This is a genomic window from Streptomyces europaeiscabiei (assembly GCF_036346855.1).
In the GTDB taxonomy this organism is placed as follows: Bacteria; Actinomycetota; Actinomycetes; order Streptomycetales; family Streptomycetaceae; genus Streptomyces; species Streptomyces europaeiscabiei.
Window position 1 is genome coordinate 4935525 of record NZ_CP107841.1, and the last position, 56590, is coordinate 4992114.

At 71.4% G+C, this 56590-nt stretch carries 56 protein-coding genes, 1 tRNA gene and 1 riboswitch (2 of these 58 only partly in view); of the genes, 41 read left to right on the plus strand and 16 right to left on the minus strand.

The features are described 5' to 3' along the window. The 3 genes in view from OG858_RS21545 to OG858_RS21555 are tightly spaced (at most 34 nt apart) and all read right to left on the minus strand, a layout consistent with a single transcriptional unit that may run on beyond the window. On the minus strand, positions 1-2197 hold the 5' portion of the coding sequence (locus tag OG858_RS21545) for a hypothetical protein (RefSeq protein WP_328544620.1). Its footprint begins 587 nt before the window's first position; the window shows 2197 of its 2784 coding nt (coding positions 1-2197); its start codon is at positions 2195-2197; its stop codon lies off the left edge, out of view. Between the two features lie 34 nt (positions 2198-2231). Next, positions 2232-2924, minus strand: a complete 693-nt coding sequence (locus OG858_RS21550; protein ID WP_086748547.1) for an ABC transporter ATP-binding protein — start codon at positions 2922-2924, stop codon at positions 2232-2234. A 1-nt stretch (position 2925) separates the two neighbouring features. Next, positions 2926-3294, minus strand: a complete 369-nt coding sequence (locus OG858_RS21555) for a hypothetical protein (RefSeq protein WP_143677205.1) — start codon at positions 3292-3294, stop codon at positions 2926-2928. 295 nt (positions 3295-3589) lie between these two features. Here OG858_RS21555 and OG858_RS21560 point away from each other — a divergent pair, with 295 nt between their 5' ends. Continuing rightward, positions 3590-4225 carry a response regulator transcription factor gene (locus OG858_RS21560; RefSeq protein ID WP_179200988.1) on the plus strand — a complete coding sequence of 212 codons (636 nt, stop codon included), beginning with the start codon at positions 3590-3592 and terminating at the stop codon, positions 4223-4225. Between the two features lie 31 nt (positions 4226-4256). On the opposite strand, the gene OG858_RS21565 is transcribed toward OG858_RS21560, so the two are convergent. Together OG858_RS21565 and OG858_RS21570 are read right to left on the minus strand one after the other, a co-directional pair. After that, complete coding sequence (locus tag OG858_RS21565) at positions 4257-5927, minus strand: ATP-binding SpoIIE family protein phosphatase (protein ID WP_319069456.1); 1671 nt, start codon at positions 5925-5927, stop codon at positions 4257-4259. Between the two features lie 224 nt (positions 5928-6151). Then, positions 6152-7501: an NAD(P)/FAD-dependent oxidoreductase gene (locus OG858_RS21570; protein WP_319069455.1), complete on the minus strand. Its 1350-nt coding sequence runs from the start codon at positions 7499-7501 to the stop codon at positions 6152-6154. Positions 7502-7997: 496 nt separating this feature from the next. Between OG858_RS21570 and OG858_RS21575 the strand changes: the two genes are divergently transcribed. Together OG858_RS21575 and OG858_RS21580 are read left to right on the plus strand one after the other, a co-directional pair. After that, the gene (locus tag OG858_RS21575) at positions 7998-8795 is read left to right on the plus strand and encodes a TetR/AcrR family transcriptional regulator (protein ID WP_319069454.1); all 798 of its coding nucleotides are present in this window, start codon (positions 7998-8000) and stop codon (positions 8793-8795) included. Positions 8796-9135: 340 nt separating this feature from the next. Then, the gene (locus OG858_RS21580; RefSeq protein ID WP_319069453.1) at positions 9136-10998 is read left to right on the plus strand and encodes a sigma-70 family RNA polymerase sigma factor; all 1863 of its coding nucleotides are present in this window, start codon (positions 9136-9138) and stop codon (positions 10996-10998) included. Positions 10999-11404: 406 nt separating this feature from the next. On the opposite strand, the gene OG858_RS21585 is transcribed toward OG858_RS21580, so the two are convergent. Continuing rightward, positions 11405-13498: an asparagine synthase-related protein gene (locus tag OG858_RS21585; RefSeq protein ID WP_319069452.1), complete on the minus strand. Its 2094-nt coding sequence runs from the start codon at positions 13496-13498 to the stop codon at positions 11405-11407. A gap of 713 nt (positions 13499-14211) precedes the next feature. Between OG858_RS21585 and OG858_RS21590 the strand changes: the two genes are divergently transcribed. The 4 genes from OG858_RS21590 to OG858_RS21605 all read left to right on the plus strand — a co-directional run bounded on the left by OG858_RS21590 (position 14212) and on the right by OG858_RS21605 (position 19624). Continuing rightward, positions 14212-15636, plus strand: coding sequence for an MFS transporter (locus tag OG858_RS21590; protein WP_086752849.1), 1425 nt, complete (start codon positions 14212-14214; stop codon positions 15634-15636). A 209-nt stretch (positions 15637-15845) separates the two neighbouring features. Beyond that, positions 15846-17057, plus strand: coding sequence for an L-2-hydroxyglutarate oxidase (gene lhgO / locus OG858_RS21595; RefSeq protein ID WP_328544619.1), 1212 nt, complete (start codon positions 15846-15848; stop codon positions 17055-17057). A gap of 156 nt (positions 17058-17213) precedes the next feature. Then, the gene (gene trmB, locus OG858_RS21600; protein WP_319069448.1) at positions 17214-18071 is read left to right on the plus strand and encodes a tRNA (guanosine(46)-N7)-methyltransferase TrmB; all 858 of its coding nucleotides are present in this window, start codon (positions 17214-17216) and stop codon (positions 18069-18071) included. Between the two features lie 206 nt (positions 18072-18277). Further along, positions 18278-19624 carry a PrsW family intramembrane metalloprotease gene (locus OG858_RS21605; RefSeq protein ID WP_319069446.1) on the plus strand — a complete coding sequence of 449 codons (1347 nt, stop codon included), beginning with the start codon at positions 18278-18280 and terminating at the stop codon, positions 19622-19624. Positions 19625-20089: 465 nt separating this feature from the next. Here the strand turns inward: OG858_RS21605 and OG858_RS21610 are convergent, their stop codons facing one another. The 5 genes from OG858_RS21610 to OG858_RS21630 form a co-directional block, all read right to left on the minus strand. After that, a complete protein-coding gene (locus OG858_RS21610; protein WP_086753867.1) occupies positions 20090-21034 on the minus strand; it encodes an aldo/keto reductase in 945 nt (314 codons plus the stop codon). 337 nt (positions 21035-21371) lie between these two features. Further along, entirely contained in the window at positions 21372-22433 is a 1062-nt protein-coding gene (locus tag OG858_RS21615; RefSeq protein WP_086753869.1) for a M23 family metallopeptidase, read from the minus strand. A gap of 10 nt (positions 22434-22443) precedes the next feature. Next, a riboswitch (cyclic di-AMP (ydaO/yuaA leader) is annotated at positions 22444-22605 on the minus strand. 317 nt (positions 22606-22922) lie between these two features. Beyond that, positions 22923-24035, minus strand: coding sequence for a PP2C family protein-serine/threonine phosphatase (locus OG858_RS21620; protein ID WP_319069464.1), 1113 nt, complete (start codon positions 24033-24035; stop codon positions 22923-22925). Between the two features lie 423 nt (positions 24036-24458). Then, complete coding sequence (locus tag OG858_RS21625; RefSeq protein ID WP_319069463.1) at positions 24459-25109, minus strand: GTP cyclohydrolase II; 651 nt, start codon at positions 25107-25109, stop codon at positions 24459-24461. 146 nt (positions 25110-25255) lie between these two features. Then, positions 25256-25786, minus strand: coding sequence for a MarR family winged helix-turn-helix transcriptional regulator (locus OG858_RS21630; RefSeq protein WP_060893241.1), 531 nt, complete (start codon positions 25784-25786; stop codon positions 25256-25258). A 233-nt stretch (positions 25787-26019) separates the two neighbouring features. Between OG858_RS21630 and OG858_RS21635 the strand changes: the two genes are divergently transcribed. Together OG858_RS21635 and OG858_RS21640 are read left to right on the plus strand one after the other, a co-directional pair. Further along, complete coding sequence (locus OG858_RS21635; protein ID WP_328544618.1) at positions 26020-27177, plus strand: dihydrofolate reductase family protein; 1158 nt, start codon at positions 26020-26022, stop codon at positions 27175-27177. A gap of 155 nt (positions 27178-27332) precedes the next feature. Further along, positions 27333-27406 (plus strand) — tRNA-Met (locus OG858_RS21640). A gap of 83 nt (positions 27407-27489) precedes the next feature. Here the strand turns inward: OG858_RS21640 and OG858_RS21645 are convergent. Further along, the gene (locus tag OG858_RS21645; RefSeq protein WP_086750175.1) at positions 27490-28062 is read right to left on the minus strand and encodes a class IV adenylate cyclase; all 573 of its coding nucleotides are present in this window, start codon (positions 28060-28062) and stop codon (positions 27490-27492) included. Positions 28063-28664: 602 nt separating this feature from the next. Here OG858_RS21645 and OG858_RS21650 point away from each other — a divergent pair. Next, positions 28665-30047, plus strand: coding sequence for a chloride channel protein (locus tag OG858_RS21650; RefSeq protein ID WP_328544617.1), 1383 nt, complete (start codon positions 28665-28667; stop codon positions 30045-30047). A gap of 148 nt (positions 30048-30195) precedes the next feature. On the opposite strand, the gene OG858_RS21655 is transcribed toward OG858_RS21650, so the two are convergent. From OG858_RS21655 to OG858_RS21670, 4 genes are all read right to left on the minus strand, one after another. Then, the gene (locus OG858_RS21655) at positions 30196-30711 is read right to left on the minus strand and encodes an oxygenase MpaB family protein (protein WP_328544616.1); all 516 of its coding nucleotides are present in this window, start codon (positions 30709-30711) and stop codon (positions 30196-30198) included. Positions 30712-31327: 616 nt separating this feature from the next. After that, positions 31328-33007, minus strand: a complete 1680-nt coding sequence (locus OG858_RS21660; RefSeq protein ID WP_328544615.1) for a site-specific integrase — start codon at positions 33005-33007, stop codon at positions 31328-31330. Positions 33008-33011: 4 nt separating this feature from the next. Further along, entirely contained in the window at positions 33012-33248 is a 237-nt protein-coding gene (locus OG858_RS21665; protein ID WP_328544614.1) for a hypothetical protein, read from the minus strand. Between the two features lie 156 nt (positions 33249-33404). Beyond that, complete coding sequence (locus OG858_RS21670) at positions 33405-33824, minus strand: helix-turn-helix transcriptional regulator (RefSeq protein ID WP_328544613.1); 420 nt, start codon at positions 33822-33824, stop codon at positions 33405-33407. 277 nt (positions 33825-34101) lie between these two features. Here OG858_RS21670 and OG858_RS21675 point away from each other — a divergent pair, with 277 nt between their 5' ends. From OG858_RS21675 to OG858_RS21825, 31 genes are all read left to right on the plus strand, one after another. Then, positions 34102-34401: a helix-turn-helix domain-containing protein gene (locus tag OG858_RS21675; protein WP_328544612.1), complete on the plus strand. Its 300-nt coding sequence runs from the start codon at positions 34102-34104 to the stop codon at positions 34399-34401. Next, on the plus strand, positions 34398-34709 hold the full coding sequence (locus tag OG858_RS21680; RefSeq protein ID WP_328544611.1) for a hypothetical protein: 312 nt from the start codon (positions 34398-34400) through the stop codon (positions 34707-34709). The genes OG858_RS21675 and OG858_RS21680 overlap by 4 nt, the downstream gene beginning before the upstream one ends. Before the next feature lie 16 nt (positions 34710-34725). Next, positions 34726-35208, plus strand: coding sequence for a hypothetical protein (locus OG858_RS21685; RefSeq protein WP_328544610.1), 483 nt, complete (start codon positions 34726-34728; stop codon positions 35206-35208). Next, complete coding sequence (locus OG858_RS21690; protein WP_328544609.1) at positions 35205-35447, plus strand: hypothetical protein; 243 nt, start codon at positions 35205-35207, stop codon at positions 35445-35447. The genes OG858_RS21685 and OG858_RS21690 overlap by 4 nt, the downstream gene beginning before the upstream one ends. Further along, entirely contained in the window at positions 35444-38281 is a 2838-nt protein-coding gene (locus OG858_RS21695) for a DUF927 domain-containing protein (protein WP_328544608.1), read from the plus strand. Before OG858_RS21690 ends, OG858_RS21695 begins: the two co-directional genes overlap by 4 nt. Positions 38282-38607: 326 nt before the next feature. After that, positions 38608-40215, plus strand: coding sequence for a DEAD/DEAH box helicase (locus tag OG858_RS21700; RefSeq protein ID WP_328544607.1), 1608 nt, complete (start codon positions 38608-38610; stop codon positions 40213-40215). A 58-nt stretch (positions 40216-40273) separates the two neighbouring features. Next, a complete protein-coding gene (locus OG858_RS21705) occupies positions 40274-41755 on the plus strand; it encodes a DNA cytosine methyltransferase (protein WP_328544606.1) in 1482 nt (493 codons plus the stop codon). A 70-nt stretch (positions 41756-41825) separates the two neighbouring features. Further along, complete coding sequence (locus tag OG858_RS21710) at positions 41826-42461, plus strand: hypothetical protein (RefSeq protein WP_328544605.1); 636 nt, start codon at positions 41826-41828, stop codon at positions 42459-42461. Next, positions 42458-42622: a hypothetical protein gene (locus OG858_RS21715; protein ID WP_328544604.1), complete on the plus strand. Its 165-nt coding sequence runs from the start codon at positions 42458-42460 to the stop codon at positions 42620-42622. The genes OG858_RS21710 and OG858_RS21715 overlap by 4 nt, the downstream gene beginning before the upstream one ends. Further along, positions 42619-42966, plus strand: coding sequence for a hypothetical protein (locus tag OG858_RS21720; protein ID WP_328544603.1), 348 nt, complete (start codon positions 42619-42621; stop codon positions 42964-42966). Before OG858_RS21715 ends, OG858_RS21720 begins: the two co-directional genes overlap by 4 nt. Continuing rightward, the gene (locus OG858_RS21725; RefSeq protein WP_328544602.1) at positions 42963-43277 is read left to right on the plus strand and encodes a hypothetical protein; all 315 of its coding nucleotides are present in this window, start codon (positions 42963-42965) and stop codon (positions 43275-43277) included. Before OG858_RS21720 ends, OG858_RS21725 begins: the two co-directional genes overlap by 4 nt. After that, complete coding sequence (locus OG858_RS21730; protein WP_328544601.1) at positions 43274-43891, plus strand: hypothetical protein; 618 nt, start codon at positions 43274-43276, stop codon at positions 43889-43891. Before OG858_RS21725 ends, OG858_RS21730 begins: the two co-directional genes overlap by 4 nt. Before the next feature lie 189 nt (positions 43892-44080). Continuing rightward, positions 44081-44452 (plus strand): hypothetical protein, encoded by a 372-nt coding sequence (locus tag OG858_RS21735; protein WP_328544600.1) that lies wholly within the window; start codon positions 44081-44083, stop codon positions 44450-44452. A gap of 79 nt (positions 44453-44531) precedes the next feature. Next, positions 44532-45410, plus strand: coding sequence for a DUF2637 domain-containing protein (locus OG858_RS21740; protein WP_328544599.1), 879 nt, complete (start codon positions 44532-44534; stop codon positions 45408-45410). Beyond that, positions 45407-45730 (plus strand): hypothetical protein, encoded by a 324-nt coding sequence (locus OG858_RS21745; protein WP_328544598.1) that lies wholly within the window; start codon positions 45407-45409, stop codon positions 45728-45730. Before OG858_RS21740 ends, OG858_RS21745 begins: the two co-directional genes overlap by 4 nt. Positions 45731-45732: 2 nt before the next feature. After that, positions 45733-46119, plus strand: a complete 387-nt coding sequence (locus tag OG858_RS21750; RefSeq protein ID WP_328544597.1) for a RapZ C-terminal domain-containing protein — start codon at positions 45733-45735, stop codon at positions 46117-46119. 100 nt (positions 46120-46219) lie between these two features. Next, on the plus strand, positions 46220-46408 hold the full coding sequence (locus tag OG858_RS21755) for a hypothetical protein (protein WP_328544596.1): 189 nt from the start codon (positions 46220-46222) through the stop codon (positions 46406-46408). Between the two features lie 18 nt (positions 46409-46426). Beyond that, a complete protein-coding gene (locus OG858_RS21760) occupies positions 46427-46600 on the plus strand; it encodes a DUF6257 family protein (RefSeq protein WP_328544595.1) in 174 nt (57 codons plus the stop codon). A gap of 84 nt (positions 46601-46684) precedes the next feature. Further along, on the plus strand, positions 46685-48814 hold the full coding sequence (locus tag OG858_RS21765) for a cell division protein FtsK (protein WP_328544594.1): 2130 nt from the start codon (positions 46685-46687) through the stop codon (positions 48812-48814). Between the two features lie 181 nt (positions 48815-48995). Then, positions 48996-49208: a hypothetical protein gene (locus OG858_RS21770; protein WP_328544593.1), complete on the plus strand. Its 213-nt coding sequence runs from the start codon at positions 48996-48998 to the stop codon at positions 49206-49208. A 183-nt stretch (positions 49209-49391) separates the two neighbouring features. Further along, a complete protein-coding gene (locus OG858_RS21775) occupies positions 49392-49619 on the plus strand; it encodes a hypothetical protein (RefSeq protein WP_328544592.1) in 228 nt (75 codons plus the stop codon). 65 nt (positions 49620-49684) lie between these two features. After that, on the plus strand, positions 49685-50173 hold the full coding sequence (locus tag OG858_RS21780) for a hypothetical protein (RefSeq protein ID WP_328544591.1): 489 nt from the start codon (positions 49685-49687) through the stop codon (positions 50171-50173). A 74-nt stretch (positions 50174-50247) separates the two neighbouring features. Then, positions 50248-50538 (plus strand): HNH endonuclease, encoded by a 291-nt coding sequence (locus OG858_RS21785; RefSeq protein ID WP_328544590.1) that lies wholly within the window; start codon positions 50248-50250, stop codon positions 50536-50538. 11 nt (positions 50539-50549) lie between these two features. Beyond that, positions 50550-50876: a hypothetical protein gene (locus OG858_RS21790; RefSeq protein ID WP_328544589.1), complete on the plus strand. Its 327-nt coding sequence runs from the start codon at positions 50550-50552 to the stop codon at positions 50874-50876. Between the two features lie 88 nt (positions 50877-50964). After that, on the plus strand, positions 50965-51240 hold the full coding sequence (locus tag OG858_RS21795; RefSeq protein WP_328544588.1) for a hypothetical protein: 276 nt from the start codon (positions 50965-50967) through the stop codon (positions 51238-51240). Next, positions 51203-52765: a terminase gene (locus tag OG858_RS21800; RefSeq protein WP_328544587.1), complete on the plus strand. Its 1563-nt coding sequence runs from the start codon at positions 51203-51205 to the stop codon at positions 52763-52765. Before OG858_RS21795 ends, OG858_RS21800 begins: the two co-directional genes overlap by 38 nt. A 13-nt stretch (positions 52766-52778) precedes the next feature. Next, positions 52779-52955: a hypothetical protein gene (locus OG858_RS21805; protein WP_328544586.1), complete on the plus strand. Its 177-nt coding sequence runs from the start codon at positions 52779-52781 to the stop codon at positions 52953-52955. Beyond that, a complete protein-coding gene (locus OG858_RS21810; RefSeq protein ID WP_328544585.1) occupies positions 52952-54127 on the plus strand; it encodes a phage portal protein in 1176 nt (391 codons plus the stop codon). Before OG858_RS21805 ends, OG858_RS21810 begins: the two co-directional genes overlap by 4 nt. Further along, positions 54124-54927 carry an HK97 family phage prohead protease gene (locus OG858_RS21815; protein ID WP_328544584.1) on the plus strand — a complete coding sequence of 268 codons (804 nt, stop codon included), beginning with the start codon at positions 54124-54126 and terminating at the stop codon, positions 54925-54927. The genes OG858_RS21810 and OG858_RS21815 overlap by 4 nt, the downstream gene beginning before the upstream one ends. A gap of 138 nt (positions 54928-55065) precedes the next feature. After that, a complete protein-coding gene (locus tag OG858_RS21820; RefSeq protein WP_328544583.1) occupies positions 55066-56487 on the plus strand; it encodes a phage major capsid family protein in 1422 nt (473 codons plus the stop codon). A gap of 74 nt (positions 56488-56561) precedes the next feature. Then, positions 56562-56590, plus strand: the 5' end (the start) of a protein-coding gene (locus OG858_RS21825) for a hypothetical protein (RefSeq protein WP_328544582.1). The gene runs 358 nt beyond the window's last position; the window shows 29 of its 387 coding nt (coding positions 1-29); the start codon lies at positions 56562-56564; the stop codon falls past the right edge of the window.

Sequence of the window (56590 nt, forward strand, 5' to 3'; positions counted from 1 at the left end):
CGGGGGCCATGGGCAGCTCGGCGGTGTCGCCGAGGATCTTGTCGCCCTGGCGGACGACGAGAGAGGTGTGGGCGTCCGCGCCGGTGGGGGCGTCGGGGGAGTGTGCCCAGACGAGCAGGCCGCCGTCGCGCAACAGGGAGGCCTGGGCGGGGTCGAGTCGGCGGCCGATCAACCGTTCGACGTCGGTGGGGTTGTCCGCGGTGAGCAGGCTGCTGTCGTTGCCCTTCCGGCTCGCCATGCGGGGGTTGTCGGGGTCACCGTCCATCAGGTAGCGCGGCTCTGTGCGGGGCAGCCCGTCGAGCGTGCCGGAGGCGTCGACCGTGCGGAGCAGGGCCTCGCCGGGCGGGAAGGTGTCGCTCTCGTGGCCGGCCAGCAGGACCTGGCCGGCGAGCACGGAGGGGTACGCCTGCTTCTCGGCCGTGCGGATCAGGGTGTCCAGGAGGGTGACATAGCCGAGCGATGCCCCGAACAGCACGGTGAGCACGGCCAGGGCGGCGCAGGCCCTGGAGCGGTCGGCAGCGAGCTGGCGGCGGACCAGGCGGCGGCGGGGACCGCCCTCCGGCAGCACTTTGAGCACCCCGGAGAACACCTCGGGGATGATCAGGAGGACGGCGACGATCAGGATGCCGGTGAGGATCATGGCGTGCGGGGGTGAGTCGACCCAGGTGGCGTACACCGCGGTGGCGCACCAGGCGGCGACGGCCAGCAGATGCCGGGCGTCGCGGGCGCGGCGGGCGCCGGGGCGGTCGGTGGCACGGGCGCTGTCGTCCTCGGTGTGCGGCCGGGCGGGTTCGTCGCGCCGGGTGCGGGCGAGGACCGTGCCGGCGATCAGACCGGTCACGAGGACCACGGCGAGGAGGCGCAGCACGGGCGAGGCGAGGTCGTCGAGCGGGCCCGCCGGGCTGTCGCGCAGGTGGGAGATGAGCAGCCGGGCGCCGAGGCCGACCAGGACGCCGGCCACGGCTCCACAGGCGGCCGCGGCCAGTGACCAGGCCAGCGCGGCCAGGGCGGGGGCGAGCGCGGCCGTCGTACGGGAGACGCCGACGGAGGTCAGGGAGGCGGTGGTGCGGCGGAAGCGGCGGCCGTTGAGTCCGAAGACGAGCAGGACGGCCGCGGCCGGCACCAGGAGCGACGGGACGGTGTAGCCGGCGGGGGTCTTCTCGATCCAGGTCTTCTGCGGGCGGGCCACGAGCTGGTCCCTGGTGACCAGGGTGGCGGCCACGGCGTTCTGCCCGTCCTCGCGGATCGCGGCGGCTTCGGGGCTGTCGCCGCCGTTCTCGGCCCAGGTGCGGGCGGCGGCGGTGAAGGCGTCGACGACCTGCTGCTGCCTGTCCCCCGCCCACATCAGGTCCATCTGGGCGGTCAGTACGGGGAACCCCTTGCTGAGGGTGGGGTCGAGTCCGGCCCAGGTGCCCGGTCCGAGCAGCAGGTTGGTGGTGTCGGCGGCGCGGTCGTCGACGGTGGCGACGACCTTGAGCCGGACGTCGCCCAGCACGGTGAGGGTCTCGCCGACCGGGGTCCGCACGTCGTCCGGCTCGGTGACGGCCACCTCGCCGGGGCGGCTCGGCCACTGGCCGGACAGCAGTTCGTACCGCTCGGGGTACGGCCGGGAGGCCCAGTCGCTCTCCAGGGCGGTCACATTGCGGGCTGGTGTGGTGTTCAGCTGCACGTCGGTCGCGCTGAGCACGATCCCGGCGTCCGTGGCTCCGGCGTCGCGCGCCCGGGAGCGGAGGTCGGTGAGGAAGGTGTCGTCGCCCGGCGACAGGGAGACGCCGCTGCCGTAGCCGATCTTGGCACCGAAGCGGCCCAGTTCGTTCTCGGCCACCTGTTCGCCGGACAAGGACAGGGTCCGCAGCGTGACGAACATGCCCGTCACCAGCAGTCCGGCGACGAACACGAGCGCCACCGACCGGGCCAGCGCCCGCGAGCGGGCCAGCCGCCGGGCCAGCCGCGAGGTCAGCCGGGCCCGGTCGGCGAACGTCATGGGGCGGCCGTACGGCATGGGGTCGGGTGCCGTGCGGGTGTGGGTCGTACGGGTGTGGGCCGTGAGGTCGTCGGCCGTCCGGCCCTGGAGCACGCGGTCCTCGGCGGCGCTGTCACCGACCGAGCGGGCTCCGGTCGAGGCGTCTGAGGCCGAGCCGACCGCAGGTGCGCGGTCGCCGGTCGCGCGGTCGTCGGTCATGCGGTCGTCGGTCATGCGGCGCCGGGCCCCCGTGTCGTCTCCGTGGTGGTCACTGGCGGGATTCCAGGCGGCCGTCGACGACCTCGTAGACCGTGTCGGCGAAGTCGCGGCAGCGTGGGTCGTGCGAGCAGATCACGGCCAGTACGCCGTCGTCGCACAGGGTCCGGAACAGCTCGAACAGCTCACTTGTGTTCGTCGAGTCGAGGGCGCCGGTCGGCTCGTCCGCGAGCAGGACCGACCGCTGCCCGGTGAGCGCTCGCGCGACGCCCACCCGCTGGCGCTGTCCGCCGGACATCTGCCACGGCATGCGGTCCTCCAGCCCCGCCAGGCCGACGCGGGCCAGTTCGGCCAGCGCCTGCTCACGGGCTTCGGCAACCGGGAAACCGCACGCCTCCAAGGGCAGCGCGACGTTCTCCACCGCGCTGAACTCCTCGATCAGGTTGTGCTCCTGGAACACCACGCCGACGGTGCGCAGCCGGAGTTCCGCCCGCCGGGCCTCGTCGGCCGTACTCACGTCGACGTCGCCGACCCGGATCTCGCCGGAGTCGGCGAGATCCAGGCCGGCGAGCAGATTCAGCAGGGTCGACTTGCCGGAGCCGCTGGCGCCGTAGATGCACACGAACTCCCCCGCCCGGGCGGTGAAGTCCACGTCTCTCGCGGCCCAGACGGTCTCGGCCGCGGAGTGGTAGGCCTTGCACAGTCCGCTCGTCCGGACGAGCGGTGCGCCAGCGGCTGTCGTCAATTCAGCACCCGTTCCGCGTACGCCATGACGTGATCTCGTCACTGTTCCAGGGGGCGACGTTGTCGTCGGTGTCGTTCCTGTGCATGTCCTGCTTGTCGCCCGAGCCGTTGGAGTGCTCGGCCATACAGCCGGTGTGGGTGGCCGAGCGGTTGGCCCACGAGTCCATCTCGTCGTTGCGGTCGCCGGTCATGTTGGTCCACGTGGTGGAGCCGTGGGCGCGTTCGCCGATCAGCCAGTGGAAGTCGTTGTTGCCCCACATGCACATGTTGTTCGCGTTGCACTCGCTCAGCGACGCGTGGGCCACGCCCCCACTGGTGAAGAGGGTCGCACCCACGAACATCGTCGCCGCTATGGCTGTCTTGATTCTCAACTTCTCGTTCCCCCATCGTGTGCGGTCTGTTCGCTCCACCACCCTGGGGCACCATCCGTCACCGCTGTACCCCACTCTCGGGGGAGCCCTGATCGCCTCCCACCCGGCAGGGGAGTTGACACCGGTACGCGGTCCTTCTAGGGGCGCTATGCGCTTGACCGCCCCCATCCCAAGTGTGAAGCTGCACACGGTTGTTGAAGCCTTAAGAACGCTCTTGACCACAGCGGGTCTTTCGTGTCCAACCAGCCTTACCTGACGGGGGAACAGAATGTTTCGTGTCGCGTTGGTGGCTCCCATGCTCTCCGCACGCATCGCGGTTCGCACCGTATTGGAGGAAGTACAGCAGTTCACGCTCGTCGCCGAGGGCGCTCCCGGCACTCTGGCCGACATCGTGCGCTGGTCGCGGCCCGATGTCGTGGTGATCAGCCACGCCGTGGAGAGCGAGGCCCTGCACACGCTGCTCCGGCTCGACGGACCCGCGGGCGTCGTGCTCTGCGAACAGCTCACCGGCCACGGCACCCGCCAGCTGCTCCGGCACGGCGCGACGGGCATCCTGCGCCGGGCCACCGCGTCGGCGCATCTGTCGTGGGCGGTGGCCGCCGTCGCCCAGGGAGGTCTCGCGCTGGACCCCTGTCTGACGGAGGAGATGACGAACGCCTACACCAGACCCGCCCCACCGGACCAGAAACGCTCGTCGGCCGAGGAACTGGTGTCCTCGCTCACCCCGCGCGAACGGGAGATCCTCTCGCTCGTCGGCGGCGGACTGCCCAACCGGGAGATCGCCGACAGCCTGAACCTGAGCACCGACACCGTCAAGGACCACCTCCGGCGCGTCTACACCAAGCTCGGCGCCGAGACCCGCCTCCACGCGGCCCGGGTCGCCTGGTACGCGGGGGTCGACGCCCCCCGCCAGGTGCCCGAGTCCGTGTGACGGCCCGCGGCGGGGGTGCGGCCCCCGCCGCTCAGGTCGTCCGCGGCAGGGCGAACTCGCACCACACCGCCTTGCCGCCGCCCGGGGCTCGGCGGCTGCCCCAGTTGGAGGCGATGGTGGCGATGATGGCGATGCCGCGGCCGGACTCGTCGGCGGGGTCGGCCCGGCGGCGACGCGGAAGGTGGTCGTTGCCGTCGGTGACCTCGACGATCAGACGGCGGTCGGTGCGGCGCAGGCGTAGCCGCATCGGTGGGGTGCCGTGCTGGAGGGAGTTGGCGACGAGTTCGCTGGCTGCAAGAACGCCCAGGTCGTGGAGTTCCGGGGGGAAACGCCAGCTGGTGAGGACGCCGGAGGCGAAGGCGCGGGCGCGGGGGGCCGCTTCCACGCCGCCGAGGAGTTCCAGGGCGGCGTTGCGGAAGAGTTCGCTGTCGGGGCCGACACGGGCGGGGTGCTGGAGGACGAGGACGGCCACGTCGTCGTCGTGGTCGGCGGTGACGCCCGTCGAGCGGACCAGGCGGTCGCAGACGACCTGCGGGGTGCCCGTGGCTCCGGACAGGGCGCGTTCCAGGGCGGCGATTCCCTCGTCCAGGTCCTCGTCGCGCCGCTCCACGAGGCCGTCCGTGTAGAAGACGGCCGTGGAGCCGGGGCCCAGGGGGATCGAGCCGGAGGAGTGCGTCCAGCCACCGGTGCCGAGCGGAGGGCCGGTCGGTTCGTCGGCGCGCAGGACCGTGCCGCTCTCGTCGCGGACGAGGATGGGCAGGTGGCCCGCGGAGGAGTACACCAGGCGGCCCTCGTTTGGGTCGTGGACGGCGTAGGCGCAGGTGGCGATCTGGTTGGGGTCGATCTCCGTCGCGAGGCCGTCCAGCAGTTGGAGCACCTCGTGCGGGGGGAGGTCCAGGCGGGCGTAGGCGCGGACGGCCGTACGGAGCTGGCCCATGACGGCGGCCGCTCGCACTCCTCGGCCCATGACGTCGCCGATGACGAGGGCCGTGCGGCCGCCGCCGAGGGTGATGACGTCGTACCAGTCGCCGCCGACGGCGGTCTCGGTGCCGCCGGGGTGGTAGACGGCGGCGATGCGCAGGTCGTCGGGTTCCTCCAGCTCCTGCGGGAGGAGGGAGCGCTGGAGGGTGACGGCGGTCTCGCGCTGGCGGCGTTCGCTCGCGCGGAGACGTTCGGCGGCCTCGGCGTGGTCGGTGACGTCGGCGGCGAAGATCAGGACGCCGCCGTCGCTCTGCCCGGCGCCGTTCGGTACGTCGACGGGGGTGCAGGTGATCGTGTAGCTGCGACCGCCGGCGGCCTTGCGGGACTTGACCGTGCGGGACCTGGAGCTGCGCAGGACCTGGTCGAGGAGCGGGAGGAGGCCGAGGTCGTCCAGCTCCGGCAGGGCCTCGCGGGCGGGTTCCCCGAGCGGGCGCACGCCGAAGGCCGCGACATAGGCGTCGTTGACGTAGGCCGTGCGGTGGTCGGAGCCGTGGACGAGGGCGACGAGGGCCGGGATGCGGTCGAGGATCTCGCGGGTCGGGAGGTCGTCGACGGCGGGCACGGTCGGTGGGTCGTCCGGGGGGTCGTCGGTCTGCCGTTCGGCGCGGGCCGCGGGTACGGAGCCTTCCCCCCGCCGGTCCGGGGTGACCGTGTGTTCGGTCCGCGCTGCGGCGCGGCGCTGCGTACCGGGGAGCCGGGCGCTCCAGCGCGTGAAGTTCACCGAATCCTTGCCTCGTGCCTCGTGTTGTCGTCTGTGGCCGGCTCCGGATCCGGCCGGTGGCCCGGGGGTGCCCCGGGTGCGGCGGTGGGGGACGCCTGGTCGTGGGTACGTGTGGGCGGGGTGGTGGCCCCGCCCGAGATCATGGATCACGTCGCCGACCAGTCTGGCCGACCGGACCGACATCCGTCAGACGTCAGCCTGAACGGTGGAGTTCCTGGATCCGGTCAGGACGACCCCTTCGGGTCCTCAGGGGGCTTTCCACCGGCCGCGAGTTCGAACTCCGCACGGGGATGTTCGAGTGATCCGAGCGAGACGATCTCCCGTTTGAAGAGCCCGGCGAGGGTCCATTCGGCGAGGACGCGGGCCTTGCGGTTGAAGGTCGGCACCCTGCTCAGGTGGTAGACGCGGTGCATGAACCAAGCCGGGTAGCCCTTCAGTTTCCGCCCGTAGACGTGGGCCACGCCCTTGTGGAGGCCCAGGGAGGCGACCGAGCCGACGTATTTGTGCGAGTACGTCTGGAGCGGCTGGCCGCGCAGGGAACGGGCGATGTTGTCGCCGAGGGTGCGGGCCTGGCGTACGGCGTGCTGGGCGTTGGGGGCGGTCTCCCTGCCGGGTTCGGCGGTGACGTCGGGGACGGCGGCCGCGTCGCCCGCGGCCCAGGCGTGCGCGACGCCCTCGACGGTCAGCTGGGCGGTGCACTTCAGGCGCCCGCGCTCGTTCAGCGGCAGGTCGGTGGCGGCGAGGATCGGGTGCGGTTTGACGCCGGCCGTCCAGACGACCGTACGGGTCGGGAAGCGGGCTCCGTCGCTGAGGACGGCGACGCGGTCGGCGCACGATTCGAGGCGGGTGTGGAGGCGTACGTCGATGTTGCGGCGACGCAGCTCGGTGACCGTGTAGCGGCCCATCTCCTCACCGACCTCCGGGAGGATGCGGTCGGAGGCCTCCACGAGGATCCACTTCATGTCCTCGGGCTTCACGTTGTGGTAGTACCGCGCGGTGTAGCGGGCCATGTCCTCCAGCTCGCCGAGCGCCTCCACGCCCGCGTAGCCGCCGCCCACGAAGACGAAGGTCAGGGCGGCGTCGCGGATCGCGGGGTCGCGGGTGGAGGAGGCGATGTCCATCTGCTCGATGACGTGGTTGCGCAGGCCGATGGCCTCTTCGACGGTCTTGAAACCGATGGCGTAGTCCGCGAGCCCGGGGACGGGCAGGGTGCGCGAGATCGAGCCGGGGGCGAGGACGAGTTCGTCGTACGTCAGCTGCTCGGCCTCGGTGCCCTCCTCCTCGGTGGCGAGGGTGTCGAGTGTCGCGATGCGCTTGGCGTGGTTGATCGAGGTGGCCTCGCCGATGACGACCTTGCACTGGTCGAGGACGCGGCGCAGCGGGACGACGACATGGCGGGGCGAGATGGAGCCCGCGGCCGCCTCCGGAAGGAAGGGTTGATACGTCATATAGGGGTCGGGGGACACGACGACGATCTCGACGTCGCCACGTCCGAGTTCCGGTTTCAGCTGTCGCTGCAGACGCAGCGCTGTGTACAGCCCGACGTATCCGCCGCCGACGATAAGAATGCGCATCGGTTCCTTCACCCTCCCATGACGCACCTTGCTCGCTGGTTTGTCCACAGGCCCGGCAATTTGTGTGACCGGTCTCCACAAAGGCGCGGGGTTGGCCGATTTGCCGGCGTGCACGACAGGTGCGCAGGTCAGATGGTGTGAGCCGGGCGGCAGGAGGGTGCGCAAACCGGACGTAAACCGCCCGTACTCCGATCGGGGGGCGCTCCGTGCGGAACGTGCCCCTTCTGAATTGACTCCCGCTCAACTATGTTCGTGTGTCGACGGGGTGTAGGGGGGATGCGTTCAAGAAGTTCGGTCGGGTCCGGGATCGGGGTTGTGGATCTCGGGTTCGGGTCCGGGTTCCGTGTGGTCCGCGACGGGCGGGCCGGTTCGGGGACCGGGTTGCCGACGAAGGAAATCGGTGACCACCGAGGACCTTGGACGCTCGTTCCGCCGCTCCGGCTTCCGATGACGGGGAGAGTCTCCGGGGGGAGACGTCATTACCGGGGGAATACGTATGCATATTCAGGAGTCCCATTGGTCGTCCGCGTCCACCATCGCACCCAGTGGTGCGATCGGCGCGGCGGGCGGCAACGGACGCGGTGACGGAGTGCGGTCCACTCCGCTCCGCGTGGACGCACAGCGCAACCTCGAGCACGTGCTGCGCGCGGCGCGCGAGGTCTTCGGCGAGCTGGGGTACGGCGCGCCGATGGAGGACGTGGCCCGCCGCGCGCGGGTCGGTGTCGGCACGGTGTACCGGCGCTTCCCGAGCAAGGACGTCCTGGTCCGGCGGATAGCCGAGGAGGAGACGTCTCGGCTCACCGAACAGGCCAGGGTGGCGCTCGGACAGGAGGAGGACCCGTGGCAGGCACTGTCGCGGTTCCTGCGAACGTCCGTGGCCTCGGGTGCCGGGCGGCTGCTGCCGCCGCAGGTGCTGCGGGTCGGGGTCGCGGATGACGCGGCCGAGGCCGACGGCATCGGCGCGTTCGTCGTGGACGAGGCGCGGGTGCCGCAGCAGCGGGTTCAGCCGACGGCCGAGCTCCGGCTGGTCTCGGCGGATTCGGGTGCCGGTGGCGTCGGCGGTTCCGGTGGGCCGGTGGACGATGCCGGGGCTTCGGCGCTGCTCGAGGTGGTGGGGCAGTTGGTGGAGCGGGCTCGGGCGGCCGGTGCGCTGCGGGCTGATGTGACCGTGGCGGACGTGTTGTTGGTGATCGCCACGGGTGCGCCCGCGTTGCCGGATGCGGCGCAGCAGGCTGCCGCTTCGGCTCGGTTGCTCGACATCTTGCTGGAGGGGTTGCGGTCTCGGCCGGCCTGATGAGGGTCGGGTGAGGGTTCGTTCCTTCAGGGGCGGCGCGGGTGGTTGTTCGCCCCCGCCGCCCCTACCCGTTCCCGTCCCCGTTCCCGTCCCCGGGGGCGCTGCCCCTTCGGCCCTGAGGGGTTCGTTGTCGGGTGCGGATCCGGTAGGGGTTGCTCTCGCAGTTCCCCGCGCCCCTCTGCGGGGCGCGGGTTACTCATATGGGTGAACGGCGGTACCGAGGTCTGGGAGTCCCCTCGGACGAGTGGTATGTCCGTAGTGCCAGGGACTGAACAAAAGCCAATATGGCACTCTGCCCTGGTGTTCGGGACTGGGTCGGCTGGCGGCGGGGGCTTCCGCGATGGGTGTTGACGGGCTGGGCGAGCCGAGGCCGGGGGCGGAGACGGAGCCTCAGGTGCCCAGCCAAGGGGGGCGTGGGATACCGGCGCAGTGGGATCGGTTCGACTCCGGGGTGCTGCCGCCGCGGGCACCCTCCGACGCCGATCTGATCGAGCGGATGCGGTCGGGGGGTGACTCGGCGTACGAGGAGCTGTACCGGCGGCACGCGGAGGCCGTCCGCCGGTATGCGCGGACCTGCTGCCGGGACGCCCACACCGCCGACGACCTCACCGCCGAGGTCTTCGCCCGGATGCTGCAGGCGGTGCGGGGCGGCTCCGGGCCGGAGCACGCCGTACGGGCCTACCTGCTCACGTCCGTGCGGCGGGTCGCCGCCACGTGGACGAGTTCCGCAAGGCGGGAGCAGCTCGTCGACGACTTCGCCGTGTTCGCGGCGCAGGCCTCGCGCGGGGCCGCGGTGTCGGACACGGACACGCTCGACCTCGGCGCGGAGGTGCGGGCGATGCACGAGGCCGAGCAGTCGATGGCGATGCGGGCGTTCCGTTCGCTGCCGGAGCGGTGGCAGGCCGTGCTGTGGCACACGGAGGTCGAGGACGAGTCACCGAGCGAGGTCGCCCCGCTCTTCGGGCTGGACGCCAACGGCACCCGGGTGCTGGCCAGTCGGGCACGGGAGGGGCTGAAGCAGGCGTATCTGCAGGCCCATGTGTCCGCCACGCTCGCCGGGAACGCGGGGGAGTGCGGGCGGTACGCCGACCGGCTCGGCGCGTACGCCCGTGGCAGTCTGCGGACGCGGGCCGAGCGGGGGCTGCGCGCTCATCTGGAGGAGTGCGCGGCGTGCCGGCTGGCCGCCGGGCAGATCAAGGACGTCGCGAGCGGGATCCCGGCTGTCGTACCGGTCGCGGTCATCGGTTGGTTCGGTGCGGCCGGGTACGCCAAGGTGGCCGCGCTGGTCGCCGGTGGCGCGGGGGCCGGGGCCGCGGGTGCGGCGGCCACCGTGAGCGGTGGATCCGGTGGTGCGGGCGCGGGCGGCGGGGCCGCCGCGGAGTGGCTCGGCGCGCCGGCGAAGGCCGGGATCGCGGTGAGTGTGGCCGGGATGGTCGCCGCGGCGGTGGCGCTCGCGCTGGCGGGCGACGACGTGGAGCCCAAGGAACCGCCGGCCAAGCCGTCCGCCTCGCGGCCCGTCGAGGCCGCGCCGGAGCCGGATCCCTCGACGCCGCCGGAGGAGGCGCCGGCGCCGGGCGCGCCCGCGGTGGTGGTGCCGGTGTCCAGGCCGTTGCCGACACCGACACCATCGCCCTCGCCGTCGCGGGCTGTCACACCGGCTCCGGCCGCGAAGCCGACGCCCACGCCCACGCCGCCCACGCCTGCCGCGCCGCCGAAGCCGTCGCCCACGCCGACCCCGACGCCCCCTCCCCCACCCCCGTCGGCTCCCCCGGCCGTCCATCAGTGGAACGAGCTGCGGTACGGCGTCCTCGGCGGCGGCACCGAGCCGGAGATGCGGCTCGCGGAGAGCAGTTGGGTCTGGCAGCGGTACGGGGTGTCGATCGCCGGGAAGCGGTACGCGAACGGGGTGACCGTGCACGGTCGCTCTTCCGTGACCATCGATCTCAACCGCCGGTGCGGCTCGTACGACGCGCTCGTCGGCGTCGACGACCTGACGCACGGCCTCGGCAAGGTCTTCTTCTCCGTCTACGGCGACGGGGTACGGCTGTGGAGGTCCGGGCCGGTGCGGGGTGGGGATCCGGCGGTCCCGGTGCGGGTGGATCTCAGCGGGCGGAAGACGGTACGGCTGGTCGTCGAGCCGCACAGCCACTACGAGCTGCCGGTGCTGGCGGACTGGGCGGAGTCGAGGTTCAGCTGCGGATGACGGTTCGGCGACCGGCCCGGGTTGAGGGGCGGGTCCGGGTTCAGGAGCGGGTCCCCGTTTCAGGGGTAGGCCTGGGTTCAGGGGTAGGCCCGGGTCCGGCCCGGGGTTCAGAGGTAGGCCCGGGGGCCCGGGTTCGGGGATAGGCCCGGGTCCGGCCCGGGTTCAGGGGTAGGCCCGGGGTTCAGAGGTAGGCCCGGGTCCGGCCCGGGGTTCAGAGGTAGGCCCGGGTTCAGGAGCGGGTGTCTGTTCTCATCGGTCGGCGCACGGATGGCGGGCGTGGGTGCTCTCGCCGTCCGCAACGCCATGTCCTGGCGGGGCGGAGCCCTTGTTCGATGCGCAACGCCATGTCCTGGCGGGGCGGAGCCCTTGTTCGATGCGCGACGCCCTCGGCCCCGAAGGCCTGGGGCTACGCCCGTCTGGCCGTCGCTCCCGTGCCCAGTGCGCCTCTTGGCGGTGTGATGCCGGCCGGTACCGCGCGTTGTCTTGCCGGGGTGCCTGTCCAGCAGGTGCCGCGGCGGGAGAGGAGGCGGCGTAGCCAGAGTTCGAGGGCGACCAGGTCGGCGAGGCCGTCGAGGGGGAGGGGTTCGCCCTCGGCGGCCGCGCGGAGGGCCTTGCGGACCACTCGGGCTTCGACGAGGCCCGCCTGCGCGAGCAGTGGCGTGTCGAAGAGGGTGATCAGGGTGTCGGCGGCCACGCGGAGGCCGGTGCGGGCGGCGGCGGTGGAGGTGGCGTGGGAGGGGGCACCCCAGCCGGACGGGAGGTCGGTGACGCCGGCGCCCTCCAGGACCGTACGGAGGATGGCGGCGCGGGCGCCCGGCTGGACACGCAGGGCCTCGGGGAGGGTGCGGCAGGCGCGGACGACCTGGTTGTCGAGGAAGGGGGTGTGGAGGCGTTGGGAGCGGATCTCCACCGCCTGTTCCAGGATCCTCAGGTCCGCCGCGTGGCGGGCCAGGGCCGCGCGGGCGCGGAAGTCGCCGGGGCGCTGGCCGGGGCCGACGGTGGGGCGGCCCGTCGTCGCTCCCAGGCGAATCGATACTTCTGCCAGGGCCTCGCCCGTGAGCCAGCGGGCTGCGGGGCCCGGTCTGGCCCAGGTGAGGGCGGCCAGCGAGGCGCCCACCGCGCCTCCGGGCTCCTCGAAGCGCCGTTGCATGAGGCGGTCGGCGAGGACTTCGACGCCGGAGCGGTACGGGGTGCGGGCCAGCTTCCGGGCGGCGCCGTACACGCGCGCGGGGACCATCACCGAGCCGTCGGCCCTGGCGAGGGCGGCGACCGGGCGGACCAGGTGGCGGCGTTTGCGGTCCATGAGGAGGTCGGCGAGCCGGGCGGGATGGGCATCCAGGACCTGACGGGCGCCGTAGCCGGTGAAGTGGTCCGCGCTGCCGGAGGCGAGGCGGGCGCGGTGGCGGGCGGCCGTCACCAGGGAGGGGCCCGGCTCGTCGGTCAGGGGGACTTCGAGGTCGGCGTACGGGAGTACTTCCTCGCCTCCTGTCACGACCACGTGGTGGAGGCGGGGGTTGGCGGCCAGGGTGCCCGCGCGTTCCAGCTCGGTCTCGCGGCCGGAGGTGGCCAGGTCGTTGAAGGTGACGGCGAGGAGGCGTTCACCGGCGCCCGTGCCGTGGCCCAGGACCGTGCCGGGCGCACCGGGCAGGCCGGCGGCGAGCAGGGCGAGGGTGCCGGAGGCGGGGCCGCCGGAGACGTCGGCGCCGATGCCGGGGACGGGCATGCCCCGGGCGGCCCGGCGCTCGGCCGGGCCCATGCCGGGGACCGGGCCGGGGTCGACGTCGGGCACGTGCCGGGGCGCGGACAGCCGGGTCCGTACGGCCTCGACGAGCGCGTCACGCACGGCGTCCACCGCGCTGGCCGGGTCGGCGGAGGGGGCGGCGACGGCGAGGGAGGCGACCGGCTCGTAGCCGGCGATCTCGCGGGCCCCGGCGCGCAGGATCAGTGCGTGCCCCGGGGGAATGCGGCGCACGCCGTCGTACGGGGTGGAGTCCTGGAGGGCGTCCGGTACGTCGGGGGCGGCCAGCAGGGCTGCCAGGTACCCGAAGTCGAGGTCGGCCTCGATGAGGTCGGCGAGAGGGAGGGCGGCGGTCGCGTACGCGGTGCCGCCCGCCCAGGGGGTGTGGAAGACCGGGCGCGCGCCCGCCAGGTCGCCGCAGACCGTCAGCCGGCGGCCGACCTGGACGACGGCGGTGTAGCTGCCGGGCCAGGCGGTGAGGTGGCGCAGGGCACCGCCCCGGGCGGCGAACAGACCCACGCGCAGCTGCTCGTCGGAGGCGCCGCAGATGCCGAGGACGGCGATCCTCGTCCGGGCGTCGGCCGTCACGACGCGCACCTCGTCGGGGCGCCAGTCGCCGACGGCCCACAGCGGGTCGGGGTCGCCCCACAGAAGATGGGAGCCGACCGGGTGCACGCTCTCACCGTCGGGTCCGGTCGCGCCGCCGGAGCCGAAGACGGGTGCGCCAGCGGCGGTACTGCTCCATCCCACCAACCACCGCATCGACGCCTCCACAGGCTGTGGACAACCAGTGCACCGAACGAACGGCACCCATGCTGCCACGAAGAAGGCCTGCCGGAGAGCGCGTAGCGCGGCTTGCACACCGGTAAGTGCGCCCCCAGGGAGCCTTGAGCGCTCCCCCGTCACACCCTCAAGTCGCCCCGGAAGAAGGGTGGTCGACAAAGGTGGACCCCGGGTCTACGACGTGAATGCGCCCCCGGTACGCTCCCCCAAAAGACCTAACGCGCCCTCAACAGACGTGGTCGGAGCGGTATTCACCCTCAACAACCACCGTCGATTTTCGGCCAAATCGGCCCTGCGGGGCGAAGTGGGCACACCCGCCGTACCGCCCCGATGACGACACAGCGTCAACACACAGTCCGGGAGGCGGAGTTCGCCCCCCGGACCGGTCCGCCGCCCGCGGGGATGTAGGCGACGGTGTCCCCCAGCCCACCGGATCCAGTACAGCGGGCCGACCCACGCACGACCATGGAACCGCTCCCCCGGTGGCCGGAGAAGAGCGCACGGCCGGGCGCACGGCCACACAGCGGGAGCACGTGACAACACTCCGTACTTCGTCCGTACTTTCGTACGGACCACAATCCCGCCATCCGGATTTGGGCCCCTTAACGCTTGGGATGCGGCGAACTACGCTGGGTTTACGAATGCCGCGTGCCTATGCCGCCGCGGCAGCCGTCTGTTCGAGGGGTGGCGCAATGTCCAGGGAGCAACGCGGGCCGAACGAAAAACTCGGCGCCGTTCTCGCCCTCGCGGGAATCAGCAACGCAGGACTCGCGCGTCGCGTCAACGACCTTGGCGCTCAACGCGGGTTGACACTTCGCTACGACAAGACCTCGGTGGCGCGGTGGGTCTCCAAGGGCATGGTCCCCCAGGGCGCCGCGCCGCATCTCATCGCTGCCGCGATCGGGCAGAAGCTCGGCCGCCCGGTGCCGCTCCACGAGATCGGCCTGGCGGACGCGGATCCCGCCCCCGAAGTGGGCCTCGCCTTCCCCCGTGACGTCGGACAGGCGGTGCGCGCGGCGACGGAACTGTACCGCCTCGACCTCGCCGGCCGCCGCGCGGGTACCGGCGGCATCTGGCAGTCCCTCGCCGGATCGTTCGCGGTGAGCGCGTACGCGACGCCCGCCTCGCGGTGGCTGATAACCCCGGCCGACAGTTCGGTGGAGCGCGAGGCGAGCTCGGCGGAGGGCTCGGGGTCGCCGCTGAGAGTCGGCCACAGCGATGTCCAGAAGCTGCGGGAGGCCGCCGAGGACGCCAGGCGCTGGGACTCCAAGTACGGAGGCGGCGACTGGCGTTCGTCGATGGTGCCGGAGTGCCTGCGGGTGGAGGCCGCGCCGCTGCTGCTCGGGGCGTACTCCGACGAGGTGGGCCGCGCGCTGTTCGGAGCGTCCGCGGAACTCACCCGCCTCGCCGGCTGGATGGCCTTTGACACGGGTCAACAGGAGGCGGCCCAGCGGTACTACATCCAGGCGTTGAGGCTCGCGCGGGCCGCGGCCGACGTGCCGCTGGGCGGGTACGTGCTCGCCACGATGTCCCTGCAGGCGACCTACCGCGGCTTCGGCGACGAAGGCGTCGATCTCGCGCAGGCCGCCCTCGAACGCAACCGGGGGCTGGCCACCGCGCGCACGATGAGCTTCTTCCGGCTCGTCGAGGCGAGGGCGCACGCGCGAGCGGGCGACGCGGTGGCCGCCGGGGCGGCCCTCAAGGCCGCCGAGGGCTGGCTGGAGCGTGCCCGCGACGGAGACAACGATCCGACCTGGCTCGGCTTCTACGGCTACGACCGGTTCGCTGCGGACGCCGCGGAGTGCTACCGCGACCTCAAGGCGCCGCGTCAGGTGCGCCGCTTCACCGAGCAGGCCCTGTCGCGGCCGACGGAGGAGTTCGTACGCTCGCACGGGCTGCGGCTCGTCGTGTCCGCGGTCGCCGAGCTGGAGTCGGGCAACCTCGATGCGGCGTGCGAGCAGGGCGTACGGGCGGTGGAGGTCGCGGGGCGCATCTCCTCGGCCCGCACCACCGAGTACGTGAAGGATCTGCTGCACCGGCTGGAGCCGTACGGGGATGAGCCGCGGGTGATCGAGCTGCGGGAGAGGGCTCGTCCTCTTTTGATGACACCTGCCTAAGGTCATGGGTGCCTGCTCGTCCGCCGGGTTCATGTGATCTTGCGGCTGCGGGGGCGTCGTGGTTTCACGCCCAGGGCCGCGCCCCCTCGAGGGGGCGCGGCCCTGGGCGCTCGGCATCAGAGAACGTGAGCAGCGCCATGTAGGCGGCTTCCGGGTTTGAGGGCATTGTCAGTGGTGCAGTGCACTATCGGAGTCGGGAGGTGGGGCGCGTGCGGAGGCAGGGCGCGTACGACTGCGATGTGCTCGTGGTCGGCGGCGGAATCGTCGGGCTGTCGACGGCGTATGCGATCACGCGGGCCGCGCCGGGCACGCGGGTCACCGTGCTGGAGAAGGAGCCGGGGCCGGCCCGGCATCAGACCGGGCGGAACAGCGGCGTCATCCACAGTGGGATCTACTACCGGCCGGGGTCGCTGAAGGCGCGGTACGCGGTCAGGGGCGCCGCCGAGATGGTCAAGTTCTGCGCCGAGTACGGCATCGAGCACGCCGTCACCGGGAAGCTGATCGTCGCCACCGAGAAGTCGGAGCTGCCCCGGCTGCACGCCCTCGTGCAGCGCGGGCGGGAGAACGGGATTCCGGTGCGGGAGCTGGGCGCCGCCCAGATCGCCGAGTACGAGCCGGAGGTGCGCGGGCTCGCGGCCATACACGTCGGCACCACCGGGATCTGTGACTTCGTGGGGGTGGCCCGGCAGTTCGCGCGGGCGTCCGGCGCCGAGATCCGGTACGGCGCCGAGGTCGAGCGGATCGAGCGGCGGGCCTCGCTGGGGGTCGCCGTACGGATCCGGGGCGGTGACGTCGTACGGGGGCGGGTGCTGGTGAACTGCGCCGGGCTGCACTGCGACGAGGTGGCCCGGATGACCGGGGACGAGCCCGGGATGCGGATCGTGCCGTTCCGGGGGGAGTACTACGAGCTGGCGCGGCCCGAGCTGGTCCGTGGACTCGTGTATCCGGTGCCCGATCCGGCGTTCCCGTTCCTCGGGGTGCATCTGACCCGGGGGATCGACGGGGGCGTCCACGTCGGGCCCAACGCCGTGCCCGCGCTGGCCCGCGAGGGGTACGAGTGGGGGACCGTGCGGGTGCGGGAGCTGGCGGCGACACTGGCGTGGCCCGGGTCCTGGCGGATAGCCCGGCGGCACTGGCGGTACGGGGCGGGGGAGCTTCGGCGGTCCGTGTCGAAGAAGGCGTTCACCGGGGCGGTGCGGCGGTTGTTGCCGGCGGTCTCGGAAGGGGATCTTGTGCCTGCGGCTGCGGGGGTGCGGGCGCAGGCCGTGCTTCGGGACGGGACGCTGGTGGATGACTTCCTGATTCGGGAAGGGGCGCGGGCGGTGCATGTGCTGAACGCGCCTTCGCCTGCGGCGACCGCTTCGCTGCCGATCGGGCGGGAGGTGGGCCGGCGGGCGCTGGCCGCGCTGGCCGGGGCGTGACGGGCGCTCGGCCGAGCGGTGCGCGGCGGGCGGCGCCGGGCGGGCGCTGGGCGGCGACCGGCGCCGGGCGGGGGCGGGTTTCGCTCGCCGGCGCCCCCACGCGCGGCTGTGGGCAGGCTGGGCCGGCGTCTCGGGGAGTCGTAAAATCGGGGCACTGTGTCTGACTCCCCTGATGCCCCTGAGCCCCGCACCACCGGTGCCTCCCTTCGGCACACCCGAGACAAGGGTGAGCCGCGATTTCCCGACGGGCCCAGGCCGGATCCCGCCGGGTCGCACTTCGAGCGGCGGATCAGGAGCTTCCAGCCCCGGCGGAGTCGGGTGACGGCCGGGCAGGCGGACGCGCTGCAGCGGCTGTGGCCCAAGTGGGGGCTCGACATCGACGGGCGGGCGCTGGATCTCGTCGAGCTGTTCGGCGACGAGAAGCCCGTCGTGCTGGAGATCGGGTTCGGGATGGGCGAGGCGACCGCTCGGATGGCCGCCGCCGATCCGGACACCAATGTGCTCGCCGTGGACGTGCACACGCCGGGCCAGGGGAACCTGCTGAATCTCGCGGACCGGGACGGTCTGTCGAATGTGCGGGTCGCGAACGGCGACGCGATCATCCTGCTGCGGGAGATGCTCACCCCGGGCTCGCTGAACGGGCTGCGGGTCTACTTCCCCGACCCCTGGCCGAAGAAGCGGCACCACAAGCGCCGGCTGATCCAGCCGGAGTTCCTCACGCTCGTCGCGTCACGGCTCAGGCCGGGGGCGATCGTGCACTGCGCGACGGACTGGGAGCCGTACGCCGAGCAGATGCTGGACGTACTGACCGCGCATCCCGACTTCGAGAACACCCGGGCCGACGGCGGGTTCGCGCCACGTCCCGGCTTCCGGCCGCAGACCCGTTTCGAGGGACAGGGACTGGACAAGGGTCATGTGGTGAACGATCTGCTCTTCCGCCGCGTACAGCAGCGTGAGCAGCAGCAGGAACGAGAGCAGATGCAGGAGTCCGAACAACCCCCCACAGGCGTCTGAGGGCCGTCGTTCACAGTCCGGCGGGCACAGTCCTGCGGGCACAGTCCGAAGTACGACGGTTCGCAGGACGCCGGTTCGCAGGACGCGGTCCCGCGGACCGGTCCAATGGGCGCGCGGTCCGATGGGCGCGGTCCGGCGGGCCCGGTCCCCGCGGGCCGCACCACGCGCCGTCGCGGGCGGCGCCATCCCTCGTTAGGGTCAATGCAATGGCCACCAGTCCCCCCTACCCGACGCACCCCGGCGGCCCTGCCGGTGGGTATGCGTTCAGGCCCACGCGCTGGTGGCAGCGGAAGAGCGTCAGATACGGGGCCCTGATAGGGCTGCTCGGGGTCTCCGGGTTCGTCATCCTCGCGCTCGTCCGTGAACAGACCGGCACGGAGGGGTTCCTCGTCGGGCTGGGGCTCGCCGTGCTGCCCGTGCCGTTGCTCATGGCCGCGTTCCGGTGGCTCGACCGGGTGGAGCCCGGGCCCTGGCACAACCTGGTGTTCGCCTTCGCCTGGGGGGCGTGTGCCGCGGCACTCATAGCCATCGTGGCGAACAGTTTTGCGACCCGGTGGATAGCCACGGCGACCGCGGACCCCTCGCATGCCGACGCGCTGGGTGCCACCGTCATAGCGCCCGTGGTGGAGGAGACCGCCAAGGCCGCGGCCATCCTTCTTGTCTTCCTGTTCAGGAGGCGGCACTTCACCGGGATCGTGGACGGCGTGGTGATCGCGGGGTTCACCGCGACCGGGTTCGCGTTCACCGAGAACATCCTGTATCTGGGCACCGCTTTCGGGACGGATCAGCTCAGTGGGGGCAGTGGGCTGGCGTCGGTCACCGCGGCCACGTTCTTCGTGCGGGTGATCATGTCGCCGTTCGCGCATCCGTTGTTCACCGTGCTGACGGGGATCGGGTTCGGGATCGCGGCGTTCTCCGCCGAGTGGCAGCGGGGGAGGCGGGTGCTCGTGCCGGTGGGTGGGCTGCTGCTCGCCATGGGGATGCACGCGGTCTGGAACGGGTCGGCGACGTTCGGGGAGTACGGGTTCTTCGCGGTGTACGCGGCCTTCATGGTGCCGGTGTTCGGGTTGCTGACGTGGCTGGTGATCTGGGCTCGGCAGCGGGAGTTGCGGACCGTGCGGGAGGCGTTGCCCGCGTATGCGGCCGCGGGGTGGCTGACCCCGGCCGAGCCGTACGTGCTGGGGTCGATGCGGGCTCGGCGCGTGGCGCGGGAGTACGCGGCGCACCACTTCGGAAAGGCGGGGGCCCGGTCGGTCGCGGAGTACGAGGCGTACGCGACGCAGTTGGCGTTCCTGCGTCATCGAGGGCTGCGGGGGCGGGCCGGGGATGGCTTCGCGCTGCGGGAGCGGGAGCTGTTGTTCGAGCTGTGGCGACGGCGGGGGTTGGCTCGGCCCGCGATGGGATACGCGGGGCGGGAAGCTGGGCCGAAGCACGGGTACGGGTACGGCGGCTACGGGCACGGCGGCTACGGGTACGGGTACGGGTCGGCCTACCCTCAGCCGGTGGCTTACGGGATGGCTCCGTATCCCTCGTACAACCCGTATCAGTACTAGCGGTGCACGAGCCGCCTGTTGGGCGGTTCGCGAGCTGCCGGTCGGTGGGGCGGGGCCGCGCCGGGGTGTCGCCCGTCGCCTGGGGCCCTGCTGCTCGGGGTTGGTTCGGTGTGACTTCTCGGGCCGCCGTTGCGACGGGCCTGACGCACCCGCACAACCACTTCCAGGTGGAGGCGGCGGACCGGGCGTGGTGGCGTCGGTCGGCGGGTGCGTGCCGCGTTCCTCGCTGTGACCGCTCGGTCGTCGGTGTGGCTGCCCGGCGTCCTGCCCGGTGGTCCCTCTGTGCGCAGCCGTGCCGCGGGGCCGACCACCCGGCCCCGCTCAGCCCTCCGCTCAGTCCCCGCTCCGTACGTCCCCCGCCCGGCCGCGGCCAGTCACGCCGCCGGGGCGGCGGCCCGGGTGGGCGTCGCGCGGCACTGTGGGTGTGGCCCACCCCCGCCGGCCCCGGGCGGCGGTACGCGGACGCTATGCCGAGGCCTCGGTCAGGCGGTTCACCTCCTCGGGGGTGAGGGTGAGGTCGGCGACGGCGAGGAGGGCGGGGAGCTGGTCGACGGTTCGCGCGGAGGCGATCGGCGCGGCGACGGTCGGCTGGGCGGCGAGCCAGGCGAGGGCGATGGTGGCATGGGCGGCACCGCGGGACTCGGCGATCTCGTCGAGGACCGTGAGGACCCGCGTGCCGGCCGGGGTTTCGAGGTACGCGCCGGCACCGGCTGCACGAGGGCTGTCGACCGTCGTGCCGGGGCGGTACTTGCCCGTCAGGAAGCCCTTGGCGAGGGCGAAGTACGGGACGGCGGAAAGGCCGGCGTCGGTGGCGAGGGCCTGGAGGGGGCCCTCGTAGGTGTCCCGGGAGACCAGGTTGTAGTGGGGCTGGAGCGCCACGTAGCGGGCCAGGCCCTCGGCGGCCGAGAAGTCCAGGGAGGCCCGCAGGCGTTCGGGCGTGATGTTGGACGCGGCTATCGCGCGGACCTTGCCGGCCTTCACCAGGTCGTCGAGGGCGGTGATGATCTCCTCGACGGGGACTTCGGGCTTGTCGAAGTGGGTGTAGTAGAGGTCGATGTGGTCCGTGCCGAGGCGGGCGAGGGAGGCGTCGGCCGCCGCCTTGATGTTGGCCGCCGTCAGACCCTGGTACTCGGGATGCTGGCTCACCTTGGTCGCGATGACCACGTCGGCGCGGTTGCCCCGGGACTTGACCCAGTTGCCGATGATCGTCTCGGACTCACCGCCCTTGTTGCCCTCCACCCAGGCCGAATAGGAGTCGGCGGTGTCGACGAAGTTGCCGCCGGCGGCCGCGTAGGCGTCGAGGACGGCGAAGGACTGTGCCTCGTCTGCGGTCCACCCGAAGACGTTGCCGCCGAGGGAGAGCGGGAAGACCTCGATGTCGGACGTGCCCAGCTTGCGAAGAGAAGTCATGTCCAACGTCAACCGGCGAGGCGGACGCCCGCATTCCGCCCCAGCGTGAACGGTAGGTGAAGCCGTGGAGCGGGGGAAAGCCTCGGCCGACGCCGGGTGCCTGCTTCGTCGACGCCGACCTGCGGTCTCCCTCCTCTCCCTCCTCTCCCTCCTCTCTCGCCTCTCTCGCCGGCACGCCGTCCGGCCCCACCCGCTCCGCTCCGTACCTGCTCTGCCCTGTCTCCCGCTCTGCTCCGTACCCGCTCCGCCCTGCCTCGCTCCGCCCTGCCTCGCCCGGACATGACGAACGCCGCGTAGTCCTCACGGACCTACGCGGCGTCGCTGGTTCCGACCGGCTCTACGGGGTCAGGCCCTTGCTGCGCAGCCATGCCGCCGGGTCGATGCCGCTGGCCGAACCGCCAGGGTGGACCTCCATGTGGAGGTGGGCGCCGGTGACGTTGCCGGTGGCGCCCACGCGGCCGATGACGTCGCCGGTGGCGACCTTCTGGCCGACGCTGACGCCGATGGAGGACTGGTGGGCGTACCAGATCTCGGTGCCGTCATCGAGGGTGAGGACGGTCTTGTAGCCGTAGGAACCCTCGTAGCCGGCCTGCGTGATGGTGCCGCCGTGGACCGCCTTGATGAGGGTGCCCGTGGGGGCGGCGAAGTCGAGGCCGGTGTGGTAACCGGAGGACCAGTAGGGGCCGGCCTGGCCGAAGGTGGAGGTGAGGGTGTACGAGGAGGTCGGAAGCGTGAACTGCTTGGCGAGGGACGCGAGGCGCTCGGCTTCCTTCTTCTCCGCGGCCTCTTCCTCCGCCTTCTTCTTGGCGGCGGCTTCCTTTGCCTCGGCTTCCTTCTTCTCCTTGGCGGCCAGCTCGGCGGCCTTGTCCGCGGCGGCGGTCTGGGCGGCCTCGGCGGCGGCCTTGTCGGAGGCGTCCTGCTGGGACTCGGCCTGCGCCATGATGCGGGCGCGCAGCGCCTCACCGGCGTCGGCGGTGCCCTGCTCGGCGTCGGCGGCGGTCAGGCCGGCACTGCTGAGCGGGGTGGTGGAGGCCTGGGGCTCCGGCTCGTCGGCCTCGTCCTCGAAGACCGAGCCGACGTTCGGCATGTCGGGCATCGATATGGACACCGGGGCCTTGCCGGACTGCGCGCTGGCCATGCCGGCGCCGCCGACGGCGGCTATGACACCGACGCCGAGAACCGTGGAGCTGCGGGCCAGTCCGCCACGGGCGAGTCCACCGCGCGGCTTGGCGACGCGGTGCCGGCCGCGAACGGGGCGAATGGTCTCCTCGCTGGGATTCCACTCCTGCCAGGGGCCCTCGTTGTCGCTGTTGTAGCTGCCGTAACCGAACGTCTGGCTCTCGCCTTCGCGTTGGTTCGGGACGAACGGGGCTTCGGTCGCGGACCGGTTCGACGCCACGTGGGCGCGCTCCTTCCTTCCTCCTCGCCTACCGGGTTAGCTGACGGGTTCGGAGCAGGAAGGTCTCCTACGCGCGTAAACCGGACGTGCGGACTGCCACGACGGTTTCCGTGCGATTCACCCCAGGGTGGTGGTTCCCCGGTTCCCTTGCGGGATTCGGCGCATGAGCACGGAGCCGACTCTTGTGACGGCTGGGACGACCGCGCTGCGTTATCGAACGTTAATAGACGCGAGTACTCCATTCCAAGCTGTTCTGAATGATCGTTCCGGCCTGCGCGCTGGACTTTACGGGGCATGGGGGGTTTAAAACGGGCGAGTTGACCTTGCCTCACGAGTAACAAAAGTTCTGACGTTACATCAGCTTCTATACGGAGGACGGTCGAACAGACACGTTCCGTGATACCGCGGTCCCCTGATCGCGAGAGACGTGAGAGACATGAGAGACGTGAGCGATGTGGGAGACATGAGAGACGTGTGGGCGGCGGGTTGTCAGGATCGGCGGACCGCCAGGAGGGCCATGTCGTCCGTCGTGCTGTCACCCGTGTGTCGGCGCACTTCCTCCGCGAGGGTCGTCAACAGGGCGCTCGGGGCGGAGAAGACCCGGCCGGACAGGCGCGCGGCCGGGTCGTAGAAGACACCGCGCGCGTCCCGCGCCTCGGAGAGGCCGTCCGTGTAGAAGAGCAGCATGGCGCCGGGCGGGAACCCGGTCTCCTGCGCGCGGTCGGGCCAGGTCCCCAGGTCCTCCATGCCCAGCGGGAGCGCGGACTGCGGGGCGTCCAGAGTGCACAGGGTCCCGTCGGCGTACAGCAGCAGGGGTGACGGATGGCCTCGGTTGACGATCCGGGCGCGGCCGGCACCGTGCGGGAACTCCGCCAGTACGGCCGTCACGAACCCCTCGCGCTCCACCGCCGCGTCCCGTCGCGCGGCCTCCCGCCGCGTCGCCTCCCGGGCCAGCGCCCGTTCCAGCCGCTGGGCGACCGCTTCGAGCGTCGACTCCTGCTCGGCCGCCTCCCGGAACGCGCCGATCAGCACCGCCACCGCCGACACGGCCCCCAGCCCCTTGCCGCGCACATCGCCCACGATCAGCCGTACGCCGTGGGGTGAGTCCTGCACCGCGTACAGATCGCCGCCGATCGACGCCCCCGCCTGCGCCGCCTCGTACCGCGCGGCGAACTCCAGCCCGCCGATCCGCTCCTGCGGCACGGGCAGTACGGCCCGCTGGGCCGCCTCGGCGATCTCGCGGGCGGTGGCGAGCCGGGCGTCGCTGCGGCGAACGAGACGGTTGATCAGTACGGCCAGTACGGCGACGGTGACCACCGTGGCGATCTCGGTGATCGCGTCCACGTGGCCCGTGTCGCCGTAGTAGACGCGGACGGCGGTGATGCCGGCGACCGAGGCGGCGCCGGTGATCACCGTGCCGTGCAGCGAGAAGAGCGGGGCCGCGACGAGGGGAGCGGCCGTGAAGAAGGGGACCGCCGTGAACTCGCGCGGAGTGAAGTGGTCGTAGAAGAGGCCGACGACGATCAGCAGGCCGGGAATGAGGCGAACGAGCGTACGGGTGTGCGAGAACCGCCACCCACCCGGCTCCCTGACACCCTCCACTCCCTCTCTCTGCCCCACGGCTACAGGGTTTCCGGGTGTGGCGTGCGGGGCTAGTCGGCGGGGCCGACTGGGCTAGTGGGAGGAGTGGGGGCCGGAGGGGGAGGGTGGGGGCCGGAGGGGGAGGGGGAGGGCCGAAGGCGGAGGGTGCGGGCCGAAGGCGGAGGGTGCGGGCCAGAACGGGCGGATTGTGGGTGTGGAGGGGGAGGCGCTGCTCCGGTCTGGGGGCGGATGAGCGGCCGTCGGCGGTTGGTTGCCGGAGGCCAGTGGGGCCGGCAGCTGCTGGCGGAGACCAGGGCGGCTGGGGGCGGCGGCTACCGAGACCGGGGCGGCTACGGCGACCGAGACCGGGGCGGCTGCGGGCGGCGGCTACCGGGGTCGTCTCCTCGCCCTCCTGCCCTCGGCCCTGTTCCCGCCCCCGAGGGCTCAGCCCGCCGTCAACCCGGTCAGTCCCGTCAGCTCCGGCAGGGGGAGCGTGTGGTGGGTCTGGAGGACCTTCGCTCGGAGGTAGCGGACGTTGTGGGCGGTGGTGAAGACGCCCGTGGGCACGCGGTGGCGGACGCCGACGCCCAGGTCACGGAGCTGCTGCGCCTTGTCGGGGTTGTTCGAGAGCAGGTCCAGCTCGTCGATGCCGAGGGCACCCAGCATCTGGGCCGCCGCCGTGTAGTCGCGGGCGTCCTCCGGCAGGCCGAGCGCCGCGTTCGCCTCGTACGTGTCGAGGCCCTGGTCCTGAAGGGCGTACGCGTCGAGCTTGTTGTAGAGGCCGATGCCCCGGCCCTCCTGACGGAGGTAGAGGAGGACACCGCCGCGCTCGGCGATCCGCTCCACCGCCTCACGCAGCTGCGGACCGCAGTCGCAGCGGGCCGAGCCGAAGACGTCGCCGGTCAGGCACTCGGAGTGCAGCCGGACCAGCGGGGCCGCGCCCGGGGCGGGGTCGCCGAGGACGAGTGCCAGGTGCTCCTGGCCGTCGACGAGGCCGTGGAAGGTGACCAGTTCGGCGTCGACGCCGTAGCCGTCGTGGAAACGCAGCGGTACCCGGACGCGGGCACGCGGGGTGGCAGCGGGAAAGTCGGGCATGCGGATCTCCGGTCCTGGTACGGGCGTCGCCATGCTTCAGATTTGAAGCACAGTGCTCGGCAGGACTCTAACCCCTGCTTCAAATTTCAAGCAACCCCGTTTGGAGATGCCTCACATTCCCGCAACACAGGGAACTCGCGGCGGCCCTACTGACCGGACTGGCTCGACGGGCACGCGCGGCGGCGCCACGGCAGGTCGTCGGAGCCGACTGCCGCCCGCGGGTCCCCACCCTGGATCGCCGTCGCGATGGCCGCGCAGATCTCCTCGAACTGGCCGATCTGCTCAGGGCTGAGGTGGTCGAAGACGGCCTTGCGGACCGTTTCGACATGGCCCGGCGCCGCACGCTCCAGCAGGGCCATGCCCTCATCGGTGAGCACGGCGACACTGCCCCGTTTGTCCCACTGGCAGTCCTCGCGCCGCACCACGCCGTCCTTCTCCAGCCGGGTCACGACGTACGTCAGCCGACTGCGCGTGATCTTCAGGTGCTCGGCGAGATCGGTCATCCGCATCCGGCGGTCCGGCGCCTCGGAGAGGGCGGCCAGCACGGAGTAGTAGAGGTGCGGCAGGCCGGCCTCCTGCTGGAGCTGCCGGTCGAGCGCGTCCTCAAGGAGCGAGCTCGCGGCCACGTAGGCGCGCCAGGCACGCTGCTCCTCGGGGGTGAGCCAGCGGGTCGTCATACGTACAGTGTAGTTATTGTTTAAAACTTGAACCAAGCCCACCGCCGACGGCCTCCATCTCAGCCGCCGACGGTCTTCCCCACCACCACCATCGCCACCGCCACCACCGCCACCACCGCCACCCTCGACACCGTCCCAGCCCCAGCTCCGGTCCCAGCCCCAGCCCGGGTCCCGGTTCCGGTCCCCCCAGCCCCAGTCACAGTCCAGTCACCGTCACGCCAGGGAGCGCGTCCATGCCCCAGCCCTACGTCCTGTTGTCCGCCGCCGTCTCCCTCGACGGCTTCCTGGACGACACCGGACCCGAGCGGCTGCTGCTCTCGGGTCCGGCCGACTTCGACCGGGTCGACGAGGTGCGCGCGGCGAGCGACGCCATCCTGATCGGGGCCGGCACCCTGCGCACCGACAACCCCCGGCTACTGGTCAACTCCCCCGAGCGCCGCGCGGCCCGCGTCGCCGCCGGGCTCCCGGAGTACCCGCTGAAGGTCACGGTCAGCGCGTCCGGCGATCTCGACCCGACGGCCCAGTTCTGGCACACGGGCGGCGAGAAGGTCGTGTACACGACGGACAAGGGCGCGGAGCGGCTGCGCGGGCTGGGCCTGCCGGCCGGGCCGAACGGTGTGGACGTCGTCTCCGTCGGCCCCGACCTGGAGTGGCCCACCCTCCTCGACCACCTCGCAGACGCACGCGGCGTCCGGCGCCTCATGGTGGAGGGCGGCGGCCGCGTGCACACCCAGCTGCTCCAGCAGGGGCTCGCGGACGAGGTGCAGCTGGCCGTCGCGCCGGTGTTCGTGGGCGAGACGGACGCGCCGCGGCTGTTCGGGACGGGCACGTATCCCGGGGGACCGAAGAGCCGGCTGCGGCTGCTGGAGACCCGGCCGGTGGGCGACATCGTCCTCATCCGTTACGCCCCCAGCGTGCCCGGAGTCGGACCGGCCGTCTCCCCCGCCGACCGGCACTGGCTCGCGCTGGCCTGTGAACTGGCCGCCGAGTGCCCGCCCTCGAAGACCGCGTTCAGTGTGGGAGCGGTCGTGGTCGCCGAGGACGGTACGGAACTGGCCCGCGGCCACTCCCGCGAGGGCGGCGACCCCGTGGCCCACGCCGAGGAGGCCGCCCTCGCCAAGCTCGGCCCCACCGACCCGCGCCTCGCCTCCGCCACGGTCTACAGCAGCCTGGAACCGTGCGCCCGCCGCGCCTCCCGACCCGCGCCCTGCGCCCGGCTCGTCCTCGACGCGGGCGTCCGCCGCGTCGTCACGGCCTGGCGCGAGCCGGACACGTTCGTCGAGGACGCCGCCGTCGGCAACGCGGTGCTGTCGGCGGAGGGGGCCGAGGTCGTCGTACTGCCCGAGTACGAGGGTCGGGCGAAGGCGCCCAACAAGCATCTGGTCGGCTGACCGGCGCCTGCCGACCGGTCTGACAAACGCTTGGACGGCCGGGTGAATCCGCGGCGGTCGGCGGCGATCGGCGGTCGCCGTTAACGCGGTGATCGGCGGTCGCCGTTAACCCGTGTGCTTGGGGTCCCGCAGATGGCGTACACTGGTTTCAACGACGCGGGGTGGAGCAGCTCGGTAGCTCGCTGGGCTCATAACCCAGAGGTCGCAGGTTCAAATCCTGTCCCCGCTACTGAAGGCCTGGGGCCGGAATCCGATGAGGATTCCGGCCCGAGGTGTTTGTGCGCCGTCATTGCCTTTGTTCACCCTCATTGCCTAGGGCAGGGTGTGACGGGCCGCCGCCACCGCGTCCGTGTAGAGCTCGCGCGTGAGGTCCTCCGGGGCGATGCCCAGGTCGTCGAGTACCGCGCGGATGTCGTCGAGGGTCGCGGTCAGCTCCGCTTCCTCCTGGACCAGACTCTCGATCTCCAGGAACGTGCCGTCCAGCTCGGGGACCCGTACGAGCGTGGCGAGCATCCGTCGGCCGTACGCCTCGAAGGCGTGGCTGCGGCAGCGCTTCTCGAACACGATCGCCGGCACATAGCCGAGGTGCTCCAGGATGGCGTGCGCGATCTGCGAGTCCCCGACCCGCGTCTCGTACTCGGGCTTCGACCCGGACGCCTCGTCCACCGCGGCCGCCTTGAAGGTGAGCAGGGTCCGCCGCTCGCCCGTGGCGTGGTCGGCGAGAAACCGCAGCCGCAGTTCCTCGCCCCGGGCGCGCAGGCTGCCGTCCGGCAGGTCGTAGTACGTGTCCTGGTACGTCTCGGACCTGCCCTCGGCCCACTCGTCGAGCACCCGCGCGACCGCCTCCGGCACACGGACCCGGGCCTTCAACTCCGCCTCGATCACGACCCGTTCCTCTCCTCGCCCACCGCTCTCCCCCACTCCCCTCCCTCCTCCTACTGTCCCCTCCGGCCGCCCGTCGGGGGAGAGCCCGTCGTGTGCACATCGACGGAAGGACGGAAGGACGGAAGGACGGAAGGACGGAAGGACGGAAGGACGGAAGGACGGAAAGGAGGAGAGACGGAAGACGGAGAGACCAAGAGGGCCACGTCACACCGTCCACCGGGCCCGGCGCTCCGCCTCGCCGGCGCGCCCGTCCATCGGCATGCCGTCCAGGACCCCGTCACCACACATACGGCGGCTCCCCGGGCGACCATGGTCGGTCCCCTGCGGGGGTGGTGCCGGTTCGACGTCGAGGTGGCTCGACGATCACCCGATCACCCCCTCAGCCCCGGCTCTGCCGCGAGCCGTGCCGTGCGGACAAGAAGAGGGCGGCGGTGGGCGTGACTCGCATGGGTCGTGTCGGCATGCCTGCCTCGGAACGGCGTGCCAGGCTCGGTACCGCGCCGCGTGCGTCAGTCGGCGAGGTGTTCCGGGTTCGGTTCGCCGACGGCCGACGGCCGTCGGGGAGCGCGGGACGAGGCCCGCATCGCGAGGAGGCAGTGCGCATGCCGGTCGGCACTACCGGGTCCGGGGCCACGTCGCCTCCGGACCCGATGACGCTTCTTCGAAGCCGCGCGTACTTGGTGCTTCTGGCCATGGCCGCACTGATCGGCGTGCCGGTGTCCGCGGCGGCGTTCGGCTTCCTCGCGCTGGTCGGGGAGGTCCAGCCGTTGATCTACACGGATCTGCCCAAGTCGCTGGGGTTCGACGGGACTCCGTGGTGGTGGCCGCTGCCGCTGCTCGCCGTAGGGGGGCTGCTCACGGCACTGACGGTTCAGTACCTGCCGGGGCGCGGCGGCCATGAACCGACAGCGGGGTTCAAGGCCTCCGCCGCGCCCACACCCATCGAGCTGCCCGGCATCTTCGCTGCCGCCCTGGCGACGCTCTGTTTCGCCGCCGTCCTCGGCCCCGAGGCGCCTCTCCTGGCGCTAGGCGGTGGGCTCGCCGCCGGCGCCGTGCGGATGGTCAGGCGCGACCCGCCGGAGCAGATGAGCGCGGTGCTGGGCGCGGCGGGCAGTTTCGCGGCCGTCAGCTCGCTGCTGGGATCGCCCCTGCTGGGAGCGTTCCTCCTGATGGAAGCTTCAGGGCTGGGTGGGGCGATGATGGCGCTGGTGCTGGTGCCCGGCCTGCTGGCCGCGGGCATCGGTGCGCTCATCTTCGTCGGGCTGGGATCGTGGACCGGGCTGGGCACCTACTCGCTGGCCCTGCACGACGTCCCCGCGGCCGTACGCCCGACAGCGGCGGAATTCGGGTGGGCGCTGGTCATCGGTCTGTCGGCCGCACTCGTGGGTGCGGGAATCCGGTGGCTCTCCGTCCGGCTCGCGACGCACGTCGAGAGGCGGCGGGTGCCGGCCACGGTGGTCATGGGCCTGGTGGTGGCGGGGCTGGCGATCGGCTACGCGGAGGGCACCGGCAAACCGGCGACCGACGTCCTGTACTCGGGGCAGACGGCGATGGATCCGTTCCTCACGCACAGCGCCGCGTACTCGGTGGGCGCGTTGTCGCTGCTGGTGCTGTGCAAGGGCCTCGCCTATTGCGCGTCGCTCAGCGCTTTCAGGGGAGGCCCGATCTTTCCCGCGATGTTCGTGGGAGCGGCGGGCGGCATCCTGTTCTCCCACCTGCCGGGGCTGTCCCTGGTCGCGGGGTTCGCGATGGGCATCGGAGCGATGAGCGCCGCGATGCTGCGATTCCCGCTGGTCTCCGTCCTGCTGGCCACACTCCTGATCGGTGCGCAGGGGGTCACCGTCATGCCACTGGTGATCGTCGCGGTCGTGGTCTCGTACGTGGCGACGGCCAGGCTCACGCCCCCTCCCGCGCCGAAACAGGGGCTGCGACCGAAGACGGGTCGGCAGGGGGAGGACCACGGGCAGGGACCCGGACAGGCATAGGGGTGGGGGTGGGGGTAGGGGTAGGGGTGGGGGTGGGGTGGGGGTAGGGACAGGAACCGGGACAGGAACCGGGGCCCGGTCGACAGCAGCCGTGAGCTGGAACGGGAGGGAGCCGGCCGAGACCGCCGGGGCAGAAGACCCGCCCTGCTTACGAGAGGGGCCCCAGGATCTCCTGGGACTCTACGAGCCCCTGGTCGCTGAGGGCTTCGCCGTCGTCGAAGACGCGGGCCGCCTGGCGGGCCCGGAATGCGAGACGGGCCTCGCCGGGCTTGGCGTAGCCGTGGCGGGCGCGGGCCTCCGCAGGGGTCAGTGCCTCCTCGTTGCGGGGAGGGATGCCGAGCTTCATCGGCGCGATCACCGCGACGGTGGAGGGCGAGAGCCGCGCCATCAGGCGCAGTTCGGCCCTGGGGCCGAGGTGGGCGAGCGCGAAGGCCGTCTTCATGACGGGCACGATGAGCGTGTCGAGGAGGCGTGACTGCCGGATCCCCGCCATCTCGCGCATCCAGCGCGGCATGGTGGCGAGCGTGGCGATCCGCCGTGTCGTCGCGACAGCCAGGGTCACCGGCTTAGCCCAGCGCGGCGTCGGCGGGAAGACGAGCTCGCTCCTGAGCAGGTGGTTCATGGCCTGCCGGACGATGGGGCCGGCGGACAACTGCGGGCGCATCCGAACGGTTCCGGTTCCGGGTCGAGGAGTGGATCTCCCTCGTCCTGACTGGCATGAGCGACCGGAGCGGCCCGGAACTCGACCCGCAGGTCCTCGCCCACGCACTCGTCGCCCACGCGGAACACTTCGGCCGCGTCGCCCTCAACCGATCCCGGCACATTCGAGCCGTCACACCTGATCGGGCAGGGACAGGTGATCCTCGGCGCCCTCTGGCCGCCGACCCGTTGACGGCCGGTCAGCGGCGACAGCTCGGACGGCGCCCTCGGCGAAAACGAAGCGGCGCCCGACCCGACCGAAGCCGAACCGAGCGCCGCACCGCAGGTCAGAGGGGATATCCCCTGCCCGCGAACCGTAGGCCCTGTGGGACTCGAACCCACAACCAATGGATTAAAAGTCTGCTGACTACCCATGGCGGCTCGTACCGTCTCGTATCGCGTCGGCCCGCCTCTCGACGCCTTGCCCAGGCCAGAGCGGGTTACGGCTCCGAAAAGCTCAAGCCTTCACCGTGCCTCGTACCGTCTCGTACCGCGCTCTTGCGTGGCCTTCGGGCCAGCACGGGGCCAGCAGGAAGGGCCCCCGACCCGCAGGTCAGAGGCCCTATCTCCGTACCTCGATTCTACGCCGAGGGACGGTCGTTGTCAGTGCTGGCCCGTACCGTGGACCCATCAGAAACCGCGTCTGCTGGCTGCGACGCGCTGGCCCCCTGCTCCGGTACAGCGACCGGAGCAGGGGGCTCTTCACGTGCCCGCCGGGCGCGAGGAACGGCAGCGGCAGCCTTCTCCGTCAGCTCGTCCTCGTACTCCTCGAACAACTCCATGTACGTGTCGCTGGTCAGAGTGATCGTCGAGTGGCGCAGCTTCACCTTCGCGTCGTGCAGGTCTCCCCCGCCTGCCTTCACCAGGGCCGCCGCCCCGTGGCGGAGATCCCGGAGGTTGATCGGTGGCAGGCCGGCCGCCTCCGAGATCCGACGGAATGCCTTGCTGACGGCGTCGGGGTGCAGCCAGCGTCCATCCTCGGCGGTGAACATCTTCCCTGTGTCGGTCCAGTCGGCGACGTCCTCGCCGGCCTCGCGCTGCACTGCGGCTCGCGCGTTCCACGCGTCGCGCTCGAGCAGCTGCTGCTCGCGGTGGGCGAGCAGCACCCGCACGGTCTCCGTGTCAACCTTCACGATGCCCACGGACCCGTCCGTCTTCGGTGCCGTCTCGATCGGCGTCCAGCCGTCCACCACGATCTCGGCGGACACTCGGATCTCCTTCCGGGCCGCGGAGAAGTCGTGCCATCCCTGCCCGACGCCCTCGCCCCGGCGCAGGCCGTGGTGGGCGACCAGGTGGAAGAACGCGTACAGCCGGTCGCCCTCGGCCTCATCGAGGAACCGGCCGAGCTGGGCGGGCGTCCACACCATGACCGGGCCCGGCTTTTCCCCCGTCTCTTCCCAGCGCGCCACCCGCTCCGCCGTCCACAGCAGCCCCTTCGGCCGGGCGGCCGACGTCAGCTCGACGTGCTTGGCGGCGTTGAAGGTGATGAGCTGCGCGCCGATGGCCTTGTTCAGCGCCATGCGGAGAGTGCGGCGGATCGCCTGCTTGGTGGCCGGGCCGGTGATGCGGCGGTAGGGCGGCATGTCGGCGAGCTTGGCCCGCTCGGCGTCCAGCCGTGCACGCTCCTTCATCGGCGGCCGGCCCGGCTTGGTCCAGCGGGTGCGGGCGACCTGCTCGTGACGGGCTTGGTTCTCGGCCCGGATCAGGTCGTTGCGGTCGTCGATCGCGTTGAACATGTCCTGCACGTGACCGACGCCGAGCCGGTCGAGGCGGAGGTGCCCGAGCGCGGGCTTCAGGTGCACGCGGATGTGGCTGTTGTAGCCGTGGTTCGTGGTGGTGCGCGTCGCCTTGTTGGCCATGACGTGGTCGAGCCAGTCGCCGACGGTCATCTTGCCGTCGAGGGGGACTCCGACGCCGAGCCGTCGCTGTACCTCAGCGGTCTCGGGGATGTCCGCACGCCTCTTGTTGATGTCGGCGAGCAGGTCGCCGACGCGCTGCTGCTCGGCAGCGTCGTCACCGGCGAGCGCGAGGATGGCCTGCAGGCGGGACAGGTCGCCCTGGGCCTTCGTCACGGTCTCGTATCCGGTTCGCCGGAAGGTCCGGCGCGTGCCCTCGGCGCTTGGCGGTAGCTCCTGGCGGAGACCGACGGCGCCGTGGTTCTTCTTCCTGAGCTGTGGGCACTCCGTACCCAGCAGCTTGCCGTCCGGCCCGCGGCACTCGCAGCGCTTGTAGATGCTCCCGGCCCGGCGCGCAGACGGCATGGTGTTACTCCTTTCGCGGCGGCTCAGGTCCATCATCGCCGGGCTGCCACAGGCCGACGTTGATGAGGTGGGCAACAGATTCGTTGAGCGCCTTGAGGAGACGTGGCGTCATCTCCCCCGGGCGTACGGCCATCGCTGTGCCGTTCTTCGTCAGGATGGGGACGACCAGCTCGTCGTCGGGGATGTCCTCACTGAAGAAGTACCAAGCCCGTGCGGGGCGCTTGTTCGATGCTGAGTCCATGCAAATCCCCCATCTCCCGCATGCGCGTTCGATTTGCAGCTTAGACCTGCACCTCTTTGGGGGAGAGGCGTTCAGCGATGATCGCACCATGGGCCCCGCATGGCTACACCCTGCTCAGATGACTCACTCAGAGTGATGTAATGGGGAATGAATGATCTACTCGGATTCACCCTCCTCGGGGGGAACCATCGTGTCGATCAGCCGCAGGAGTCGCTCGCGCTGGTCGGCGGGCAGCCGGTCCAGCTTGTGCACGTAGGCCTTGGCCTCGCTCGTTCCGCTGCGCAGCGGGTCGACTCCATGGAACTGAGCGCCGGCCGCATCCTGGAGACGTTCGACTGGATAGTTGGCGGCGCGAGCCAGCGCGCGCAACTCCTCGAAGACCGGCGGGGTCACCGGCTCGCCAGTCTCCAGGCGGTAGATCCATCCGCGCGTCACATGCTCCCCCGAGACCGGGTCAATAGCCTCGGCGGCGAACTTGTCGAGGGACTTGCCGAGCTCGGCACGCCGGGTGCGGATCAGGTCGGCGAGATCTGATCGCCGTTCAGCGCTACGACTCCGGTCGTCTTGGGTCGCCATGGGGCTCATCCTGCCACTCCTGGGAGGTAGGGAACGCGGGGGGTGTTCAGGTGATGCACGGTCAATTGAGCCGTACGGGCAGGTCACCAGCGGCGTTCATCTCACGTACTGAACGGATTGTTCAGCAGGACGGTCACCTTTGCCAGAGCGCGCGGAGTGATTGACCGAAGCCTTACCTGAGCGGGCGTATTCAACACACTAGACAAACCGTTCAACCTATGGAACGCTCACGCTCACACCGTTCAACGAGATGAATGAAGCCTTCAACGAGGTGAACGTGAGCAAACCCGAAAAGCCGTCAACCACCATGTACGCGGTCGCCAGCAGCGACCTACTACGGCTCCTGATGGAGCGCACCGGCACCGGTGAAGCAGTCACCAGCCGCGAACTGGCCGAGGCTGTGGGCGTCGCCCACGGAACGATCGGCGGCCTGATGTCCGGGGCGCAGCGCGTTGTCCCCGAGCCCAAGGCCAAGGCGATCGCCGCCGCCCTCGGCGTCGACCTGCTCGTCCTGTGGGTCCCCATGGAGCGCGCCGGCCGCACCTTCATTCCTAGCCAGACCCGGGCGGCGTCATGACGACCGCTGCCCCGCTCTCCCCCGAGCAGGTCCGCGACCTGCCCGCGATGCCCACCGCCCTCCAGGCGTTCGCCGCCCTGAACATCGGCGAGACGCTCGGCTACGAGCTGATCAGCAAGGGCGAGTTCCCCATCGAGGTCGTCAAGTTCGGCCGCGCGTTCCGGGTCCGCAAGACGGACCTGTGCGCCTTCATCGGCCTCTCCGAGACCGCTGCCCCCGAGGTCCAGTCGGCGGCAGCCACCAACGACGACGCCCCCGGGGTCCAGCCGGGGGCGCCTGTCGAGCAGCCCGCACCCACCAGCAAGTAGAGAACGGGGTTCGCTCATGACGCAGCCTCCCACGGCTCCCGAGCCGCCGACCACACCGGCCACACGCCGCGCGCTCGCCCACGTCGAGGCCGCCAAGCTGGTCGTCGACCAAGCCGTCGGCGAATGCCTCGACGCCATCGGTGACCTGATCAGAATCTCCGGCGAACCGGACGCCGTCTTCGCCTGGGTCCTCGACACCCTCGGCCGCGAGCACCTCGCCCAGTTCGCCGCCCGGCGCCGCATCACGGTGCACCAGTCCCGCGCCGTCGACGAGGAGCACCTGGACAAGACGGTGGTCATCTGGGCCGCAGACGGCGCGGCCATGGCCATCGTGCCGCCCGGCCAACGCCCGGCGACCACTCTCCTCCAGCTGCGCGAGGAGATCGCCGACCGCGACGCCAACGCCCGACGGGCCCTCGACTTCCAGGCGTCCGTGGCGGCTGGCCATGTCGAGGACGTCGAGGCCTGGCACGCGCGTACCTCGCAGGCACGCCCATGACCGCCGAGCGCGCCCGGGATGCCCCGGGCCGCTCGCCACGCCCCCAGCGGGTCGACGGCCTGCTGACCGTCGACCTCGAAGGCAAGCGCGCCAAGTACGAGTGCCACCGCCCCGCCTGCCCGCAGCGCCTTGAAGGGCCGATCACCGCCGCTCGCCACGGCGTGGACGAGCTGATCGCTTTCGTCGCCGGGGTCAAGGACGTGCACCTGGCCGCGTTCCACAAGGAGAACGACCGTTGACCGACACACAGCCCACCGACCTCCGGGCCGCGGCCCGCGAGCTGCACGACGCTGGCCTGTGCGTCCTGCCCATCAAGGCCGACGGCACCAAGAAGCCAGCTGTGTCTTGGCTCGAATACAAGGTGACCCGGACTACCCCGGAGCAGCACGACGGCTGGTTCGACGGAGGCCGTCCCCGCGGTATCGCCGTCGTCTACGGCGAGGTCTCCGGCGGCATCGAGCTGATCGAGTTCGAGGGCCTCGCCATCCGCGAGGGGCTGCTCGATGACGTCACCTCGATCATGAACGACTCCGGACTCGGCGAGCCATGGGCTGCGATCCTCGGCGGCTGGGTTACTGAGTCACCGTCCGGCGGCCGGCACTACCGCGTCCGCGTCAAGGGCGGCGGCGTCCCCGGTAACACCAAGCTGGCCCAGCGCCTCGCGCGGCCCGACGAGTACACCCCGCACCAGCGGCAGCGCGTCGCTGAGAAGCCCGACGCGAAGGTCATCCTCCCCCTGATCGAGACGCGCGGCGAGGGCGGGTACGGCCTGGTCGAGCCGTCCGGTGGCCCCGTCCACGCCTCCGGTCGGCCATACGTCCGGCTGGCGGGCGGACCCGACACCATCCCCGTCCTCGACGCTGAGACCGTGGACGCGATCCGGACCGTGTGTCGGATGGTGGACGCGCTCCCCCAACCTGAGGCTGCGAAGACCGCCCCGCGCCCCGCTCCGCCCCGCGCGGACGGGAGCCTGCGGCCCGGCGACGACTTCGAGGCCCGCGCCTCATGGGAGGACATCCTCCACGGCATCTTCCGGCCGATGAACACCCGAGGCAGTGAGACCTACTGGGGATGGGCCGACGGCGTCGGCGGTGTGAAGGCGACGACAGGGAAGGACGAGCACGACAGGCTGTTCGTCTTCGCCACCGGGTCGGAATTCCAGAGCGAGACCCCCTACAGCAAGTTCGGCGCCTACGCCCTCTTGGAGCACGGCGGCGACCACAAGGCCGCCGCGCGGGCCCTCGCGCACCAGGGCTACGGCAGCCGCCGCCTCGCCTCCGTCGGAGGCGCCAGCGCCCCCGCACCATCCCCGGCTGAGCCGGAGGCCGACGAGGCTCCGGCCGAGGACACCGCCGAGCAGCAGGACGACGGCGACCCGGAAGGCTTCGGCTACGACACCACGTTCGGGCTCCCGCGCTCGGTCCGCACGCCGTACGGCTACCGGGTCACGGGCATGGGCATCGAGGTGCTCAGCTCAAGCGGCGAGAACTGGACCCGCATCACCTTCGCCCCGCTGGTCGTCACCGCCACGTTCGAGGACCCCGAGGGCGACCAGTACGTGGAGCTGTCGTGGATCGACCGCAGCCTCGGGCGGCCCCGCCGCATCTCCCGGATCGTCAGCCGCGAGACCGCGAAGCGCGGGCGCAAGCTGATCGAGACCCTGGGAGCGGCCGGACTCCCGGCCGTCGAGGGCGACGCCCGCGCCGTCGAGAAGTGGCTGGCCGAGTTCGAGGCGGGCAACGTCGGCCGCATCCCCTCCGAGCAGCTGGCCCGTTGGCTCGGCTGGCAGGACGACGGGACGTTCGTCTGTTCCCCCGAGGACGACATCAAGGTGGACGTCGCCTTCGAGGAGCAGCGTGGACCGGCCCGCGCACACGCCAGGAAAGGGACGCTGGAGGGCTGGCGCGAGACCGTCGGCCATCTGGTCGGCTATCCCGTGCCGCGTGTCGCCGTCGCGGCGGCTCTGGCCGCTCCGCTGCTCAAGCCGCTCGGCCTGAACTCGTTCACCCTGGACATCTCCAGCCGGTCGACCAAGGGCAAGACGACGGCCCTTCAGGTTGCGCTCAGCGTGTGGGCCGACCCGTCCGAGCACGCGAGCGCGATGTCCAACTGGAGGACGACGCTTTACGCGATCGAGAAGCGGCTGAACCTGGTGCGCGGGATCGTCACCGTCTTCGACGAGACGATGGCCGTCACGGACGACAGCATCATCGACGAGGTGCTGTACCAGCTCCCGATGAACCACGGGAAGGCGAGAAGCGGGGGCGCCTTCGGCAACATGCTGCCGTGGGAGACCATCCTCCTGTCTTCCGGCGAGCGGCCGGCACTCTCCTTCACGACCAGCCAGGGCGCTGCGGCCCGCATCCTCGGGACGACGATCGCCCCCTTCGGGGACAACGGCGGCCCCGCAGCTGCGGCGGCGCGAGAGGGCGTTCTCGCCAACCACGGGCACGCGGGGCCGGAGTTCATCCGCTACATCCTCAGCGGCCTCGCCCAGCCGAACGGCCGCGAGAAGCTGAAGGAACACCACCGCACGCTCGTCGATGAGTTCCGTGGTGGCGGCGACATGACCAACCGGCGCGCGCCGATGGTCGCCGCCCTCGTCCTCGCCGAGACGCTGGCGTTCCGTACCGGGGTGCTGCCGTACGAGCCGCTCGGTCACGATGTCTGGCGCAGCCTGTTCACCGCCCACAACCCCACCGACAACCGGCCCGACATGGCGCTGGACGTCCTGCGGGAGTACGTCGCCGGACACGCTCACGAACTGTTCACCGCCACTCGCGCGGCCATGCACGAGAAGCCGCCGTACGCCGGGTGGCTCGGCGTCCTGTCCACCAAGGACGGCGTTACTGAGGTCGCGCTGTTGCCCGAGCGGGTCCGGAAGATCCTCGCCGAGGCGGACTACTCGCTCGACGCCGTTGTCGGCAGCTGGATCGATGCCGCGTACCTCAAGACGCTGAAGAGCCAGCGGCCCGCGCACCTGGTGCCGCGTCGGTTCGACGGCGCGCGGGCGAAGTGCCTCGCCTTCACCCCAGAGGGCATGCCCTTCGGCGACGAGGGCGAGGCGGCATGAGCGCCGTCACGGTGGTGGTACGCACGAAGTGCGTACCACCCTCCCGGCCTCATCGCCGCAGGTCAGCGGCTCCGCTAGTGCCGCTTTCGGGGTGGTACGCAGTCGCCGGGAAATGGCACCCCTCAGGCGTGTGTGTGCGTGCGGGTGCGCGTGTGCGGGTGCGCACACATGGACCCCTGTCTGTTTCTGCGTACCTGCGTACCACTGTCTCTCTAGAGAGAGATAACAGCAGGTCAGAACCGCTTTTGCCCCGGTACGCAGCCGGTACGCAGCCGGTACGCACTGCGTACCGCCTCTCTCCCCTCTCCACCGAATCGAGGTGACGCATGTCCTTCACACCCCGCCCCTACCAGCTCGACGCCATCGAGGCGCTCCGCAAGGGATGGGCCGACGGCCAGAACCGTGTGGCCGTCGTCCTGCCGACCGGCGCCGGCAAGACCGTCGTCTTCTCTCACCTGGCCCACCAGATGCTCGACCAGCTCGACGGCCGCCGCGTCCTCGTCATCGCCCACCGGGAGGAGCTGATCGAGCAGGCCGCTTCCAAGCTCTTGGCCGTCGACCCGATGCTGCGCGTCGGCATCGTCAAGGCCCAGCGCGACGATCACCACGACGCCGACGTGATCGTGGCCAGCGTCCAGACCCTGGCCGTCGCCCGCCGCCGCGAGGCCATCCGCGACATCGGCCTGATCATCGTCGACGAGTGCCACCATGCCGCCGCCCGCACCTACATGGAGGTGCTGCGCCACTTCGGCGCCTGGGACGGCGTGCCCACGGCGGGCTTCACCGCGACCATGACCCGCACCGACGGCGGCCTGGCCGAGGTGTGGCAGGACGTGGTGTTCCGCCTCGACATCCTCGACATGATCAGCGACGGCTACCTGTGCGACGTCCGCGGCAAGAGCATCACCGTCGACACCCTCGACCTCAACAAGGTGCGCACCCGCGGCGGCGACCTCGTCGAGGGCCAGCTCGGCAAGGCGTTGGAGGACTCCGGCGCGCTGGACGCGATCGCCAAGGCGTACGTCGACCACGCGGGCGACCGGGCCGGCGTCGTCTTCACACCGACCGTGGCCACCGCCCAGCAGGCCGCCGCCGCACTGGAAGCGGTCGGCATCAAGGCGGCCCCGGTGTGGGGTGACATGGGCCGCGACGAGCGCCGCGCGACCCTCGCCCGGTACGCGGCGGGTGAAGTGCAGGTGCTCACCAACTGCATGGTGCTCACCGAAGGGTTCGACGCCCCGCACACCAGCTGCATCGTGGTCGCCCGCCCCACGAAGTCGCCTGGCCTGTACGTGCAGATGGTCGGCCGAGGACTTCGCCCTGCGCCCGGCAAGCGGGACGCGCTGCTGCTCGACGTCATGGGCGCCGCATCCCGCCACAAGCTCGCCTCGATGGTCGACCTCACCGAGCGGGAGATCGGCGAGCACGAGAGCGGCAAGAGCCTGCGGCAGGTCGCCGAGGAGCACGCCGCGGCCAAGACCCGGCGGGCCATCGCGGCGCGCATCGAGACCGAAGAGATCAACCTGTTCGGCTCCTCGACGATCCGATGGCTGAGGACCCCCCGGGGCACCTGGTTCGTCCGCCTCACCAGCGCCATGTTCCTGTTCCTGGTCCGCGACCCGGAGACCCGGCTGTACCGGGTGCGTCGGTGGACCGAGGCGTACGGCGTCCGCCCGCCGAAAGACGACGTCGCGCGGCCTCTCCCCGAGGCGCTCGCCTACCTGGAGAAGCAGGCCATCGCGGCGCCCGGGGTCCTCGACGGCCGCCAGGCCGGATGGCGAGCGGGCCGCCCCTACCCGAAGCAGATGGGGCTCTGCCGCCGCCTCGGCATCGAGGTGCCGCGCGGCAGCACGGCCGGCGAGGTCGCCGACCTGATCGACCAGGACCGCGTCGACCGCGCCCTCGGCCAGATGGAACTCCCCGCCGCTGCATGACGGCCGGGCCTGTTGCTACCAGGCCCGGCCCTCCACCCATCAGATCACGGAGGACCCAATGACCCTCACCTTCACAGACATCTTCTGCGGCGCCGGAGGCTCGTCCACCGGGCTGGTCGCCGCTGGCCTCGAACTGAAGCTGGCCGCCAACCACTGGGCCCGCGCCATCGAGACGCACGCCGCGAACCACACCACCGCCGACCACCTGTGCGCCGACGTCAACAACTACGACATGCGGCGCCTGCCCAGCACCGACGTGCTGTGGGCGTCCCCGATCTGCACCGAGCTGAGCCCGGCTGGCGGGCGCCGCCGCAAGGCCCGCAAGAGCGACGCGGGCCACGGACAGCTCGGCTTCGAGGAGTCCGGTCACGTCCCGCAAGCCGCGTTCGACCGCACCCGGGCGACCTTCTGGGACGTCATCCGCGCGACCGAGGTCCACCGGTACCGCGCGGTCCTGGTCGAGAACGTGATGGAGGCCGCCGACTGGGAGCTGTTCGACGTCTGGCTCTCCGGGATGCGCACCCTCGGCTACAACGTCCAGTTCGTCTCTCTGTCCTCGGCGCACGCTGGGGAGGACGGCAACGCCCCCGCGCCGCAGTGGCGGGACCGCATCTACATCGTCTGCACGCGCCAGGGCATCCCGCTGCCGGACGTCCAGCCGCGACCGAAGGCTTGGTGCCCGGTGTGCGAGGAGACCGTCACCGCATTCCAGTCGTGGAAGAAGGAGGGCCGTCGCCTCGGAAAGTACGGCCAGCAGTACGTGTACCGGTGCCCCAACGGCCCGCGCTGCCGCCACGCCGTCGTCGAGCCGTATGTCCGCCCGGCCGCCTCGATCATCGACTGGTCGAACCTGGGCGTCCGAATCGGCGACCGCCCCGCACACGGGCTGCGGCCCCTGGCAAAGACCACAGTGGAGCGGATCAACACCGGCCTGAACCTGCTCGGCGACCGGCGGATGATCCTCACGGTCACCCACAGCGGGCACGACGGCCGAGCCTTCCCTGCCGACCAGGCGCCGCTCGCCGCCCGCACCGTGAAGATCGGCGATGCCCTGCTCGTCCCGGGCGGCGGCACGTGGAACACCACGGCCACCTCGACGACCGAACCGATGCGGACCCGGCTGGCGAACCCGAAGGGCTTCGAGGCGCTGGTGACGCCGCCGCAGGCCGACGACTCGTTCATCGTCACCCTGCGGAACCACTCGACCGCCCGCCCGGTGTCCGAGCCGGTCGACACGGTGACCGGGCAGGGGCGGCACCACTGGCTCGTCATCCCGTACCGCAACGCCGCCGCCAAATCCGTGGGCGAGCCCCTGCACACGCTCGGCACGGTCGACTCGGCCGCGCTGCTCGGGCCGGCGCCCGCGCTGGAGGACTGCCACTACCGGATGGTTCAGCCGCGCGAGCAGCTGTACGCGCAGCGGTTCCCGGAGGACTACATCGTCCACGGCAACAAGGGCGAGCAGACCATGCAGGCCGGGAACGCGGTGTCGGTCAACGTTGCTCAGTGGCTCGGCCGCCGTGTCGCAGCGGTCCTCTGACCCGACAGCACGGCCGCCCCGCAGTCGAGTTGCGGGGCGGCCTCCCGCCCATCACACCACGGAGGAACCCATGAACGACCAGCCCCGCCTCGAAGCCGCCGCACGCCGAGCCCTCGACTCCCTGAACGACCTGATCGCCAACACCACAGACCCCGGCGTCGAGGCCCTCGGTGCCCGGCACGAGTTGCAGACAGCGCTCATCGCTGCGCCCCTCGACCGGGCTGCGGCAGACACCCAGCAGGCGGACCTTCAGGCGGAGATGGCCAAGCTGATGCGGTGGCACCGTGAAGACGGCGACGCACTCACCGAGATGCGCAGCACCGTCGAGCGGCTCCGCGCCGAACTCGCCGAGGAGAAGGCCAGCCACGACCCGCGCCTGCGCTGCCTGCTCATCAAGGCCGCGCCCGACAAAGACCTTTACGTGGGCTGGTCCAACGTCGTCGAGGCGCCCGCCGGAGTGTGGTCCCGCGAGGCCGCCATCGCGTACGGCTTCCCGCCTTCCCGTCTCGACCGAGCTGACGAAACCGGCACGTCCTCGCTGGACGGTGACGGGGCCTGGGACGACTGGGGGTACATCGCCGAGCAGCGCGGCACGCTCCGCCGCGACCGTCTCGGGGACTTCGCCGTCGAGTACCTGCACGGCGACCGGCAGGCGGCCTACGCGCTGCTGGAGCCGTTCGAGGGCGAGACCGAGGTACGGCGATGACCGCCGTCCAGCCCGAGATCCCTGACATCGACTGGACCGACGTCTGCGGCGAGGCCCAGCCACACGATCCCGTCGACGTCGAGCCCGACGGCCACCTCCTCGTTCGCCTCGTTCGCTTCCGCACCATCACCGACGTCCCGCTAACCGGGAGGTACCTGTGACCCGCTTCGCCCGCATCCTCTGCTCCATCTACGGCGCCGCCGCCCTGTTCCTCGCCTTCGCCACCGTCCAGCAGGCCCTCTACGGCGAGGTCTGGGCCGTCGCCGCCCTCGCCGCCTGCTCCCTCGTCCCGCTCATCGCGCTCATCCGCGAGACCGAGCACGCCGACACGGTCACCGCCGTTCGTACGGACACCGAGCGCGCGGCTCGGCTCCGCGACCGCATGGAACAGCGCAGCCTCCGCGCGGCGGCTGACGCCATGGGACACGCCTGCTGTGAACGCTGGTGGACCAGCTTCGGCACCGACCACGACGAGACGTGCGAGAAGCAGCGGAGGACGGCATGACCAAGCACCGGCACACCGCGAGCACCATCACCGACGACGCCCTCGACGAGCTGTACGAGAACGCGAGCGAGGGCTGGCGGCGCGGCGACCGCTGGAAGCGGAGGGCTCTGGAGGCCGAGGCCTCCGCTGAAGGCCTCGCATCGGTTCGCCCGCAGACGCTGACCGCGATCGCCTCCCACCTCGACGCCCGCGCCGTCGCAATCCTGCGGCCGGGGAGCGAGGCCTACGCCGAGTGGCAGACGGCCATCGCGTGGCTGCGCCGCACCGCCGCCGGGGCGCGGCAGGACCCCGAGGAGACCAGCGCATCGTGAACTGCGAACTGTGCGGCAACGCGGCCAGCGGCTACCTGTGCAACCGGCACAGGGAGCAGCTGGCCGCGCGGCTGGAAGAACTACCCGTCCTCTACACAGAGGTCGCCGAGTGTCTCGTGCCCCGGCGCGGCGGCTGGGGCGAGATCGTCGCCACCAGAGGCGCCGCCGGCCCGCGCTCCCCCATCGACGAGGACGTCCTCGACACGGTCAACTGGGGCCGCGCGGGCGAGGTCATGCAGCTGTGGCGCGTGGACGTGCAGCGGGAGCGGTGGCCGCAGCACTCGCCGCCGCCCCCGGCCGGCCTGGGCGTGAACTGCCGGTGGCTCGGCATGGAACTGGACTGGATCGTGTCCAGCTACCCGGAGGCCGGCGAACTGGCCCGCGAGGTGGGGACGCTGGAGACACAGGCCCGCTCGGTCGTCGGAGACCCGGCGCCGCGCCGACAGCGGCTCGGCCTGTGCGTGGCCGTCACGGACGTCGAGGGCACTGTGTGCGGGGCGGTCCTGTCCCGTCTCCCGGGCGACCCGGTGGTGTGCCGCTGGTGCGGGAAGGCGTACCGGTCGGAGACGGATCTGCTGCTGCTCCGGCACTACCAGCCCGCCGAGTCGGCCTGACCTCCCGCCGCTGCCGCTCTAGCAGCTGGGTTTGGCCGCCACTCGCATTCAACCTATTGAACAAATCGTTCAGGCTATGCAATGCTGGGTGCACGACGAAAGGCCGGGCAGCAGCTCGGGGGTTCCAGCCCCCGGCGCGCGCACCGCCCGGCCCTTCGACCGAGCATCCTGACCTAACCAGGAGTCGGCATGACCGATCTTTCCCCGCGTCCCGAGGCGCGCGCAAGTTCCCCGTCCACCCCCACGCCCAACCCGGGCGACGCCCGCGACCTCCGCAACCTGCTGGAGGCCGTCCTCGAAGCCGTCACCCTCCCGCACGGCACCGCCGAGTACGCCCGCCGGCTGGAGTCGCGGGCCGACTGGGTGCGCGCCACCGTCAAGGGCGCCCTGGAGGAGGACCCGGCGGCCATCGGCTGGAACGCGGACTACCTCCGCGGCAGGCTCGCCGCCGAGGAGACCGAGGCCGCCGAGAGGGCCGCCCGCGCCTCCGTCGACCGTGCGTTCCCCACCGTCGCCGCCTTCCTCGCCGACGAGCACGCCGAGCGGGGTGAGGGCCAGTGAACGCCCTGACCGACGCCGAGCGCGCCGAACTGTCCCGCAAGGTCGCCGAGGCCAACAAGCGCTCCGAGAGCAGGCCCCGATGAACTGGGACCCGTCCCGCGCGCTCGCCATCGCGGCCGGCGTCGTCATCATCGCGCTCACGGCCGCCGCGTTCTGGCTGTCCTACGCCCACCTCGCCGAGGTCGCCCTCGCCAACGGCATGGAGGACAAGTGGATCCGGGCGTGGGCGTGGCCCGCGACTCTCGACCTGTTCATCGTCGCCGGGGAGCTGCTCATGCTGCGGGCCGCACTCGCTGGCGAGGTCGACCTGTGGGCCATCGGCCTCACGGTCGTCGGCTCCGGCTCGTCGATCGCCCTGAACGTTGCCGGTGTCGGCACCGCGGCCGGGACGCTCGACTATGTGGTCGCCGCGGTGCCGCCCACGGCCGCGCTGCTCGCGTTCGGCGCGCTCATGCGGCAGATCCACCAGGCCCTCGCCGGGAGGGCCGAGGCGCCCGGCCCGGTTCCCGAGGTGACCGCCGAGGTGACCGTGGAGCGCGTCGAGGATGACCAGCCGCGCGCCCTCCCGGAGCTGCCCAAGGTCGTGCCCGCCGGGGCCCGGCTGCTGCCGATCGTGGCACGGCCGGAGCCGGAGGTGGTCACCGACCCGTACGAGGAGTGGTCACCCAACCTCGACGACGAGGACCATGCGGACGACCACAACCGGGTCGACAAGGTGACCACCTCGGTGGGCGCCGACACCCCCCGCCAGGTGGTCACCGAGGTCGTCACCCTCACCCCGGCTGAACTGCGGCGCAGGGCCACCAGGCTCAACCGGGAGGTGGTCACCTCGACGAACCGGCCGGTGACCATCGAGCGGCTCCGCGAGGAGTTCGGCCTCAGCCGCCGCGACGCGACCGAGCTGCGGCGCGAAGTGGTCGGCACCGTGGCACTCGTCCCTGGGGAGTCCCCCTCATGAGCGACGCCCTGGAGAAGGCCGAGCACGCGGTCCGTGCCGCCGAGACCGACACCGCCGCCGTACAGCTGGCCATGGCCGCGATGGAGTTGGCGAAGCTGGCCACCCAGCAGCAGGCCCAGGCGCCGGCGCAGCAGTGCCAGCACGACCACGGCAAGGCCCGTCGCAGCACGGGTGAGTGGATCGGCATCGCCTGCGCGGTGTGCGTCGGCAGCGTCGGCCTGGCGTTCGCGTCGCTCGCGCTGGCCATCCTCGGCGGCGTCGCCGCGATCGTCGTCCTCGTCCTGCGGGACATGTGGCAGAGCAGCCAGAAGGGGAACTGACCATGGAGACCACAACCGTAGAGGTCATCTCCTTCGGCTACCTGCACGACGCCCCGCCCGCCGCACACCTGACCATCGACCTGCAGCACCACTTCCGGGACCCACACGTCTCCCCGGAACTGCAGTACATGACCGCAGACGACGAGCCGGTCCGGGTCGCCGTCCGGGCCACTCCCGGCATCCGGCAGCTGGTGGACGCCGTCGCTCTCGCGGTCGCCGCGTTCGTTGCTGGCCCGTCCGCCGGAATCGTCACCGTCGCCTCGGGATGCGCGGGCGGCCGGCACCGTGCCCCGACGTTCGCACGGGACCTCGCTGCCCGGCTGGCCGAGGACGGTCACACCGTCACCGTCCACCACCGCGACCTCGGCAAGCCCGTCGTGCAGCGCTGACCTGCCCTTCCGTCCTCCGGTCATCGCTTCGGCATCTCCCGAAGCGATGCCGGGGGTGCGGTGGGGCCGGACAGCCCGGCCCGCAACCGAGAGGAACCCCATGTCCAGCTGGAAGACGTTCGTCGACGCCACCGACAAGGACGGCCGCACCGGCACCGTCGAGGCCCCCGTCTGCGCGGACACCGAGAACGCCGCCGCCGTCGCCGCGATCGAGGGCGCCAAGGCCTCCGGCTACACGCCGGTCGACGGCCGCGTCTACATGGAGCCCACCGACACCTGCCAGCACTGACCAGAAGGGAGCCCACCCATGGCTGACGGCCCCAAGTTCAGCGACTTCACTACCGGCGAGAAGCTCCGCATCGCCGCTCTGACCGCCCGCGCCGCGAAGCGCGGCCTGGCCGGTGACGGCGTCGACATCAGCGACCTGACCAGGCGTATCGAGCGGATCGAGAAGCAGGCGCTCAGCCGCAAGAAGAAGTAGCCACGCCCCGGGGACGGCGTCCAACCGCCAAGCCGTCGTCGTCCCCGGGCCCCTTGCCCTCCGCAGAGAGAAGGAATGACCAGCATGACCGACACCATCCCCGAGCGGGTCAACGGGCACGCCGACCCGCAGGTCTCGCTCCTCAAGTTCGCCCCCGAGCCCCAGCCCGCCCCGGCGCCCGAGACGGCCGTCGAGGACAAGCCACGCGCCCGCCGCCGCGTCCGTATCGACTCCCTGCGCCGCGTCGTCGTCGAGGCCCGCGAGCACGGCACGTACCGGGCCGTCGTACGACACGGCTCCTACCTGTACGGCGGCACCCGCATCCTCACCCGCCGCGCCTGGGACTCCCGCACCACCGCCCGCCACGAGCGCATGATGCGGGCTGCCGAAGCCGCAGGTCAGGAAGACGTCGCCCGCGACTGGGAGCAGCGCGCCTACATCTTCCGGCAGTCCCGCCACCGCCGCCGCATGGAACTCCTGCAGCTGGCCATCAACGCCCCCAAGGCCATCGCGATGGGCGCCGCCGCCGGAACCGGCGCCCTGCTGATGCTCGGCGTACTGATCGCCCTGGGCACCAAAGACACCAGCGACATCTACACCCCCATCGCGGCCGTGGTCGAGTTCGTCGCCTGGGTCGCGTTCATCGCCGGAGTCGTCTGGGATCCGCTGCTCGTCTGCCTGCCGTGGCTCGCCCTCGCCGGAGTGTGGGCCGTCGGCCGGCACCGGCAGACCGCCCCGGCCTGGGCGCTGCCCGGCGACCCCGAGCAGCGCGACGTCGTCCCCGACGAGGGCGCCATCATCCGCGCGCTCGGCAACCTCGGCATCGCCCCGCTCAACAAGGCCATCAAAGAGGGCTGGCAGCCGCGCTGGGTACAGCCGACCACCCGGTCCGGGAACGGCTGGCACACCCAGCTGCAGCTTCCCCTCGGCGTCACCGTCGAGATGATCGCCGCGAAGAAGAACGTCCTGGCCCACAACCTGCTCAGGAAGCCCGTGGAGACGTGGCCGACCGAGCCGCCGAAGCAGCCCGGTGTCCTCGACCTGTGGGTGGCCGACCAGGGCTCACTGTCCGGTGCCGTGCCGCCGTGGCCGCTGCTCACCGAGGGCGTCACCGATTACTTCAAGGGCGTGCCCGTCGCCGTCTCCCAGCGCGGTGAGCCCATCATCGGCAAGCTCATGGCCGCGAACTACATGGTCGGCGGCATCATGGGCTCGGGTAAATCGTCGCTGGTCATCGCTCTGCTCCTCGGTGCGATCCTCGACCCGCTCGTCATCGTCGAGGCGTACGTCATGGCCTACAACACCGACTACGACCCGCTGAAGCCCCGCCTGCGGACCCTGGTCAAGGGCGACGACGACGAGGACATCGAGGCCGCGCTCAAAGCCCTGCGGAGCCTCCGCGACGAGGTGACGATGCGGGGCAAGCTGCTGGAGGAGCTGGGCGACGGCGCCACGAAGGTGACGCGCGAACTGGCCCTGAAGGACGCGCGGATGCGGCCCAAGGTCGTCGTCTTCGACGAGTGCCACGAGCTGTTCATGCACAAGGAGTACGGCAAAGAGGCCGCTGAGCTGGCCATCAAGGTGATGAAGAAGGCGAGGAAGACCGCCATCACCCTCGTCTGGGTCACCGTCTCCCCGACCGCCGACAGCCTCCCGCGTGACGTCACCCGCAACACCTCGCACCGAGTCGCGTTCGCCGTCGGCGACCACGTCGCGAACGACGGGCTGCTCGGCTCCGGCCGGCACAAGGCCGGCATCACCGCCACCACGCTCATCCCCGGCGAGGACGTCGGCACGGCCGTGACCGTGGGGTTCAGCGGCAAGCCCTTCGAGGTGGTGCGCGCCCACTACGTCGCCCGCGACCCCGACAAGGGCATCGACGAGGTCACCCCGGTCGTCGAGCGCGCGATGGGCCTGCACGAGGGCACCGCGGCCCCGGAGACGCCCGCCTACGCCCCGGCCGACCACCTCGCCGACATCCTCACCGTCCTCGGCCACGAGACGAAGCTGCGCACTCAGGACGTCCTCCACCGGCTCGTCGACCTCAACGCGGGCGAGTACGACGGCTGGTCCTTCCGCGACCTGAAGCGCGTCCTGGACGACGCCGGGCACGGCGAGTACAAGACCGGCGGCGTCATGCACGTCAGCCGACAGCGCATCGCCGACGCCATCGCCGACCGCGAGGACGACGCCGAGGACGACCTCGACGAGTAGGGAGGCGCCCGGATCCCGGGGAGTTCTCCCCACCGGCCTCCCTGCCCTGCCTCCCTGTACATGACCTGCGGAAATGGCCAGTCAGGGAGGCAAGGGAGGCGCCATCCACGGGGCCCCAAGGCCCGGGAAACAGGGCTGCATCGTCCCCTTCGCCGCCTCCCTCCCCGGGCATCATGGAGGCATGGAGTCGCAGATCATCCGGCCCGGTCACCTCACCGCCCACCAGACCGCGCAGCAGCTCGGCATCTCCCTCGGCGGCGTCCGCCAGCTCGTCCGCCGAGGCCGACTGACCCGCTCCGGCGGCACCGTCGGACAGCCCTGGTACGCCGTCGAGGACGTCACCGCCCTCGTCCTCAAACGGCGCGCCAAACAGCCTCTGATCAAGTCCGCTTGACCGCAGGTCAACCGGCTGTCACGCTTTCCGCGTACAGCTGTGCCCCCACACGGGCACCACACCACTCACGACGAGCCCCCAGGTGACCTGAACCCTGGGGGCTTCGTCGTGCCCGGCGACGGCGCGGAAGGGTGCGGGCGTGGGGCCGCCCGACCGCGCCGTCGCCCACCCAACGGAGGCGCCATGCCCGGTCACTCCTCGGCGCCCCGGAGCGCCGCCGAAGCCGCCCACCTGATCGCCCGGCAGGGCCGACACGTCCACCTCGTCTCCGACGGACACAGCACCTGCCTGAAGGGCACGTGCGCAGCCCCGCCGCTCGACCTCCCCGACACCGTCCGCGAGCGAGCCCACCTGACCCGCCTCACCCTCGCCGTCGAAGCCCGGCAGCGCGGTGTCACAGGACGGATATAACGCGCACGGACACCCCGGGACGACGGGATGATGCCCCCTTCAGTCACACCGTCCCAGGGGGGACCATGCACGCCAGCAGAACCATCGCCGCCGTCACCGCCGCACTCGCGCTCACCCTCGTCGGCTGCACCGCCAGCAGCGGCGACGAGCCCGCAAAGGACAGCGGCGGCGGCAAGTCCCCGGCCCCCGAGGCCCGTCGACTCGACACGGCGCCGGACATCGCCGCCGCACTCAACGACGCCGGCCTCAACGCGTCCACGCCCAAGGAGAGGACCGACGAGGGCTACGTCAGCAAAGTCGGCGGCACGTCCTACGGCCTCACGATCACCGACAAGGCCGGACAGGACGCGCTCGGCGAGAGCGGCATCAACCTCTTCCCGAACGCCGAGGCGCTGGCCGCATGGGTCCCGCTCTCCAAGAGCTTCGGCGGGGTAGCCGTCACCGGCGACACCTGGGCCGTCAGCCTGCCCACCAAGAGCAAGGAAGCCAGGGCCGACAGCCTGCTCCTCGCCCCGCAGATCGCCGAAGCCCTGGACGGCACCGTGCAGCGCTGACACCCCTGGTGGAGGAGAGCGCGGCGCCCGGGTGACCTGACCTCCCGGGCGCCGCCGCATGAACGGAGACTGCCGTGGCTGACCGCGCCGAACTCACCTCGTACCAGTACCGGCAGATCCGCGGTCGCATCCTCGCCGAGTCCGACGTGTGCATCGTCTGCGGCCACGGCGCAGCCGACGCCGTCGACCACATCCACCCCGTAAGCAAGGGCGGCGCCAAGCTCGACCCCGACAACCTCGCCCCCATCCACGGCAACGCCGGCTGCCCCGTCTGCCTCCGCAAGTGCAACAACGAGAAGGGCGACAAGCCCCTCGCCGACGTCGTCCAACTCGTCACGTCGGTCGACTGGTTCGCCGGACCGTAGAGGAGGACGCCATGCACAAGGCCACGCTGACGCCCCGTCGCACGACAGCACACCCGCCACCGCCGCCTCCACCCGAGCCCTGGGCCCTCGACCACCACCTGACCGTCCTCAACCAGATCGAGTCACAACCCGGGCCACCCGACGACGAAGGCGTTCGGTGGGTGGAGCGCCGCCTCACGGGCAAGGCCATCGCGGTCTGCCCCTGCGGCCTCAACACCGGGCTCGTCGACCGCAGCGACCTGCCGAACCTGCAAGAGCTGGCAGCACGACACCCTCGAAGCACTGGAAACCCGCAGGTCAGCGAGGTGTCGAGCGCGGACCGCACGCCCGGTCTTTAGAAACGGACATTTCGCAACCCCGCGTCCCCCTGTTTTTTTTCTCCCCCCGGGCCAAATACGCACGGTTGATCTTGGAAGGGGGACGGCCATGGGCTCCGTCGAGGACGCCGTTCGGAGCGACGTCGAGCAGCTCGGCGACCTGGTCGGCGTCGAGCCGTCCCTGTCCGAGCTGGCGTACACGCTGGCCGGCCGTATCGACGCTGCGGCCACAGCCGAGTGCGAGGCCTGTGGGGAGCCGGTTGCCCAGGACGACAAGCTGCTGCCCCAGTTGACCCGCGAGCTGCGGCAGACGCTCGCCCAGCTGTTGGAGGGGCGGGCCGCTGACGATGACGACGACCTCGGAGACTTGGCGTCCCCCGACTGAGTTTGCCGAGGATCTGCACGAGCGGTACGGGCTGACCTGCCCGCCCCGCTGGGGGACACCTCGTCATCCGGACCGGCTCTCGCTCGGGCCGAAGCTGTGGAAGGTCATGGCCAGGCTCGGCGCCCCGCCGATGCCGTGGCAGAAGTACGTGTCCGACGTCGCTCTGGAGATCGACCCGGCCACCGGGCTGTTCGCGCACCGCGAGGTGGGCATCAGCGTCTCGCGCCAGCAGGGCAAGACGGAGCTGTGCCTCGGCGCCCAGGTCCATCGCTCGCTGGCGTGGCAGCGGCAGAACATCGTCTACGCCGCGCAGACCCGCGGCATGGCGCGGCAGCGCTGGGAAGACGAGTTCTGGGAGAAGATCTCCGGCTCGGATCTCGCGCGGCGCGCGCGGATCCGGAAGAGCAACGGCAACGAGGCGATCCTGTGGCCCGCGACTCGCTCGCGCATGGGCATCACCGCGAACACGGAGAAGGCCGGCCACGGTCCGCCCCTGGACATGGGGTTCATCGACGAGGCGTTCGCTCACGAGGACGACCGGCTGGAGCAGGCGTTCAGCCCGGCCATGCTGACCCGGGCCATGGCCCAGCTGTGGTGGGCGTCGGCCGGCGGCACGACCAAGAGCGTGTGGCTGAACAAGAAGCGGGAGATGGGGCGTGCGTTGATCGAGGCCCTGTTCGCCGCGCTCGCCGAGGACGCCTTGGCGCAGAGGCCGCGCGCGGCGTACTTCGAGTGGTACGCCCCGGAGGACATGGACCGTGCGGACCCGGCGACCTGGCGGGCGACGCTGCCCGCGCTGGGGCACACGGTGACCGAGGCCATCATCGCGGCCGAACTGGAGAAGATGGACCCGGCCGAGTTCGACCGGGCGTACCTGAACCGCACGCGGAAGCCGACGCCGCCCACCGACCCGAACGTCCCCAAGCTGACGTGGCCCGGCCTGGTCGACAAGACCAGCAAGCCGGTGGCGTCCAGCGTGGCGCTCGCCGTCGACGTGGCGCAGGACCGCAAGCACGCCGCCATCAGCGCGGCCTCGTTGCGGCCGGACGGCCGGGTGCACCTGGAGGTCGTGGCGCACCGGCCCGGGACTGACTGGGTGGTGCCCGCCCTGGTGAAGCTCCACAGCCTGTGGCAGCCGGTCGCCGTGGCCATCGCCTCGGCGGGGGCACCGGCGGGCTCGCTCATCGACGACCTGATCGCGGCAGGCATCGACGTGCCGAAGGACAAGGAGGCCCCCCTTCGCGGGGACCTCGCCGTGATGCGGTCCGGCGACATCACCGAGGCGTGCGGGCAGATGGCCGACGCCATGAACCAGGGCACGGTGCAGCACCTCGACCAGGTGCCGCTCACGGCCGCCGTGAACGGAGCCCGAACCCGCCGCGTCGGCGACGCCTGGACGCTGGACCGCACCAGCTCGCTGGTGGACATCAGCCCGCTCTGCGCGGCGACGTTCGCCCGGTGGGCGCTGCTCATCCGAGGGCCGCACGTGCTTGAGGACTACGACCCACTCGACTCGATCTACTGAAGGAGGGGGCGTAGTGCGCGAGCGGATGACGACCGTGCTCGACACCGCAGGCCTGCTGCTCGTCGCGGCCGGCGCGGGCGCCGGGGTGTACCAGTGGCTGGGGTGGGCGGCGCTCGGCGTCAGCGGCGTCGTGGTGCTCGGTGGTTCCTGGCTGGCCTCCGGCCCCGGCGGGAAGGGCGGTAAGACGTGAGCCTGTTCCGTCGACGCGACCACGCGGGTCAGACCGCCGACCAGATCATCCCGCCCCGGCCCGGCACCGGCGGCGGCATGGCGGCCGTCACGAACGAGACGGCGCTCAGGCACTCGGCGGTGTGGGCGTGCCTGCGCCTGCGGGCGAACCTGATCAGCACCATGCCGGTGGACCTGTACCGCAAGGTCGACGGGATCCAGGTCGAGGTGCCTAAGCCGCCTGTCCTCGTCACCCCCGGGGGCGCCGAGGTGGAGATGCCCGAGTGGCTGTACTCCAGCCAGTTCGACCTCGACCGGGCGGGGAACACAGTCGGGCTGATCACCGCGAAGGACGGGCTCGGCTTCCCGGCACGCATCGAGCTGGCGCCGATCGGCGACGTCACGGTGCGGATGCGCAAGGGCAAGAAGACCTACAAGATCGGCGGCAAGATCTACCAGCCGGACGAGGTCTGGCACGAGAAGCAGTACACCGTGGCCGGCCTGTCGGTCGGCCTGTCCCCGGTGGCGTACGCGGCGTGGTCGATCAGCGAGTACCTGTCGATCCAGCGGTTCGCCCTCGACTGGTTCTCCGGCGGCGCGATCCCCAGTGCGCACCTGAAGAACACGGCGAAGCTGCTGACCCAAGAGCAGGCAGACGGAGCGAAGCAGAAGTTCAAGGCGGCCGTCGCCAACCGGGATCTCTTCGTCACCGGCATGGACTGGGACTACGAGATGATCCAGGCCGAGCAGGCGGGCGCCGACTGGATCGCGGCCAAGTCCGCCAGCATCGGGGACATCGCCCGCTACTTCGATTGCCCGTCCGACCTGATCGACGCGGCCGTGTCCGGCAGCTCGGTCACGTACGCCAACATGACCCAGCGCAACCTTCAGTTCCTGGTCATGTCGCTGGGCCCCGCGGTCAAGCGGCGCGAGGACGCACTGAGCCGACTCACCTCCCGGCCACGGTTCGTGAAGCTCAACAGCAACGCGCTGCTGCGGATGGACCCGCAGACCCAGGCCGCCGTCCTGAAGACGCAGATCGACGCTCGCGTGCTGGCCCCGTCCGAGGCCCGCACGTACTACGACCGGCCGCCGTTCACCGAGGGCCAGCTGGCGGAGTTCGACCGGCTGTTCGGCAAGGGCACCACGCCGACACCCACCACCGCGACCCCGCAAGGAGGCACCACCCCATGACCGACATGGCGACCCTGCGGCAGCAGGCTGCCCAGGCCCGCGCCGGCTCGGCGGGCTCGACGGCGATGGCCGTTCCCCGCGACCGACCCGAGTCCCCAGAGATCCGCTTCACCTCGCAGCTGCGCGCGAAGAAGGTCCAGCGCGACGACATGGAGTGGTACCAGGTCGAGGGCTACGCCTCGGCGTTCGAGCAGGGCTACGAGATGTGGGACATGTTCGGGCCCTACACCGAGATCGTCTCCAAGGGCGCCGCCGACAAGACCCTGGCCGCTGACCCGGAGGTCGTGTTCCGCTTCAACCACGCGGGCACCCCGATGGCCAGCACCAGGAACAGCCGACTCGAACTGTGGGCGGACGACCAGGGCCTCGGCCAGCGCGCGTGGCTGAACCCCAAGCGGTCGGACGTGCAGCTGCTCGTCCAAGCCATCGAGGACGCCGACGTGCGCGAGCAGTCGTTCATGTTCCGCATCACCTCGGGACAGTGGTCCCCCGACTACACCGAGTACCGCATCGCCGAGTTCGACCTCGAGCGCGGCGACGTCGGCCCCGTCACCTACGGCGCCAACCCGCACACGTCCGTCGCCGCCCGGTCCGGGGAATTCCTGGACCTGATCCCCAACCTGCCCGCGCTGGTCGCCCGCGAGGCCTACGCCCGCCTGGGCCAGCGCTCCGATCTGACCGCCGCTCCCGTGCCCGCGCCGCAGATGTCGCCGCCCACGCGTGCGACGGCACCGGCCGCCACCGGGCGGTCGATCTCCATGCTCCGCACTCAGCTGCTCGTCGAGCAGGGCGAGGACTGAGCACACCTGACACAGCGCGCTCTCCGGCAGACGCCCGGAGGCGACCGCCTGTGCCGCCCGGCAGATGACCCGGGTGGGCCGTGGCCCCCGCTGTTGCTGCACCCACCACGACCCCATCTGTACGGAGGGAACACACCCATGCCCGGAACCATCGACGACCTGATCGCAGCGATCGAGGTCGAGAAGGAGGCCGCGGAGAAGCGGCTGAAGAAGTGCGGCGCCGAGGTTCAGCTGATCCTCGACAAGGCGCAGCAGGACGGCCGCGCCGCGCTGACCGGCGAGGAGGACCAGCGGGTCACCGAGCTGTTCGCCGCGCGCGACCAGGCCCGGACCGACATCGTCGGCATCGAGACGAAGCTGGCCAACGCCAACAAGATCAAGACGGAGGAGATGGAGCGGGAGACGAAGCAGCGGGAGACCCGGGCGACCGAGACCCGCAAGCCGTCCTACGACCAGGTCGCCCGCGTCGGCCAGGAGGAGCGGACCTACCGCCCCGACACGGACGCCCGCGGCAAGGGCTTCCTGATGGACGTCTCCCGACAGTTCCTGTTCCAGGACGTGGAGGCCTCGCACCGCCTCGCCCAGCACATGCGTGAGGAGCGCGTCGAGCGGGCCGAGTACATGCAGCGTGCGGTCGGCACGGGCGCGTTCGCGGGCCTGACCGTCCCGCAGTACCTGACGGATCTCTACGCCCCGGCAACGGCGGCGCTGCGGCCGTTCGCGGACGTCTGCAACCGGCACCCGCTGCCCGAGTCCGGCATGTCGGTGAACATCTCCCGGATCACGACCGCGACCAGCGCGGCCCTGCAGGCGTCGGAGAACGCGGCGGTGTCCGAGACGAACATGGACGACACCCTGCTGACGGTGAACGTGCAGACGGCGGCCGGCCAGCAGACAGTGTCCCGGCAGGCGATCGACCGCGGCACGGGCATCGAGGACGTCACGATGCAGGACCTGTTCAACCGGGTCGCCACCGTGCTCGACTCGACGCTGCTCAACCAGGCCACCAACGGCCTGACGAACGTGGCGAACGCCAACGCCTACACCGACGGCACGCCGACCGGCGCCGAGCTGTACCCGAAGATCCTCGGGGCGGCTGCGGGTGTCGAAGGGGCGCTGCTGGCGATGGGCCGTCCGAGCCACGCGGTGATGCACTCGCGCCGCTGGTACTGGCTGTCGAGCCAGATGTCGTCCACCTGGCCGATGATCAACTGGGCGGGAATCCCCGTTCAGGCAGGCGGTGTGGCGAACGCGAACAGCTCCTACGCCTCCGGCCCCCGCGGTGTCCTGCCGTGCGGCCTGGAGGTCGTCGTCGACAACAACATCGCGACGAACCTGGGCGCGGGCACGAACGAGGACGAGATCTACGTGGTGCCGTCCTCGGAGTGCCACCTGTGGGAGGACCCGAACGCGCCGCTGTTCATCCGTGCCGAGCAGCCGGCCGCCGCGTCGCTGGGCGTGCTGCTGGTGGCGTACTCGTACTTCGCGTACACCTTCGCCCGCTACACCAACGGCACGCAGAAGGTCGGCGGCACCGGCCTGGTCACGCCCGCGTTCTGACCGTCCCCACCGCGCGGCCCGAGTCGTTCGGGCCGCGCGGTCCACCACGGCACAGGGACGGGAGGTCCACCAGCATGCCGACCATCACCGCGCTCGGCGGCGA

Bases quoted from the DNA above. Each gene is read 5' to 3' on its own strand.
- OG858_RS21605 (WP_319069446.1), top strand. From the start codon at position 18,278: ATGGCCACCAGTCCCCCCTACCCGACGCACCCCGGCGGCCCTGCCGGT.
- OG858_RS21685 (WP_328544610.1), top strand. From the start codon at position 34,726: ATGACGCAGCCTCCCACGGCTCCCGAGCCGCCGACCACACCGGCCACA.
- OG858_RS21800 (WP_328544587.1), top strand. From the start codon at position 51,203: ATGACGACGACCTCGGAGACTTGGCGTCCCCCGACTGAGTTTGCCGAG.
- OG858_RS21815 (WP_328544584.1), top strand. From the start codon at position 54,124: ATGACCGACATGGCGACCCTGCGGCAGCAGGCTGCCCAGGCCCGCGCC.
- OG858_RS21790 (WP_328544589.1), top strand. From the start codon at position 50,550: ATGCACAAGGCCACGCTGACGCCCCGTCGCACGACAGCACACCCGCCA.
- OG858_RS21745 (WP_328544598.1), top strand. From the start codon at position 45,407: ATGAGCGACGCCCTGGAGAAGGCCGAGCACGCGGTCCGTGCCGCCGAG.
- OG858_RS21705 (WP_328544606.1), top strand. From the start codon at position 40,274: ATGACCCTCACCTTCACAGACATCTTCTGCGGCGCCGGAGGCTCGTCC.
- OG858_RS21570 (WP_319069455.1), bottom strand. From the start codon at position 7,501: ATGCGCATTCTTATCGTCGGCGGCGGATACGTCGGGCTGTACACAGCG.
- OG858_RS21820 (WP_328544583.1), top strand. From the start codon at position 55,066: ATGCCCGGAACCATCGACGACCTGATCGCAGCGATCGAGGTCGAGAAG.
- OG858_RS21625 (WP_319069463.1), bottom strand. From the start codon at position 25,109: ATGCCCGACTTTCCCGCTGCCACCCCGCGTGCCCGCGTCCGGGTACCG.
- OG858_RS21740 (WP_328544599.1), top strand. From the start codon at position 44,532: ATGAACTGGGACCCGTCCCGCGCGCTCGCCATCGCGGCCGGCGTCGTC.
- OG858_RS21560 (WP_179200988.1), top strand. From the start codon at position 3,590: ATGCTCTCCGCACGCATCGCGGTTCGCACCGTATTGGAGGAAGTACAG.
- OG858_RS21635 (WP_328544618.1), top strand. From the start codon at position 26,020: ATGCCCCAGCCCTACGTCCTGTTGTCCGCCGCCGTCTCCCTCGACGGC.
- OG858_RS21585 (WP_319069452.1), bottom strand. From the start codon at position 13,498: ATGCGGTGGTTGGTGGGATGGAGCAGTACCGCCGCTGGCGCACCCGTC.
- OG858_RS21630 (WP_060893241.1), bottom strand. From the start codon at position 25,786: ATGACGACCCGCTGGCTCACCCCCGAGGAGCAGCGTGCCTGGCGCGCC.
- OG858_RS21660 (WP_328544615.1), bottom strand. From the start codon at position 33,007: ATGCCGTCTGCGCGCCGGGCCGGGAGCATCTACAAGCGCTGCGAGTGC.
- OG858_RS21580 (WP_319069453.1), top strand. From the start codon at position 9,136: ATGGGTGTTGACGGGCTGGGCGAGCCGAGGCCGGGGGCGGAGACGGAG.
- OG858_RS21665 (WP_328544614.1), bottom strand. From the start codon at position 33,248: ATGGACTCAGCATCGAACAAGCGCCCCGCACGGGCTTGGTACTTCTTC.
- OG858_RS21735 (WP_328544600.1), top strand. From the start codon at position 44,081: ATGACCGATCTTTCCCCGCGTCCCGAGGCGCGCGCAAGTTCCCCGTCC.
- OG858_RS21780 (WP_328544591.1), top strand. From the start codon at position 49,685: ATGCACGCCAGCAGAACCATCGCCGCCGTCACCGCCGCACTCGCGCTC.
- OG858_RS21650 (WP_328544617.1), top strand. From the start codon at position 28,665: ATGCCGGTCGGCACTACCGGGTCCGGGGCCACGTCGCCTCCGGACCCG.
- OG858_RS21750 (WP_328544597.1), top strand. From the start codon at position 45,733: ATGGAGACCACAACCGTAGAGGTCATCTCCTTCGGCTACCTGCACGAC.
- OG858_RS21715 (WP_328544604.1), top strand. From the start codon at position 42,458: ATGACCGCCGTCCAGCCCGAGATCCCTGACATCGACTGGACCGACGTC.
- OG858_RS21690 (WP_328544609.1), top strand. From the start codon at position 35,205: ATGACCGCCGAGCGCGCCCGGGATGCCCCGGGCCGCTCGCCACGCCCC.
- OG858_RS21590 (WP_086752849.1), top strand. From the start codon at position 14,212: ATGTCCAGGGAGCAACGCGGGCCGAACGAAAAACTCGGCGCCGTTCTC.
- OG858_RS21700 (WP_328544607.1), top strand. From the start codon at position 38,608: ATGTCCTTCACACCCCGCCCCTACCAGCTCGACGCCATCGAGGCGCTC.
- OG858_RS21680 (WP_328544611.1), top strand. From the start codon at position 34,398: ATGACGACCGCTGCCCCGCTCTCCCCCGAGCAGGTCCGCGACCTGCCC.
- OG858_RS21670 (WP_328544613.1), bottom strand. From the start codon at position 33,824: ATGGCGACCCAAGACGACCGGAGTCGTAGCGCTGAACGGCGATCAGAT.
- OG858_RS21775 (WP_328544592.1), top strand. From the start codon at position 49,392: ATGCCCGGTCACTCCTCGGCGCCCCGGAGCGCCGCCGAAGCCGCCCAC.
- OG858_RS21755 (WP_328544596.1), top strand. From the start codon at position 46,220: ATGTCCAGCTGGAAGACGTTCGTCGACGCCACCGACAAGGACGGCCGC.
- OG858_RS21725 (WP_328544602.1), top strand. From the start codon at position 42,963: ATGACCAAGCACCGGCACACCGCGAGCACCATCACCGACGACGCCCTC.
- OG858_RS21655 (WP_328544616.1), bottom strand. From the start codon at position 30,711: ATGCGCCCGCAGTTGTCCGCCGGCCCCATCGTCCGGCAGGCCATGAAC.
- OG858_RS21575 (WP_319069454.1), top strand. From the start codon at position 7,998: ATGCATATTCAGGAGTCCCATTGGTCGTCCGCGTCCACCATCGCACCC.
- OG858_RS21765 (WP_328544594.1), top strand. From the start codon at position 46,685: ATGACCGACACCATCCCCGAGCGGGTCAACGGGCACGCCGACCCGCAG.
- OG858_RS21795 (WP_328544588.1), top strand. From the start codon at position 50,965: ATGGGCTCCGTCGAGGACGCCGTTCGGAGCGACGTCGAGCAGCTCGGC.
- OG858_RS21610 (WP_086753867.1), bottom strand. From the start codon at position 21,034: ATGACTTCTCTTCGCAAGCTGGGCACGTCCGACATCGAGGTCTTCCCG.
- OG858_RS21770 (WP_328544593.1), top strand. From the start codon at position 48,996: ATGGAGTCGCAGATCATCCGGCCCGGTCACCTCACCGCCCACCAGACC.
- OG858_RS21760 (WP_328544595.1), top strand. From the start codon at position 46,427: ATGGCTGACGGCCCCAAGTTCAGCGACTTCACTACCGGCGAGAAGCTC.
- OG858_RS21710 (WP_328544605.1), top strand. From the start codon at position 41,826: ATGAACGACCAGCCCCGCCTCGAAGCCGCCGCACGCCGAGCCCTCGAC.